This is a genomic window from Nocardia wallacei, from assembly GCF_029868745.1.
Taxonomy (GTDB): domain Bacteria; phylum Actinomycetota; class Actinomycetes; order Mycobacteriales; family Mycobacteriaceae; genus Nocardia; species Nocardia wallacei_B.
Genome location: NZ_JARWOP010000300.1, coordinates 1 through 56,178, shown reverse-complemented (window position 1 = coordinate 56,178; position 56,178 = coordinate 1). Strand labels below are relative to the sequence as shown.

46 protein-coding genes and 3 pseudogenes are annotated in these 56,178 nt (G+C 65.4%); 18 read left to right on the top strand and 31 right to left on the bottom strand.

Annotated elements, in window-relative coordinates; translation table 11 throughout:
- The first annotated feature begins 222 nt into the window (after nucleotides 1–222).
- Nucleotides 223–816 (top strand): 16S rRNA (adenine(1408)-N(1))-methyltransferase WarA, encoded by a 594-nt coding sequence (gene warA / locus QH470_RS27870; protein WP_425302794.1) that lies wholly within the window; start codon nucleotides 223–225, stop codon nucleotides 814–816.
- A gap of 75 nt (nucleotides 817–891) precedes the next feature.
- Here warA and QH470_RS27865 read toward each other — a convergent pair whose 3' ends face one another.
- From QH470_RS27865 to ku, 3 genes are read right to left on the bottom strand one after another with little or no spacing between them, the layout of a single operon-like run.
- On the bottom strand, nucleotides 892–1,374 hold the full coding sequence (locus QH470_RS27865; RefSeq protein ID WP_280275323.1) for a hypothetical protein: 483 nt from the start codon (nucleotides 1,372–1,374) through the stop codon (nucleotides 892–894).
- Between the two features lie 33 nt (nucleotides 1,375–1,407).
- Nucleotides 1,408–1,941, bottom strand: a complete 534-nt coding sequence (locus QH470_RS27860; RefSeq protein WP_280275322.1) for a GNAT family N-acetyltransferase — start codon at nucleotides 1,939–1,941, stop codon at nucleotides 1,408–1,410.
- Nucleotides 1,942–1,946: 5 nt separating this feature from the next.
- The gene (gene ku, locus QH470_RS27855) at nucleotides 1,947–2,870 is read right to left on the bottom strand and encodes a non-homologous end joining protein Ku (protein ID WP_280275321.1); all 924 of its coding nucleotides are present in this window, start codon (nucleotides 2,868–2,870) and stop codon (nucleotides 1,947–1,949) included.
- A gap of 641 nt (nucleotides 2,871–3,511) precedes the next feature.
- Here ku and QH470_RS27850 point away from each other — a divergent pair.
- Nucleotides 3,512–3,850 carry a histone-like nucleoid-structuring protein Lsr2 gene (locus QH470_RS27850; protein WP_280275320.1) on the top strand — a complete coding sequence of 113 codons (339 nt, stop codon included), beginning with the start codon at nucleotides 3,512–3,514 and terminating at the stop codon, nucleotides 3,848–3,850.
- A 485-nt stretch (nucleotides 3,851–4,335) separates the two neighbouring features.
- Nucleotides 4,336–4,509 carry a hypothetical protein gene (locus QH470_RS27845; protein ID WP_280275319.1) on the top strand — a complete coding sequence of 58 codons (174 nt, stop codon included), beginning with the start codon at nucleotides 4,336–4,338 and terminating at the stop codon, nucleotides 4,507–4,509.
- Nucleotides 4,510–4,528: 19 nt separating this feature from the next.
- Here the strand turns inward: QH470_RS27845 and QH470_RS27840 are convergent, their stop codons facing one another.
- The 4 genes from QH470_RS27840 to QH470_RS27825 all read right to left on the bottom strand — a co-directional run bounded on the left by QH470_RS27840 (nucleotide 4,529) and on the right by QH470_RS27825 (nucleotide 7,655).
- Nucleotides 4,529–4,885: a hypothetical protein gene (locus QH470_RS27840; RefSeq protein ID WP_280275318.1), complete on the bottom strand. Its 357-nt coding sequence runs from the start codon at nucleotides 4,883–4,885 to the stop codon at nucleotides 4,529–4,531.
- 62 nt (nucleotides 4,886–4,947) lie between these two features.
- Nucleotides 4,948–5,325, bottom strand: coding sequence for a hypothetical protein (locus QH470_RS27835; RefSeq protein WP_280275317.1), 378 nt, complete (start codon nucleotides 5,323–5,325; stop codon nucleotides 4,948–4,950).
- Nucleotides 5,326–5,843: 518 nt separating this feature from the next.
- Nucleotides 5,844–6,476: an NAD(P)-dependent oxidoreductase gene (locus QH470_RS27830; RefSeq protein ID WP_280275316.1), complete on the bottom strand. Its 633-nt coding sequence runs from the start codon at nucleotides 6,474–6,476 to the stop codon at nucleotides 5,844–5,846.
- Between the two features lie 705 nt (nucleotides 6,477–7,181).
- On the bottom strand, nucleotides 7,182–7,655 hold the full coding sequence (locus QH470_RS27825) for a MarR family winged helix-turn-helix transcriptional regulator (protein ID WP_280275315.1): 474 nt from the start codon (nucleotides 7,653–7,655) through the stop codon (nucleotides 7,182–7,184).
- A 115-nt stretch (nucleotides 7,656–7,770) separates the two neighbouring features.
- Here QH470_RS27825 and QH470_RS27820 point away from each other — a divergent pair, with 115 nt between their 5' ends.
- Complete coding sequence (locus tag QH470_RS27820) at nucleotides 7,771–8,304, top strand: nuclear transport factor 2 family protein (RefSeq protein WP_280275314.1); 534 nt, start codon at nucleotides 7,771–7,773, stop codon at nucleotides 8,302–8,304.
- Between the two features lie 10 nt (nucleotides 8,305–8,314).
- Here QH470_RS27820 and QH470_RS27815 read toward each other — a convergent pair whose 3' ends face one another.
- The 5 genes and pseudogenes from QH470_RS27815 to QH470_RS27795 all read right to left on the bottom strand — a co-directional run bounded on the left by QH470_RS27815 (nucleotide 8,315) and on the right by QH470_RS27795 (nucleotide 11,539).
- Entirely contained in the window at nucleotides 8,315–8,713 is a 399-nt protein-coding gene (locus tag QH470_RS27815) for a hypothetical protein (protein ID WP_280275313.1), read from the bottom strand.
- 351 nt (nucleotides 8,714–9,064) lie between these two features.
- Nucleotides 9,065–9,835, bottom strand: a complete 771-nt coding sequence (locus tag QH470_RS27810) for an oxidoreductase (RefSeq protein ID WP_280275312.1) — start codon at nucleotides 9,833–9,835, stop codon at nucleotides 9,065–9,067.
- Between the two features lie 25 nt (nucleotides 9,836–9,860).
- Nucleotides 9,861–10,241 (bottom strand): annotated as a pseudogene (locus QH470_RS38330) (DDE-type integrase/transposase/recombinase); the annotation flags it as partial.
- Nucleotides 10,242–10,366: 125 nt separating this feature from the next.
- Nucleotides 10,367–10,546, bottom strand: a complete 180-nt coding sequence (locus QH470_RS27800) for a ribbon-helix-helix protein, CopG family (RefSeq protein WP_280275310.1) — start codon at nucleotides 10,544–10,546, stop codon at nucleotides 10,367–10,369.
- A 309-nt stretch (nucleotides 10,547–10,855) separates the two neighbouring features.
- On the bottom strand, nucleotides 10,856–11,539 hold the full coding sequence (locus QH470_RS27795) for a PIG-L deacetylase family protein (RefSeq protein ID WP_425302793.1): 684 nt from the start codon (nucleotides 11,537–11,539) through the stop codon (nucleotides 10,856–10,858).
- Nucleotides 11,540–11,788: 249 nt separating this feature from the next.
- Here QH470_RS27795 and QH470_RS27790 point away from each other — a divergent pair, with 249 nt between their 5' ends.
- The 4 genes from QH470_RS27790 (at nucleotide 11,789) to QH470_RS27775 (ending at nucleotide 14,796) form a co-directional block, all read left to right on the top strand.
- Nucleotides 11,789–11,956: a hypothetical protein gene (locus QH470_RS27790; protein WP_280275309.1), complete on the top strand. Its 168-nt coding sequence runs from the start codon at nucleotides 11,789–11,791 to the stop codon at nucleotides 11,954–11,956.
- Between the two features lie 211 nt (nucleotides 11,957–12,167).
- The gene (locus QH470_RS27785; protein ID WP_280275308.1) at nucleotides 12,168–13,064 is read left to right on the top strand and encodes a hypothetical protein; all 897 of its coding nucleotides are present in this window, start codon (nucleotides 12,168–12,170) and stop codon (nucleotides 13,062–13,064) included.
- A gap of 7 nt (nucleotides 13,065–13,071) precedes the next feature.
- Nucleotides 13,072–13,851, top strand: a complete 780-nt coding sequence (locus QH470_RS27780) for a class I SAM-dependent methyltransferase (RefSeq protein ID WP_280275307.1) — start codon at nucleotides 13,072–13,074, stop codon at nucleotides 13,849–13,851.
- 528 nt (nucleotides 13,852–14,379) lie between these two features.
- The gene (locus QH470_RS27775; protein WP_280275306.1) at nucleotides 14,380–14,796 is read left to right on the top strand and encodes a VOC family protein; all 417 of its coding nucleotides are present in this window, start codon (nucleotides 14,380–14,382) and stop codon (nucleotides 14,794–14,796) included.
- An 831-nt stretch (nucleotides 14,797–15,627) separates the two neighbouring features.
- On the opposite strand, the gene QH470_RS27770 is transcribed toward QH470_RS27775, so the two are convergent.
- Nucleotides 15,628–15,954: an acyl carrier protein gene (locus QH470_RS27770; protein WP_280275305.1), complete on the bottom strand. Its 327-nt coding sequence runs from the start codon at nucleotides 15,952–15,954 to the stop codon at nucleotides 15,628–15,630.
- A gap of 321 nt (nucleotides 15,955–16,275) precedes the next feature.
- Entirely contained in the window at nucleotides 16,276–16,941 is a 666-nt protein-coding gene (locus QH470_RS27765) for a winged helix-turn-helix transcriptional regulator (protein ID WP_280275304.1), read from the bottom strand.
- Nucleotides 16,942–17,039: 98 nt separating this feature from the next.
- Between QH470_RS27765 and QH470_RS27760 the strand changes: the two genes are divergently transcribed.
- Complete coding sequence (locus tag QH470_RS27760) at nucleotides 17,040–17,603, top strand: dihydrofolate reductase family protein (protein ID WP_280275303.1); 564 nt, start codon at nucleotides 17,040–17,042, stop codon at nucleotides 17,601–17,603.
- A 620-nt stretch (nucleotides 17,604–18,223) separates the two neighbouring features.
- Here the strand turns inward: QH470_RS27760 and QH470_RS27755 are convergent.
- Nucleotides 18,224–20,037, bottom strand: a pseudogene (locus QH470_RS27755) (IS481 family transposase).
- Between the two features lie 427 nt (nucleotides 20,038–20,464).
- On the opposite strand from QH470_RS27755, the gene QH470_RS27750 reads away from it, so the two are divergent.
- Nucleotides 20,465–20,878: a VOC family protein gene (locus tag QH470_RS27750; protein ID WP_342228469.1), complete on the top strand. Its 414-nt coding sequence runs from the start codon at nucleotides 20,465–20,467 to the stop codon at nucleotides 20,876–20,878.
- Nucleotides 20,879–21,761: 883 nt separating this feature from the next.
- Nucleotides 21,762–22,022 carry a hypothetical protein gene (locus QH470_RS27745; RefSeq protein WP_280275302.1) on the top strand — a complete coding sequence of 87 codons (261 nt, stop codon included), beginning with the start codon at nucleotides 21,762–21,764 and terminating at the stop codon, nucleotides 22,020–22,022.
- A gap of 168 nt (nucleotides 22,023–22,190) precedes the next feature.
- Here QH470_RS27745 and QH470_RS27740 read toward each other — a convergent pair whose 3' ends face one another.
- The gene (locus QH470_RS27740; RefSeq protein ID WP_280275301.1) at nucleotides 22,191–23,456 is read right to left on the bottom strand and encodes an MFS transporter; all 1,266 of its coding nucleotides are present in this window, start codon (nucleotides 23,454–23,456) and stop codon (nucleotides 22,191–22,193) included.
- A gap of 89 nt (nucleotides 23,457–23,545) precedes the next feature.
- On the opposite strand from QH470_RS27740, the gene QH470_RS27735 reads away from it, so the two are divergent.
- On the top strand, nucleotides 23,546–24,130 hold the full coding sequence (locus tag QH470_RS27735) for a TetR/AcrR family transcriptional regulator (protein ID WP_280275300.1): 585 nt from the start codon (nucleotides 23,546–23,548) through the stop codon (nucleotides 24,128–24,130).
- 571 nt (nucleotides 24,131–24,701) lie between these two features.
- On the opposite strand, the gene QH470_RS27730 is transcribed toward QH470_RS27735, so the two are convergent.
- From QH470_RS27730 to QH470_RS27715, 5 genes and pseudogenes are all read right to left on the bottom strand, one after another.
- Nucleotides 24,702–25,160: a transposase gene (locus tag QH470_RS27730; protein WP_280275299.1), complete on the bottom strand. Its 459-nt coding sequence runs from the start codon at nucleotides 25,158–25,160 to the stop codon at nucleotides 24,702–24,704.
- Between the two features lie 67 nt (nucleotides 25,161–25,227).
- Nucleotides 25,228–25,566: a hypothetical protein gene (locus tag QH470_RS27725; protein WP_280275298.1), complete on the bottom strand. Its 339-nt coding sequence runs from the start codon at nucleotides 25,564–25,566 to the stop codon at nucleotides 25,228–25,230.
- A gap of 205 nt (nucleotides 25,567–25,771) precedes the next feature.
- Nucleotides 25,772–26,988 (bottom strand): annotated as a pseudogene (locus QH470_RS27720) (IS256 family transposase).
- A gap of 297 nt (nucleotides 26,989–27,285) precedes the next feature.
- Nucleotides 27,286–27,657: a restriction endonuclease gene (locus QH470_RS38325; protein WP_425302792.1), complete on the bottom strand. Its 372-nt coding sequence runs from the start codon at nucleotides 27,655–27,657 to the stop codon at nucleotides 27,286–27,288.
- Between the two features lie 318 nt (nucleotides 27,658–27,975).
- Nucleotides 27,976–29,007 carry a helix-turn-helix domain-containing protein gene (locus QH470_RS27715; RefSeq protein WP_280275297.1) on the bottom strand — a complete coding sequence of 344 codons (1,032 nt, stop codon included), beginning with the start codon at nucleotides 29,005–29,007 and terminating at the stop codon, nucleotides 27,976–27,978.
- Nucleotides 29,008–29,335: 328 nt separating this feature from the next.
- On the opposite strand from QH470_RS27715, the gene QH470_RS27710 reads away from it, so the two are divergent.
- Genes QH470_RS27710 through QH470_RS27700 form a run of 3 tightly spaced genes read left to right on the top strand, consistent with a single transcriptional unit; the run spans nucleotide 29,336 to nucleotide 34,181 of the window.
- Nucleotides 29,336–32,023, top strand: coding sequence for an ABC transporter permease subunit (locus QH470_RS27710; protein ID WP_280275296.1), 2,688 nt, complete (start codon nucleotides 29,336–29,338; stop codon nucleotides 32,021–32,023).
- Nucleotides 32,020–32,862, top strand: coding sequence for an ABC transporter ATP-binding protein (locus tag QH470_RS27705; RefSeq protein WP_280275295.1), 843 nt, complete (start codon nucleotides 32,020–32,022; stop codon nucleotides 32,860–32,862). Before QH470_RS27710 ends, QH470_RS27705 begins: the two co-directional genes overlap by 4 nt.
- A 38-nt stretch (nucleotides 32,863–32,900) precedes the next feature.
- On the top strand, nucleotides 32,901–34,181 hold the full coding sequence (locus QH470_RS27700) for an ABC transporter substrate-binding protein (RefSeq protein WP_280275294.1): 1,281 nt from the start codon (nucleotides 32,901–32,903) through the stop codon (nucleotides 34,179–34,181).
- A gap of 118 nt (nucleotides 34,182–34,299) precedes the next feature.
- Here QH470_RS27700 and QH470_RS27695 read toward each other — a convergent pair whose 3' ends face one another.
- The 9 genes from QH470_RS27695 to QH470_RS27655 all read right to left on the bottom strand — a co-directional run bounded on the left by QH470_RS27695 (nucleotide 34,300) and on the right by QH470_RS27655 (nucleotide 45,605).
- Nucleotides 34,300–35,067: a tryptophan 2,3-dioxygenase gene (locus QH470_RS27695; protein WP_280275293.1), complete on the bottom strand. Its 768-nt coding sequence runs from the start codon at nucleotides 35,065–35,067 to the stop codon at nucleotides 34,300–34,302.
- Nucleotides 35,057–36,274, bottom strand: a complete 1,218-nt coding sequence (locus QH470_RS27690) for an aminotransferase class I/II-fold pyridoxal phosphate-dependent enzyme (protein ID WP_280275292.1) — start codon at nucleotides 36,272–36,274, stop codon at nucleotides 35,057–35,059. Before QH470_RS27690 ends, QH470_RS27695 begins: the two co-directional genes overlap by 11 nt.
- Nucleotides 36,271–37,683 carry an indoleacetamide hydrolase gene (gene iaaH / locus QH470_RS27685; RefSeq protein WP_280275291.1) on the bottom strand — a complete coding sequence of 471 codons (1,413 nt, stop codon included), beginning with the start codon at nucleotides 37,681–37,683 and terminating at the stop codon, nucleotides 36,271–36,273. The genes QH470_RS27690 and iaaH overlap by 4 nt, the downstream gene beginning before the upstream one ends.
- Before the next feature lies 1 nt (nucleotide 37,684).
- Entirely contained in the window at nucleotides 37,685–39,097 is a 1,413-nt protein-coding gene (locus QH470_RS27680; protein WP_280275290.1) for an aspartate aminotransferase family protein, read from the bottom strand.
- 13 nt (nucleotides 39,098–39,110) lie between these two features.
- Nucleotides 39,111–40,439 carry a GNAT family N-acetyltransferase gene (locus QH470_RS27675; RefSeq protein WP_280275289.1) on the bottom strand — a complete coding sequence of 443 codons (1,329 nt, stop codon included), beginning with the start codon at nucleotides 40,437–40,439 and terminating at the stop codon, nucleotides 39,111–39,113.
- Between the two features lie 257 nt (nucleotides 40,440–40,696).
- A complete protein-coding gene (locus tag QH470_RS27670) occupies nucleotides 40,697–41,044 on the bottom strand; it encodes a hypothetical protein (protein WP_280275288.1) in 348 nt (115 codons plus the stop codon).
- The gene (locus tag QH470_RS27665) at nucleotides 40,995–42,164 is read right to left on the bottom strand and encodes a GNAT family N-acetyltransferase (protein WP_280275287.1); all 1,170 of its coding nucleotides are present in this window, start codon (nucleotides 42,162–42,164) and stop codon (nucleotides 40,995–40,997) included. The genes QH470_RS27670 and QH470_RS27665 overlap by 50 nt, the downstream gene beginning before the upstream one ends.
- Nucleotides 42,165–42,672: 508 nt before the next feature.
- On the bottom strand, nucleotides 42,673–43,965 hold the full coding sequence (locus QH470_RS27660) for a cytochrome P450 (RefSeq protein WP_280275286.1): 1,293 nt from the start codon (nucleotides 43,963–43,965) through the stop codon (nucleotides 42,673–42,675).
- A complete protein-coding gene (locus QH470_RS27655) occupies nucleotides 43,962–45,605 on the bottom strand; it encodes a class I adenylate-forming enzyme family protein (RefSeq protein ID WP_280275285.1) in 1,644 nt (547 codons plus the stop codon). Before QH470_RS27655 ends, QH470_RS27660 begins: the two co-directional genes overlap by 4 nt.
- 343 nt (nucleotides 45,606–45,948) lie before the next feature.
- Between QH470_RS27655 and QH470_RS27650 the strand changes: the two genes are divergently transcribed.
- The 3 genes from QH470_RS27650 to QH470_RS27640 are packed head-to-tail and all read left to right on the top strand — an operon-like array spanning nucleotide 45,949 to nucleotide 55,153.
- Nucleotides 45,949–46,932 (top strand): prenyltransferase/squalene oxidase repeat-containing protein, encoded by a 984-nt coding sequence (locus tag QH470_RS27650; protein WP_280275284.1) that lies wholly within the window; start codon nucleotides 45,949–45,951, stop codon nucleotides 46,930–46,932.
- The gene (locus QH470_RS27645; RefSeq protein WP_280275283.1) at nucleotides 46,929–54,314 is read left to right on the top strand and encodes a type I polyketide synthase; all 7,386 of its coding nucleotides are present in this window, start codon (nucleotides 46,929–46,931) and stop codon (nucleotides 54,312–54,314) included. Before QH470_RS27650 ends, QH470_RS27645 begins: the two co-directional genes overlap by 4 nt.
- Nucleotides 54,311–55,153, top strand: coding sequence for an alpha/beta fold hydrolase (locus QH470_RS27640; RefSeq protein ID WP_280275282.1), 843 nt, complete (start codon nucleotides 54,311–54,313; stop codon nucleotides 55,151–55,153). Before QH470_RS27645 ends, QH470_RS27640 begins: the two co-directional genes overlap by 4 nt.
- 18 nt (nucleotides 55,154–55,171) lie before the next feature.
- On the opposite strand, the gene QH470_RS27635 is transcribed toward QH470_RS27640, so the two are convergent.
- Nucleotides 55,172–55,888, bottom strand: coding sequence for a MaoC/PaaZ C-terminal domain-containing protein (locus QH470_RS27635; protein ID WP_280275281.1), 717 nt, complete (start codon nucleotides 55,886–55,888; stop codon nucleotides 55,172–55,174).
- Nucleotides 55,889–56,178 lie beyond the last annotated feature (290 nt).

Sequence of the window (56,178 nt, the reverse complement as noted above, 5' to 3'; positions counted from 1 at the left end):
CGCCCCCGCGGCCGGGCCTCTTTTCGTGGGCCAGCCTCCCCTGGTACCCGGCGCTGGCGGGCGCGGCCTACGGGCGTGTCCCTCTCTCGCCCGGCCGGGCCGGTCGTCGTCCGCGGGCCGGAAAATCGGATGCGCGGCCGGGTCCGGTGTGGCTAGCGTGTCGGCATGCGAATCGTATGTGGCAAGCGAATCCAGGACGTGGACATCGGTTAAGCCGAACAGCTGATCGCCCGCCACCGGGCGGTGCGGATCGACATGGGCACCGGCGACGGCCGGGCGGTACTGGCCGCCGCGGCGGCCGACCCCGACCTGCTGGTGATCGGTATCGATGCCCACGCGGCCGGAATGGCCGAATCGTCCCGCAGGGCGGCACGCTCCCGGCAGGGTTTGCCGAACGCGGTATTCGTCGCCGCGGCCGTGGAGAACCCGCCGCCCGAACTGGACGGCGTGGCCGACGAGGTGACCGTGCTCTTTCCGTGGGGTTCACTCCTGCGCGGTCTGCTGACGGCCGACCCGGCCGTCCTCGACGGAGTGGCCCGCTTGATGAAACCCGATGCGGCACTGGACATCCTGCTGTCGGTCGTGGAGCGCGACGGCCTGGCGGGCCTACCCGCGATCTCCGGCCCGGATGCTCTGTCTGCATTGGCGGACTCCTATGCGAGGCACGATCTTTCGGTCACGGACATCCACCCGGCCACGCCGGACGAGGTCACGGCCTTCGGCTCCAGTTGGGGTAAACGGCTCGGTGCGGGCGCCCGCCGTCCCGCGTGGCGTATCACGGCCCGCCGCACCGGAGCCCGGGAGCGGGCCGGATGACGGGTCGGGTTGCTGTGGAGGTAATGCGGCACGGGCTGGAGACGCTGTGGACCGAAGCGCCGCGTGGAGCGAAAATCAGTGTGTCGGAAGGCGTTCGGTGGAGCCCTCGGCGAGCGCCCGGCGCACGTTGTCGATTCCCCCGCGCACTCCGGCGCCGTAGCCGTCGTCGGCCAGCACCTCGGTGCGGGCCTCGGCGGCCGCGAGATGTCGGTGGGCGGCCTCGAAGGCGCCCAGCCGACGATAGTTGTCGGCCAGGTTGAGGTGCAGCGACGGATAGAACCCGCGCACGCTCAACGACGCGTGGTGCTGCTGGGTGCGCTCGTCGGTGAGCGAGTCGGCGGCGTCGAGGGCGCGGACATCCCAGGTCAGGGATTCGGCGGCGTGCTCGCAGAGGTCGGCCAGATAATGCGCGAGGGTGCAGCGGTGCAACGGGTCGCTATCGGCGCCGATCGACTCCCACAGGGCCGTCAACCGCTCCCGAGCCGTAGCCGAATCACCTTGCCGCCCAAGGGTAACCGCCTCGGAGATGGCGGCCATCGTCGCATCGGTCTGTGTCATGCCGATCACCGTACGGGCAGCCACCGACAGAAATCAGCGGCGCAGCCGCCCCGTGCGGGCGAATGTGCGTTTGGTGGCGGGGGACAGGCCCGGGGTGGCGTCGGCGAGGGCGGGGTCCGGCTCGTCCGGGTTCGGGCGCACGAACAGGGTGACCGTGGTGGTGTCGGCGAAGCCGTGCCGCGTCATCATGGTCGCCGACGCCGCGTTGCCGGATTCGACATCGGTGACGATGCGCCGCGCGCCGCGCTCGAACAGCGTCGCGCAGCAGACCTCCACCAGCCGCCCGGCGATACCGCGGCCCTGCATGTCGGGCGCGACGGCGATCCACTCCAGATACGCCCAATCGTCGCGCAACTCGAACTCCATGGAGCCGAGCACGAAACCGACCACCCGATCGGAATCCAGCGCCACCCAGCACGAGCCGTCCGGACTGTCGAGGTGCTCGGCCACCGACGTCAGCGACCACGAGGTGTACGGCTTGGCCTCGGTGTCGAACACCTCGGCCCCCAGGTCCAGCACCTCACGCAGGTGCCCGAGCCCCATCGGAACGATGGCCGTGTCCGGCACGCCGCTCAGGCGCCTTTTCGGGTCGACTGCTTGGTGGATTTCCGCGCCGTCTTGGCGGCCGCCTTGGGCGCGGCTTTCTTGGCGGCCTTCTTCGCCGGCTTCTTCTCGGCGGCCTTATTGCCCGATTCCGACTTCGTGCCGGACCGGCGACCGGTCGCCTCGAGGCTGCGCTGCAACGCCGCCACCAGATCCACGACCTCGGCATCCATTTCCTGCGGCGCGGGCTCCTCGGGCCGGATCACCTTGTTCGACCCCGACGCGATGGCCTCGTCGAGCATCCGCTTCAGCTCGATCTGATATTCGTCGGTGTACAGATCCGGTTCGAAATCATCGGACATGCTCTCGACCAGCGTTTCGGCCATCGAGATCTCCTGCTTGCGCGGCTCGCCAGCCCCGTCGAGCGATTCGAAATCGACCGAGCGCACCTCGTCCGGCCACAGCAGCGTCTGCAGCACCAGCACACCGTCGCGCACACGCAGCGCGGCCAGCCGGGTCTTCTGGCGCAGCGTGAAATGCACCAGCGCTACCCGATCGACCTGGTCCAGCGTCTTGGCCAGCAGCACATAGGCTTTCGGCGTGTTCGAGTCCGGCTCCAGGTAATAGCTCTTGTCGAACAGAATCGGATCGATCTGCTCCGACGGCACGAACTGCAACACCGGAATCTCGTGCTTCTCCGCCACCGGGAGTTTCGCGAAATCCTCATCGGTGAGCACGACCTTGTCCCCCTCCGGGGACTCGTACGCCTTATCGATATCGGCGTACTGCACCGACTCCCCACACACCGTGCACACCCGGTCGTATTTGATCCGCCCCCCATCCTTGGCATGCACCTGATGAAACCTGATGTCATGGTCCTCGGTGGCGGTATACACCTTCACCGGGACATTCACCAGGCCGAATGCAATCGACCCCTTCCAGATGGAGCGCATATGGATACTGTACTTTTGACCCCGCCTCCTCCGCACGTGTTTCGTCGTGACCTGCGGTTTCAGGGTGTTGGTGGGTGTTGGTAGGTGTCGCTGGCGGACCTGTGACGGCCTGTAGACGGCCTGGGAATCGGGGGTCGGGCCTGGGATTATGCGCCTGGGACGGTTGCCGCTGGGGTATCGCTGCGACCAATCTTCGGCGTGTCGCCGGGCGTGTCGCACGTTGAGGTGGGTGCGATGATCGTGCGGGTATTTGGCTTGCGGTTGGTGGCGTGGCTGTGTGTCGATCGGTCTCTGTCTTCGTGCACTGGCGCGTGGGCAGGCATGAGTGGCCGCTAGCATCTTTGCCGGGTGATTGTGTCGGTGCTGTCGGAATATCGTCTTGCGGATCATCGCGTCTGTTGTTCGACCATGTTGCGGTGAGGCTCGACAGTGGTGACGACGGCGGCCGGTGACCGGATTGGTCGGCGTCGGAGCTGTCCGGCATGTGTCGAGAAGCGCGCGGGCGGCGAGTGGGACAGCCTAGATCCAGGAGGAGTTAGGTGAGCGTGTCTGTGTCGTAGCTGCTTGTCGAATTGATTGTTGTTTCCTGAGCGGTTTAAGGTTGTTTGTTCTAGTATTTCTCACGGAAGAAGGCGGGTTGAATGGCGAAGAAGGTCATCGTCGAGTTGGTGGACGACTACGACGGTAAGTCGAAGGCGGAGGAGACGGTTCGGTTCGCGCTTGACGGTGTGGAGTACGAGATCGATCTGTCGGTGAAGAATGCCGGAAAGATGCGTGAGGTCTTCGCTCAGTGGACCGGGCCGGCGCGGAAGGTCGGTCGTATCCCGAGGGGTAAGAGCAGCCAGGTGGTGGCTCGTTCCTCGACGGATCGTGAGCAGACCGCGGCGATCCGGGATTGGGCTCGTAGGAATGGTTACAACGTGTCGAGCCGGGGTCGTATTCAGGCGGATGTGGTGGCGGCGTACAACAAGGCGAGTTGAGCTTGGCGTGGCTGGTGTCCGGTTAGGGAAGGGGCCGGCCGCAACTAGGCGAGCCGTCGAGCACAAAGTGCCTGTGACGGTGGTTCTGTGCGGTGTCGGGGTGATTTCCGTACATTCGTCACCCTGGAGTGAGCTGGATTGGTTTGTGTTCCAGTGTCTTCGGATTGACCCGCTCGAACGGTGGAGGCTCGTGCGAGACCATGGCAAGTATCGTGTGCGATTTCCTCATCTACGAGCTGATGAAGAAGGACTAGGTCTTTCCGCTGGTCAGGGGCTTCTGGTCGGTTGACCAGGGCGTCCAGGTGTCACTTTGGTGTCACTTTCGCTGGATAAACGCTGATCAGGCGTGGTGTCAGCCCGCCGTTGATCGGTGCCCGCCGCCGTCCGGGTCGAGCAGCTGCGGCTCGGTGCCCTCGGCGCGCGGCACACTCTCGCATTCGTACGCATGTTCGAGGATATGGTGCTCGCGCCGCTATTGTTGACACATGCTGGAAATTGGGCAGCGGGTGCGAATCGGCGAGCGGGGCGTGTCGGTGTTCGAGGTCGTCGAGATCGAGGACGACGCCCACGTGCTCATCCAGTCTGCCGAGGCGGACGTGCCAGGCCGGTGCCCGTTCTCGATGCGCGTCCAGGATCTCGTTCCGGTCGACAGCGAATAGCCCGCCCCGGTCTAGGTGATCAGCACGGCTGGAACGGGTAGCACGGTGCCGGCGCGACCGGCGGGGCTTGCCGGACGGGCGCGGGCGCGACGGTCGAGGACTCGGCCGGCCGGGTGTCGGCCGCCGGCGGGCCGGAAGTGAGTGCGAGGACGACAGTCAGCACGGCCAGCAGGAGAGCGGCGCCGCCGAGGACCGCCGCACCGACCCACAGGATCGGCATGGGCGAGGCGTTGCGGATGCCGTGGACGTGCATGGACCGGTAGCGCCCCGGACGCCCCGCGCGGCGGCGATCGGTGAACCGGGTCGTCGGTCCTACCGACCGGCCGCCGATCTTGTGCGAGCGGCCCCCGTACGTGCGTGGTGTCTCGTACCCCATGCCCGAGCATTATCCCCGCGGGCAACGACACGGATGGCCGATCGCGCATGGGATTTCGGCGGTCAGTGGTCGCGCTCGCTGCCCTCGCGGTGGTTGCGTTCGGCCCGGGCGATCGGGTCGAGGGTCCAGTCTGCGAGCGCACTGCGTGGGCTCAGGATGTTCGGGTGCGCCGCGTCGTGGGCTTCGCGTTCGCGCTGGGCGCGGGCGACGTTGCGGGCGATCTGAACGCGGGATTCGGCGGCGGTGAGGAAGGTATCGGCTTCCTGGCTCAGCAGAGCCAGTTCGTAGCGTCGCTCGCCGACGGGTACTTCGTGACGGATCTGGTGATCGATGTGGTCGAGTTCTTCACGTAGCACGCGCAGGCGGGCGGGGGCGGGCTCGTGGCCGAGTCGCTTGGCCTTTGCGATGAGCTCGTTGTACAGCTCTTCCCAACTGGGCATGGCAGACCCCCTGGAGGCGTTGTTGTCGCGGCGTTTCCAACGGTACGTCGGGTTTTCAATCGTCGCGGGTTCGCAGCTCGATCCCTGTCGGTTCCTGCGCGGGCAACGACACTAATGGCCCGGATGCGCAGCATGCACATAGCGCTCTGATGATTGCCGGCGGCGCGCTTTTGCCCGCGCCGCCAGAGCCCGTGGACGGTGGTCCCCCCGAAGGTTTTGGCGACGTCGGCGGTACGGAACGGGAATCAGTTCCGCTGGTACAGGCGAACGTGAGCGGCGGGTGGCCACGCTCGTCTGCGACGAGCCGGACGGCCGCGTCGAAGGCGGTGTGCGCTGTCATAGAGCCGGGTAGGTGAGGCATTTGGCCGCGCTGGACATCCTTGGGTTCGATTCCACGTCGCCGGGCCTAACGCTAATCAATCCGAACCGTCGCCGAACGTTTGCGCCATATCGGCGGGCGGCGAAAAGCGAATGTCAGTGACGCTTTCCTGGACAGTGCGCGGGGCGTATTCCTGATATCAGCTGGCGACGTATAGCGCTTTGCGATAAAGGTCAGCGCGATTCAGGGTGTCGAGCAGTGCTGTTGCCAAATCGGGTAAGGTGAGACTACGAGCTCCGATGATAGGATGAGAGCTGATGCGGTAGCTTCCCGAAGCTGGCCTATCCAGCAAACGCGGAGGGCGAAGTGTCACCCAGTCGACCTCACTCTTAGCCAGCGCGCTTTCCATGCGGCGCATGTCGTCGTATGTGGCGCCGAAGAAGCGGTCCAGAATCGGCATGACGATGTGGCGTTGCAGGGAAGGCTGGTCACCTCGGGGTGCAGCCGGAATAGCGGAAATAGCGGATAATACGCAGATTCCGTTGTCATGCATGACATCTAGGATGTTGGCAATTCCTTGCGAGTAGACGACGGTTGGTTGGCGAGAGGTGGCAATTCCCAACGCTGACACCACAGCGTCTACACCGGTCAATGGTCCGGCCAGGGACTCGCGTTCTAGAACATCGGCGGCGGTCACACGCAGCTGCGGATCGTAGTGGGTGACGGTGTCGGGTCGTCGTGCCAGTGCGGTCACTTCATGGCCTCGTGCCAAGGCTTGGATAACGACATGCGTGCCCGTGCGACCATTTGCTCCAGCTACTGCGATTCTCATGGATCTCACTTACTCGCTGTCCTGCCATTGGGTGGTGGTCATGATTTCGTCAGCAATCCGATATTCAGCGTGAATTCTATTCCGCGTAGGTATACGCCGGACAGAATCGATAGCTGATGTGCGTCATCGCTGGTTATCGATCAGAAATCCAACGTCTGGTCTCGGCATTTTTGAATAGGCGGCGCAAGTTCTGCGGTGTTGCCATCTGTTTGCAATGTCCAAGTGCAGCCGCCGTCGGTTTGGGCAGTCATCGTGGCACCGGATCCTCCTATGAGACTCGCCGATCCGGTTTGCCATCGGAATGGGGCGATAATGTTGACGGCGTTAAGGTTTGATGGGTCGTATGTCCATTTTCCAATGAACCGGTGAAGTGAATCGGACTGGCTGTCCGATCCTGCCCGGGTGTGGCGATCTGTGGAATTCTGACCGGAAGCCCGAACAGGTCCACGGCCGCGATATCGGTCAAGCTCGTGGGCTCGGGTCCACGTGCTGAGATATGTGGCGGCTACACCGGGATTTCCCACTGCGGTGCCGTACACAGCACCCAGCTCGCTGTGGCAATGAGCGTGATCGCCAGCGTTGTCGATAGCCGGGTAGATCTGCGCCGGTGTGCCAGACGTTTACCATTTCCGTCTCCTCGGAGGGGATGGATCATCGTGTCTATGTGCCGACCGTCAAACCGCGCATCAACACACGGCGTCTACTTCACTTGCTGACGGTCTCGGCGGAACTGTGGCTACCCTCAACTACCCGGGTGAGTAGTCGCACAAGCACTTTTCGTTCACCGGCAGACAGTGAGGTCAAGAATTGTGCCTGGGCCTGCTCCAGTAGGATATCGAGTTTCTGGAGATGGCGGACTCCGGCTGCGGTGATGGAGACGATATTGCGTCGGCGGTCCGCGGGATCAGGTTTGCGTTTCACGAACGCATGCCCGACCAGGTCGTTGACGGTCTCCACGATCTCGCTACGATCGATGCGCGTGCAACGCCCCAAGTCGGCCTGACTCGAAGGCCCGAACTCGTCCAACGCTGCAAGTAGTGCGTAGTGATAGCGGCGAGAGCCGGTGCCGTGCAGGGCTTGATCGGTCAGTCGGTTCGCGGAGATGGCTGCCAGGTTCACCAGCCGGCTCGGCATCGCACGCAGACGGGACGGTACGGCTTCGTATTCCCCGATGTCCATGACGCCAACCTAGCATATTGTTGGACCTTCCAACAATATGATGGTAGCGTGGCGACTCCAACGTTGGACCATCCAACGAATGGGCTCAGGCCCGGTGTCGCTCAGAAGGAAGCTGATGAACGTTCTCCGTACCATCGCCATGATCGCCTTACCGCTGGCACTGACCGTGGCGTGCTCCGCCACCGACCCGGCAGATGACTCGACACGCCGACAGGTCCAGGAGGCGGCCGATCGAGAGCAGATAACGACGCTTGTCTACCGACTCGGGGCCGCCTTCGATGAAAAACGCTTCGATGAGCTGCACTCTATCCTCGCCGCGGACGCAACGACCACGACGCCTGGTGGGCAACAGGCAGGCCGCGACGCAATGATCGCGCAGGCCATCAAAATTCACTCGGACATGTACCGGATCCAGCACATTATGTCGAACATAGATATCGAATTGAACGGTGACCAGGCAGGCGTCCGGCTGAATGCAATCGCGTACTTCGCCCCTGCTGGCATCTCTCCCAGCCCTGTTGCTCCGGCTCCGCAGCTCACGATCGGAGAGGTCTACCGCCTCGAAGCGAAACGTACCCCAGATGGATGGCGTCTGTCGCGGGTGCAGTCGACTCCGATCTGGGAGACCGGTACTCGGCCAGCGATGTGAACCTTTCAGCTCACTGCGCCGGTGGCTTACATTCACCAGGGTTCCGTTGGAGTCGAGTTGCTGGAACATAAGACGCAAACCACCAGTCGTTGTCTGTCGGGCCGCACATATCGGGTTGAACCTGCAGCGAATTCGGGATCTCGCCGGTGAACACGGTGTAAGCAGCGTTCTTGTTGTCGTTGTCCAGCTGTGGCAGAGTGAACTCGTTGGCACGGATATGCGCGGCGAAGTCCAACTCCGGCGGCACGCCGTACTTGGCCAGGTAGTGCGGCACCGACGCGTGCCAGATCCACGAGCCATCGGTATGTAACGCCGCAGGCACGTCCGGTGCGCTATCCGCGTCGAACAGATCGACGTCGAAGCCGCGGCCGCCGGTGATGACAAGTGCGGCGTTCAGGTACCGGAGCATCGGTGCCACCTCGTGCTCAGACACCGGTTGACGACCGGGCGGCTGTACTGGTCGTGGTAGTCGAAGACGCGGGCGCCCCGGAACCGGCCAGCCACTTCGGCGACGCGTTCCGCGTTCGGCAGCACGATCTTCGTCCGCAGTCAACGCACCGAAAAACGGTTCAAGCAGCCGGACATCATCAACGAGACCTGGACGCTCGGACGAAGCGGAGCAAAATCTGAATGGCGAACCGCTACATCAAAAGCCGGGCCATTCGACCGATCCCGGTACCGCACTGGAATCTGATGAAGCCGGTGCAATAAGCGATCACAGAGTCTCGATGGATGTGTCCATCCCGAGGTGGTGGTCAGATCAAAGTGCCTCCAGCCTGCCACCGTCAACGACGAAAGCCGCACCGGTGATCCAGGTAGCACGGTCGGATGCGAGGAAAGCGACCATCTCGGCCACATCTTGAGGCCGACCAGGCGCTCCCAACGGCGTGGAACCACCCATGCCGGCGAAGGTGGAGTCGACCTCCGCCCCGGTCCGCTCGGCGACGATTCCCGCATGAGCGCGCGCTGCGGGCGTGTCGATGAAACCGGGCAAGACGGTGTTGACGCGAACACCTTGCGGTCCCACAGCCTGCGCCAATCCTTTAGCATAGGCCGACAATGCTGCCTTCGCTGCCGCGTAGTCCAACATGACGGGTTGGGGCGCGCGGACCGCGAGCGCGGAGATCTCGATGATCACGCCGCGCGATTGCGTCAATGCCGGGAGCAAGGCACGGTCCATACGTACGGCCGACAGAAAGTTGGTGTCCAGAGACCGGACCCACTCCTCATCCGAGATCTCCAGCGGTCCTTCGAGGTGAAGAGTGGAACCGCCCACGTTGTTCACCAGAACGTCCAGCCCGCCCAGGATCTCGAGTGCTTTCGAAGACAGTTCTTGTACACCTTCGGGAGTGCTGACATCGGCGACGACAAGTTCGACGCCATCCGGTATGTCGGAGGTCACACGACGACCTGAGGTAACCACGCGGGCACCGGCGGTAGACAGGCGAGCGACCATCGCCGCGCCGATGCCACGGGTGCCTCCGGTGACGACCACGCGCCTGCCGGCGAACTCCGGGAAATCGCCGATCACCACCCGGGCCCTCGAGCAGGCTCGTCCAGTGGTTGCGGTTCAGGCACTCTGCGCGTAGCCGCCGGTTGAACGATTCGACGTACCCGTTGTTCCACGGCGTTCCCGGCGGGATGTAGACGATCCCCACCCGATCACCGCAGAACTGTTGCAGCGCTTGGGAAATCATCTCCGGTCCGTTGTCCATGCGCAGCACTCGCGGTGGCCCGCCGCGTGCGGTGAACACCTTCGCCAGCTCGGCGACGAGCCGCTCGGCGGTGATGGAGCGTTCCACCAGGTGCAACAACGACTCGCGGGTGTGTTCGTCGATCATCGACGCGATCTTCACCGCCTTGCCGTCGACAGTGGAGTCGAACTGGAAGTCCAACGCCCACACCACCTTCGGTGCATCCGCGTCGACCGGCGGCATCGACGAGACACCGACCCGCTTGCGCGGGTGATGCTCGCGCACCTGCAAGCACTCCTCCCGCCAGAACTCGAACCGCAGCGGCGGCCGCGACCCGAACGCGAGCCGCAGCAGAGGTGTGAATTCCTTCACCTGCGGCGGGGCGGTCTGGGGCCTCTCGCCAGGAACTCGGTCAATGCCCGCGCGACCAGGGCGGAGACCGTGCCACCCGACTCCCGTGCTCGCTCACGCACCCGATCCGCGAGCGCCACAGGTAATTTGACGGTGAACACCACCGCCCGCTCCGGAACGACCGGCCGTCCCGACACCACGGCGAGCCTGCCGCGGTGAGCACCCGAAATCCGCCGCCAGCGCCCTGGGCCGCGTCGGCCACCGCGACACCCGCTTCCAGTAGATCCGCCGCCGCATCCACCCGTCGAGCGAATTGCGCAGCGCCAGAACGATTCCGAGCAGAGTCCATGACATAAATATAATACGATTCATGTCATTTCGCTTCCGGAACACGGCGCGGCCGTTCCAGCCGAACGGTAGCTCAGCGTGACATCGAAGCAGAAGTTGCCAACCTCGTTGGGGGCGTACAGACACCAATACTGTCCAACTAATTCAGAAGCGACCCACTAGGAAGTGGCGGGGGGTTCCCGATTTCCGTCTGTTCGTCCACGGAAGTCGATCTTTGCCTTGTCGATAAGGAATCCCTCGGCGAATTCTGTCCCGCATTGGACGCCGCGGATACGCGCCAAGCCGAGGAAGGTGCGCTCATCGAACCAGTGCCGATGCCGTTGCGAAGGGTAGTGCTCGACGAGCATCCGAGCCTTGGCGGCCGCTATAGCCGGTGTCAGCGGGTGAAAAACTGTGGGGCGCGGAGTATCAGTTTCCCATTTGACTATCTCGTACCGGAGTACCAAATGGTCGCGGAACTCCGTGGTTATCAGGTCGGCCAGCAGTCGGTGGTCATGGTGGGCATCTTCTCGGTTCGGTGCCAGAATGAGCTGGGGTTCGCTACGGCGGCGAAGATCCCGCAGCGTCTGTTTGATTCGCGCCCACTCGGCCGGTGCGCTGCCGTCAGTGATGTCGCATACGGTGATGTCGATCCGCGCCCCGGGGCAGAATGCGCTCAACGCACGCCGTTCCTCAAGCTCGCGCTCCGATCCCCGGCCTGACAAGATCAAGCACCTGACCAGCAGTCCGGGATTCGCACCAGCCAACATCAGCAAGGTGCCGCCGGCACCGATGGCGATGTCGTCGCAATGTGCGCCGAAAACGACGATCTCGGTAAGGCTCTCGCACGTCAACGACATCAAATTCGCACACCCGCTTCGCAACGACAACCCATACCACCACGTTCGCGAGCCACCTTCAGTGCGATTGAGCACGCAATCTTCGATAGGCTCCGCCCGCCAACCCAGGCATGGAAGATTTTCCACGTGACGCGAGTAGTTACCTTCCCACCCATGAGGATGCGTACTTGGGATCAGCCAATATCCTGCTCTGCAACGGGCTGTCCGATCGAACCGGGCCACTCGTCAAGTCCACCCTCCAGGAGGTCCCTCGTGATCATCGCCACTTTGTTCGAGTTCGCCGGGCATGCCTGGGAGGCCATCGCGGCCACCCCCCACCAGGTAATCGCCAGCGTAGCCGACCAGGACACCAGTTCGACCACGCTGCTTGAGGCCTCGCAGTCGCGAGCCTTTGGGGTCCCGCCGGTGGACATCGTATAGCGGACTTCACGGCATGGTAGAAATCCACCCGTCAGCGTTGCGTTGCAAACCCGGCGTAGACGCCCTCGTGGTCCCTTCAGCACGCCCTGCCGATTGCACGCCACACCATGTCAGATTAGCGGAATCTCTCGGGTGCACGCTCGTAGTCATTTGCAGCAAGCAAATCAGCTCACGCGACGTTGTCGATCAAGCTGCTCATTGCCGTGTCCCGGTGGTGGCGATCGACTTCGCCGCAGACGTCTGTCCACCGCACCCCGAGGTTTTTGACACTGCTGAACTGCTCTCCCGCACGCCACTCTGGCACTCCGTCGAAGTCAGCGCGAAACGTAATACGGGAATCGTGCTCGCTCACCTGGTTGGATGGGAAAGGGTTTTCTTCCTGGATGATGATGTGAGGATCGACGACCCCGGTCACATTCAGACCGCGTCCGACCTGCTCGACGGGTACGCAGTATCCGGATTGGCTGTTCATGGATTCCCTGATCTGTCGGTGGTCGGGCATGCATGCAAACGAGTCGGGCAAATACCGGACTCGTTCCTGGCCGGCGGTGTCCTGATGACCGCCCCCAAGCGGCGGCCTGCATTCTTTCCCGAAATCTACAATGACGACTGGTTGTATCTTCTCGACGATGACTCTTTTCCCAGGCTGGCGCTGACCGGAAGCGCCGTACACGCCGAATACCAGCCCTTCGATGATCCCAAAAAAGCCGCACACCAGGAATTCGGAGAGGTGATCGCCCAAGGACTGCACAGCGGTATCCGCCACGGGATCGCGCCAGGCCACGCGGATCGAACCTTCTGGCGGTCCTTTCTATCGGCCAAATACAACTTCTTGCACGAGCTGCTCGAAAAGCTCGAAGAGCGCAACCCGCACGGCCAGAACGATGTCGCGGCCCACGCCGCAGTGCAGGAAGCGATCACTGCGCACGACGAGATCAATCCCGCCCTCTGCATCGCCTACACCGACGCCTGGAAGCGCGATCGCCACTGGTGGACAACGTATCTGGCGCAGCTACCCAGCACAATGACCTTGCCGGATGCGATCACCCAGCTGGGTCTGCACACCCTAATGTTGCTGCCGGGCCCGACACCGGCGACAAACTGCTGAGGACGTCATGGACCTGAGTTTCCAAGAAAAGGACAACCGACTCGCCGCAAGAATCAGAGCGAACAAACTCTTCGGCACCTTCGATCTGACCGCCTGGATCGAGAAATTTGTCAGCAATCGATGCTGGGATTCCGTACTAGACCTCGGCTGCGGTGACGGCAACCATCTTGGAATCTACCTGCGGCACGTGCACTCCGAAGGTCGCGTAATCGGACTCGACCGAGACGAGACATTGCTCGAAACAGCGCGAGCGTCTTACGGCAATGACCGCCAACTCACCCTGGTCGAGCAGTCCATGGATGAGATACTGCCGTTCCCAAATGGTACATTCGATCTCGTCGCTTCGATTTTCGCGATCTACAACGCCAAGGATCCGAGTGTCGTGATCGACGAGATAGCTCGAATTCTTCGCCACGGTGGCCACTTGCTTCTCATCGGCCCCACTGTCGAAAATGCACCCGAACTATACGATTTCAACGAGCGCCTCACTGGCCGACGTATAGACGATCGCACACGCATCCGCGCGGCACGACTCTCCGACGAATTTCTGCCCATCGTACGAGAGCGTTTCGACAGTGTTAAAACCGAAAAAATCGACGCCAGCCTTGTCTTCCCCAACCGGAACGAATTCTTGCGCTACTACACATCGACATTGTTGTTCGAAGAAACAGCCGAAGGTACTGCACTGACCCGGAGAGACATGGAAGACGCGTGCGACACCGAACACGAATTGCGTTTGTCCAAGTCAATGTTTGTAATCAATGCACACTCACCGGCTCGGCCTTGATCCAACGGTGTGGTCGGTGGCTGGCTCGCGCGCCTCTGACCCGCGGCCAGCAGGTCTGGCGTGGGGGGACTGATGACCTGCCCAGCATTTCCACTCCACTTGCTCAGTTGTCACAACCAGCGAACAGGCCCCGGCTACCGGTTGCGATCGCGCATCCCGATCAGCCGTCCAGCCGCGAATGCGTCGGCCTGGCACGGCAGAAGTTCGTCGCCTGCGACGACTACCTCGGTCTATCCGCCGACGAAGCTGACGTCCAGGACGCCGTGCAACCAGGACGTATCACGATCCGGCGTGCAGGCGGCAACGTACACGATCGTCACCCGGAGCAATCGCCGCACCCCGATCGGGGTCCACTTGCCAGCCGGGTTGTACTTGCGGCGCGCAGTGTCAACGGCAGCTGAATCCTGGTTCTGGCCCACTTTTCGTGATTGGCCCGTCAGATCGTCACTCGATATCGGTACCGCGGCTACGAGGTCCTGCGGGCCGGCTCGACCAATCTGACGCCGGTGCCGACTCGGCTTGGTGGGCATGAAGCCTGCGACTGTCATTGTCTCGTTGCCCGTTGCGGATTCGGAACGGGCATTGCGGTTCTACCATGACGGGTTGGGGTTGGCCCCGGCTGAGGTCGATGAGAGCATCATCGCGTTCGAGTTGCCGAACCTGTCGCTGTTCCTTATCGAGTACGGCGAGTATGAGAAGTACACGAGCCGCGCCGGTATCACGCCTCGCCTACCTGCGCCCGGTGCCTGTTCCCTCTCGTGTGCCATCGGGAGCAAGGAGGAGTTGGACGACATCCTTGGTCGAGCGACAGCAGCGGGTGCGTCTGTGGCCCGGCCGGCCGGTGAGTATGACGGGTCGTACATGGGGTACTTCAGCGACCCGGACGGGCACCTGTGGGAACTCGTTGTCAATGCCCAGACTGAAGCGGCGGCCACCGCACAATAGCGCGGCTGCCGGGGAGCGGAGACCGGGCTCAGTGGTGTCGGTGAGCGGTACGTGTTGTCCTTGGTCGATCGATTGGTTGAGTCGGGCCCGCAGCGCGGTGCCGATGTTGCCACCGGTCCGTTTCTGCGAGCCGCTCGCCGAACCCGGCGTGCGTGTCTCCACGCACCGGGCTCTCCACGGTGTCTGCCGTCAGGCCTGGTCGGCCAGGGTCCAGGGTTGGGGATCGTGTCGCCGCGATACCGATATCGAGTGATCAGCACCTTGGCGAGGTTTGAACAGTTCGATCCCGTCCGCCGACGGTTATGCCACCGACCGGTGTGGTCGCGAGGTGTCGGTGGACGTCCTTCCATCTCCAGCGGTGCAGCCTTTCCACCAGCGGCAACTCGCCACCAAACGAAGTTTTCGAGGAGTGAAAAGCGTGGCTGACGCGGAGGTGGCGCGTACTACGGCCGCGTGATTTCAGTGCGAGGCGAGTTCCATGACAGGTTCCCGGTCGCCGGACACGACCGTCGAACGCGGCAATGGCCACTCGACCCTCCAGCCCACCAAGGTATGCCGCGATTTCGAGTTCGGCGGCTTCGATGGCGACCATGGCGCCACCCAAAGGCAGCGCCTGCATCAACCGCCCTCGCGTTGCCGCGACGACCGCCGCGTCGGCCAGTGTAGTCGAGAAGGCGTGCGGCACAGCCGCGCAGGGCATCGTCGGACTCCGCCGACATTCGGGACTGGAATGATGCTCGTGTGCAGAGGTGGGCGCGCAGACAAGGCACTTCCCAGTGCAGCGCTGGGCTGGTGTCTACGACTCATTGCAGGGTGCATTTCGTTTACTCCCTATGGCGGTGTATCGCGGTCGGCAGCTGCCTCGAGGCGGGTACCCATGATTTCGGAGTGAAGATGGTGTGCCAGCTCCGTCGCGGTCCGATACTGGAAAATGGTGGCGAGTGGCAGGCGCAGACCGGTAACCGTCTCGAGGCGGTTGCAGAGTTCGACCGCGGTCAGCGAATCCGAACCGAGTTCGAAAAGCGGCCGACGGGGTTCGATGTCCTCACCCGAGTCATGAGCCAGCACAACAGTCGCATGGTCACAGACCAACTGCACCAGTATGCGGACCTGGTCGTCTGGCGCACGTCCGGTGAGGCGGGTTCTGATATCCGGCATCGGTTGCGCCCCGGCTCCCTTCGCCGACCGATCACTCTCGCCGAACGGCCGATTCCTGTTGATCGCGCACGAGAGTCTTCGCGAGCTCAGCGCCGATCATGGATTTGTCACAGTGCTCGATACTCGCAGCGGAACTGTCGTCGGCCAGATCCGATTCGACTTCCCTCTCGGTCATCTGGCCGTATCGCCGGACGGGAAGCGGCTCTATGTCGCGTCGGGTTCGGGTGGCCGCCGTGAGGAGCCCGGCTGGTTCACCTCTGCTGACATCAGTGCGTACCGGTAAAAGTCGGGGCGATGGGAATTCGATCCGAAACTCACAGGTCAGGTCCCTGTGGCCGTGGTGTAGGGAACGGTGAAGATCGAGGTGAAGTCTGCGAGGAGTGTGGGATCTCCTTCGAGTTCGACCGCACCTTCGGTCACCGCAGCTTGCGGGTCCAGTGTGCCGGCCAGCAGATCGCGGAACCCCGGCCCTCCGGTGATGGTCAGGTCGGAATTCGGGTACTCGCCCGGGGCCACCTCGACGATCCCATCCGCAACCAGTGCATGTGCGACGGCGCCCGAGATCTTGACCGTGAATGTCAGCCGTCGCGCCGGCACTGTGCCGCTTTCGGCTGCGACCCGGAGGCCGGAGACCAGAACGGCCTCGGTGACGACCTCACCCTCACGGGGGGCACGCATCTCGCCCGCACCCCAGCGGGAAAGGGCGTCGAGTGCGGGCTGGAGCTCCGCACCCCGTGGTGTGACGACGTAGACGATCGAACGATCCGAGCCGCTTCGCGCCTCTCGGACAACGAGGCCGTCTTGTTCCAGCTCTTTCAGGCGAGTGGCGAGCAGCTTGGACGGGATGCCGGGCAGCCCTCGGGCCAGGTCGGAATAGCGCCGTGGGCCGACCAGCAGGTCACGCAGGATCAACAGTGTCCAGCGCTGCCCGAGGACCTCGGCGGCTCGCGCCAGCCCACAGAACTGTCCGTACTCGCGGTTTCGCATGGCGCAAGCGTACCACTTGACTTCATATAGTACAGTCTACTTCATCTATTGAAGTAGGTTCATGTGGCGCCACTGGTGTCTTCGAGAAGGGAACTGAGATGGCAAGCACGGTGACGATCGACATCTTCGAGTCGGTCGATGGATGGGCGGGTGGCGAGGGGCTGCCGGGATACTTCGGATACTTCGGCCCCGAGCTCGCGGAGTGGGTCGCCACCGAATCGGCGGCCCCGCAGCGCGTCATCATGGGTCGGCGCACCTACGAGGCGTTCATGGCCCTGCCCGACGAGGCGTGGGGAGAGACCTATGACGAGGTCATGAAACTGGAGAAGGTGGTGTTCTCATCCACTCTGAAACAGGTCGACTGGCCGAACACCCGCATCAGTTGTGATCTGATCGAAGAGGTCGCGGACTTGAAGGCGAACGGCGACGTTCCACTGCGCACCTGGGGCAGTCTCTCGATCGCGCGGCAGCTTCTGGATGCCGGCTTGGTCGACCGGCTCCGGCTCGTCATGTTTCCGCTGTTCGCTGGGGATGCCGGACGTGAGTCCGCCTTCGCTGGTGTTACTGCCGGCGAACTCGATCTGGTCGAGCAGCGGGTTCTCGACGGCAAGCTGCTACTGATCGAGTACCGGCCGACCGGCAAGGACATCCCCCGCGCCTGAGCGCGGCGTCCCTCTCGGGCAGGAACTGCGCCATGATCGCCGCCGCCTGGCCTCACCAGCGGGAGACCTATTCGGTGGTGGAGAGGTCAACATCGAACGTGTGGTGCAAGCGGGCACGCGCTGCGGGTGGTGTCTTCCGGTGGAGTCACTCCGACGGGCCTGGCTGTCGGAGTCGCCACGGGGCCGATGGCAGTGGAACCCCGGACTGGTATTCGGCGCACTCGAGTTCCTGACGGAGATTAACTTGGGCGGGGCTGCTGGAACTCGCTGCGACGGGCCGACGGCGGAGCGCCGGGGGCGACTCCTGCGTCGTCGGCCCGTCCCGGTGTCGCACGTGGTGGGCCGGGCGGCAAATCTCGGCGCGAACGGTGTGTCTGTCTCGCCGCGGCGAGTAGCCGTTGCTGAGCGGCCGGACACTCGCTGCCCCGGCCACACTCGCAGCGCAGGCGCTCCCAGCAGTTGCTGCTGTTGATACGATCCGCGGTCTGTCACGTTGCGAGCAGTTCCGGCCGTCGAGACGTGCACCGGGCGCTTGTGACAGTGTGAGGGTTCAGGAGGTCCTTGGCGTGGATTGCGCACCAGGTTCTTGACGGGTTCAGGACGTGGTGGACGAATTTCGTTCAGGCTGTTCGGGTTCGGGCGCTGGCCTTGTATTGCCGGATGGGTCCGGGGTTCTTGCGGGTGTGCACGGACAGCTCGATGTCGTTGTGCAGCACCCGGAACAGGGTGTCTTCGATGACGACGATGACCGTCTTCCCGGCGTGGCTGGCGCCGACGCGGAGGCGTTGCTTGGCGACCATGATGATCCCGTCCTTCGGCACCCGCCGTTGCGCGCGCGGCGTCTGCGACGGGGCGGGCGGGAGCGGCTGGTCGGGGACGCGAGCTCCGCGGAGCTTGGTGACCTGGTCGACGGTGACGGGCGCGGGGAGAGTCTTGGCGAGCAGGCCGTCGGCAATGACGTGCATGAGGTGACCGTCGATGCGCAGCGCGACTCGTTTGCCAGCGTGCTGGGCGCCGAGCGCGATGCGGTGGCCGGCGAGCTGGATATCGCCGTCACGGCCGACGGTGCGCCCGATCTCGACGACCGTGGCCGCAGGCAGTGGCCCGCGCGGGATTGCGGAGGGCCCGGGTTCGGGTCCGGCGGGGCGAGCGCCGCGCAGGACGAGGGTGGCCAGGTCTGTCGCCGACAACCGGGACGGCCGGGGTGCGTAGCAGCTCGCCACCGATCAGCACGTGGATGGTGCGGTCGTTGGCCCAGACCGTGACGGTGCGCCCGGCCATCGTCGGGCTGAATTTCAGATCTTGGCCGCCGGGCAGCACGATCCGCCCGGCCGGGGAGATCATCATTTCCAGTTCGACTGCGTCGATCTCGCGTTCGTCGACGGTGATCGGGAACTTCTCCGGCGGCGGCCCCGTCTGGGCGCATCGACCGCGCCGCGAGCCGGTCAGGGACACGGACCGGCATGACCGGGGCGACCGGCAGCGGCTGTGGCAGCGCTGAGGCACCGGGGTGCGGGCGGAACAGCGAGTAGGGCGTGGCCATCTGCAGCGATTGGTGCGGGCGGCGGTAGTTGTATCCGTGCACCCAGGCGTCGATCGCTGCTTGCGCGGTCGCGAGATCGGCGAAAGGGCCTGCCTCGTCGAGGAAGTCGCGGCGCAGACTCTGATGCCAGCGCTCGATCTTGCCGGTCGTGGTCGGTGTGCGTGGTTTGGTCAGCCGCGCGGTGATCCCGTTCTCCCGGCAGATCCGCTCGAACAACACCTCCGCCGGATACGGCTTGCTGAATCGGCCGGTGAACTGTTTCCCGTTGTCGGTCAACACTTCCGAGGGCACGCCATAGCGGGACATGGCATCGGTGAATGCCTGGCAGACCGCGCGTCCGCTCGGCTCGGCGACGACCTGAGCGATCACCACGAACCGGGAGTGATCGTCAATTCCTGTGACCAGCTTGCATTCTCGGCCATCGGCCAGGAACACCCCGCCCATGATGTCGAGCTGCCACAACCGCATCGGCGCATCGCGCTGCCACCGCCGGTACTTGCGCCGATGCTGTTGCTGCTGCTCGTTGACCAGCCCGTGACGCACCAACACCCGATACGCGGTCGATCGGCTCGGCGCCGGCCGGACACCACGCTCGGCCAGCTCGAACGCGATCCGCTGCGCACCCCACCGCGGATGCTGCCGCCGCATCTCACAGATCGCGGCCTCCACCTCCACAGGCACACGGCTCGGCGAGTTCCGCGGCCGCGATGAGCGATCCGCCAGGCCCTCCAACCCGGCCTCGAGATACCGGGCCTTCCACGTGTAGATCGACTGCCGCGTCGTCCCGAACTGCCGAGCGACATCGGCAATCGCGCCGCCGTCGAGTACCTCCAGCACCGCCCGATACCGATGCTCCACTACCCAGGAACGGTGCGTGCCGTCCTCGCCGATTCTGTTGTGCGCCACGGGCACAATATCAAACCAGACCCGTCAAGCAGCTGCTGAACCCGTCCAGGACCTCCTGCACGGTCCGCGTCAAGCGCCTCCTGAACCCTCACACCAGCGGGGACAAACGTTGGCCGCCTGCGGGGACGGACTACTGGCCGTTGACACGCTTGCCGCTGCGATGAGCGACGCGGGACTACGGTCGCCGGGCGTGGCATCTGGGACAAGCTGCCGAAAATGCGGACGAAACGGTTGCCGAACAACTCGAGCGATCAGCTCATCGGGTAACCAACGTCGGGTTGGCTACTTCTGCAGTTCTGCTAGTGCTGCATCCGAAAGCTTGACGGTGCAATTCTGCTTGGAGGTTGTTGTCTTCTGGTGGCCGCTCGACCTATGTTGAGCGTGTTCGGTTGGCGGAGTGAACTGGGGGCGTATGACTCGACAGCAGATGTGGGTATCGAGCGTGACGATCGGAGCTCCGAACCCACGGGATTTAGCTGTGTTCTACCAACGGCTACTGGGGTGGACCATCAGCGCGATGGAGGATCCTCGGCCCGGCGAGCCACCGGAGGCGGGGTGGGCGCAGCTGTGTGCACCGGCCGACCTGCCCGGCCTGAGAACGATCAATATCGAGTACGAGCGGTACTACACCAGGCCAGTCTGGCCGAGTGAGCCGGGCCGCCAGCACATCACGGTTCATCTCGACCTGCCGGTCGAGGATCTCGACGCAGCACAGGCAAGGGCACTCGAAGCAGGTGCGACCCTTGCTGACACCCAACCGCAGGACGCCGTCCGCGTCATACTCGATCCCGCCGGGCACCCGGTCTGCCTGTTCTCTTCGGCATAGTCAGGCGACGCAGGGCAGGAAATCGGGTAGTTCAACCACGACGAATAGTCGGCAGGAACACCAGTTTCGCGTCGTTGGCCGCGCACCAGTCGTGGACTTCGGCACGTTTGTGCGGAGAGAAGTTCGACGATCACATACGGTTTCTCGCCCGGCCACCGTGATTGCAGGCTCCGCAGGAACGCACGAAACTCGGTCCAGCGCTTGCGATCCGGGATGCGGCAGTATATCTGGCCGGTGGACAGATCGAGAGCGCTGAACACGTGGCGCACGCCCTGGGTGCGGTGGTAGGTCGCCCGCAGTCGCTGCGGCCTGCGCCGAGGCTGCCAGCCTCGACCGGCGCGGGGATGCAGATTGAGCGGCCCGAATTCATCGACGCAGACCACGTGCCCGTCGTTGGGTGGGTTGTCGTAGGATCTTCCGCAAAGTCTCGCGGCTGAGATCGGCAATACCGTTGATACACAACACGTCCCGCAGCTTCGACAGGCTCCACGTCGAGGACGGCCATCCCAAGTGACGGGGTAGCACACGGCCGATCTGACAGATCCGTTCACGCGTCGCGCGATCGGTCTTCGCGGGCCTGCCCCTCTCCATTTTGGGTCCAATGTACCGAACCCATTCTCGTTGAAATCGTGGATCACCTGACGCACTAAATCACCCTAGAGCAACTGAGTCCGAGCATGTTCCATCGGCTGATCGCCCCGCGCATGTAACGCACGCGATCCCGTGGCGGATACCGCCGTGCAGTTGCCGTCACCGCAGCCGAGGTCGAGTACGGAATCCCAGCGTCAGATATTTCATAAGACGGGAGTCAGTTCTCGTGCGGAGCTTATTCGGTTCGCGAAGGTGGTGGTATCGGGTCGTCGTTGCGAAGCGGGTGTGCGAATTGAAGTCGTTGACGTGCGAGAGCCTTACTGAGATCGCCGTCTTCGGCGTACATTGCGACGACATCGCCATCGGTGCCGGCGGCACCTTGCTAATGTTGGCTGGCGCGAATCCCGGCTGCGATCCCGCAGCGCCTGAGTTCCGCAACCATTTGGTGCTACGGTACGAGCCTTCGCAACGGCATCGGCACTGGTTCGATGAGCGAACCTTCCTCGGCTTGGCGCGTATCCGCGGCGTCCAATGCGGGACAGAATTCGCCTAGGGATTCCTTATCGACAAGGCAAAGATCGACTTCCGTGGACGAACAGACGGAAATCGGGAACGCCCAGCCCCTTCCTAGGATTCGGCTCCCGCCGCTGTCGTCAGCGTAGTTCGATGATGCGACCCTCGGCGGTTGCGGGGCTGGGTGCGCTGCGGGCGTTCGCGTGTGTCATCGAGCATCGACGGCCTCGTCTACTCCGGTGGCAGGCGGCGCGCTCGCCCTCGGCGAGCGGGTCGCCGCCACCAATAGCGCGCCGGTCAGCGTCAGGGCTGCGGCGATCCAGATGGTGGATGCCAGCGAGAGTTTGTGGATGGCGACGCCACCTGCGAGCGCGCCGATTCCGATGGCGAGGTTCCATACTCCGACCCACAGCGAGGTTGCGGCTTCGACGGCTGTGGGCGCGGCTTTGATCATCCAGGTCTGCATGCTGACCGACAGTCCGCCGAAGAACAGACCCCACAGGAGGACCAGAAGCACGCCTGCGGCCGGCTGGAGGCCGACCGCCGGTAGTAGACCCAGAGCGACGGTGATCACCGCGAGGATGGAGAACACCACTGTGGGAACGCCTCGCCCCAGCAGTGCCCCGGCCGCGAAGTTCCCTCCCAGGCCGAGGAGGCCGTAGACCAAGAGAATCGGACCGACCGCGGAAGCGGACAGGCCCGCGATGTCGCGAAGGATCGGACCGACGAAGGTGAACGCGGCAAAGTGTCCCGTGACGGAAAGCAAGGTCGCGATGAGTCCGAATACCACGCCCTGGTTCCTGAGCTGACTGGCCAGTACGTGCGCGCGGACCGGAACTTGTGCTGACAACGGAGGCAATAGCACGATCAGCCATACCAGAGCGATAAGTGCGGCCGCCCCGAGCGCGGCGAACGCCAACCGCCACCCGAGGTTCGTTCCCAGGATCGTCCCCAGCGGGACGCCGAGCACGTTGGCCGCGGCGACGCCGGCGAAGATGATCGAGGTCGCCTTCGGTACATTCGCCGTCGACACCAGGCGAACGGCGATGCCGCCCCCGATCGCCCAGAACCCGCCGATCGCGACACCGACGAACACGCGCGACAGTAGGAGAACCTCGAACGTCGGAGCCAGCCACGTCGCCGCGTTCGCGGCGGTCATGAGGGTCATCAACGCGCCGAGAAGGACCCGGCGGTCCAACTTCCCGACCACCAGCGGTACCAGCAGTGCTGCGACACCGGCGACGATGCTGGGGACGGTGACGCTGAGCCCGGCAGTTCCTTCCGTGACGCCCAGGTCGGGGCTGATCTGGATCAACAGCCCGATCGGCAGTTGCTCTGCGACGACCAGCACAAACACGCCGAACATCGTTGCCCAGGCCGCGCCCCAGCGTTCGCCGTCGGTACCTCGCGCGTTCAGGGTCGGTCTGTCAGCCGCGCCGCCGCCGAAGCCTTCGTCGCTGTGTGTTCCAGCCACTGTGCGCTCCTCTCCCTAGTTTGGTATCGATCGCTCCCAAACTCGACGCTAGCATTGGGATCATCCGCTCCACAATGCAGGGAGGTTCAATGGCCAGGCCCCGCGGGTTCGATGAGGAGGCAGCCGTCCACCGGGCAACCGATGTCTTTTGGCGCAAGGGATTCCACGCCACCAGCACGCGCGACCTGAATGCGGCGCTCGAACTCAACCCGAGCAGCCTCTACCGCACTTTCGGTGACAAGCGCCGACTCTTTTTGCGCGCCCTCGATCACTATCGGGCAACGGAGAGTGCCGACGGATGTCAGCGGTTCCGAGACGCCGACCCGACCAGGGACGCGTTGACCGATGCTGTGGCGACGGTAGCGCTGGGGAGCGACGCCCACGCGACTGATCCAGCAGGGTGTTTTGTGATCAACACCGCTGCGGAAATGGGCGGCACAGACCCGGAAATCGCTCGACGGACCGAAACTGCGTTCAATCTCACCCGAACCGGGCTGGGAGACCTGCTCACCCGAATGCGCGAAAGCGGAGAGATCTCGGTCGAGTCAGATCTCGACGAGCTCACCGATCTCCTCTTCACCCTCGTACTCGGGTGGAGGCTTCGCGCGCGTGCGGGACATGACCCAAGCGACATCCGGAGTTCCATCGAGCACACGATCGCGCTCCTCGGCTGAAGGACTGCCGAGCGGGAAGGCATTCGCCTCAACGGCTACCGGCGACCTGCCGCGGTGGGTTGGCATCTCATGTCCTCTGCACATTGATGTCCGACCCGACGATGCGCAGTGCTGGCGAGGTGTATCGGCATCGCACGCCAGCAGCGCTACGACGCCACTGGATCGAAATGATTCATCGGATCAGTGAAATCGCCTGTGAGGCTTGATCCGACTATTGACGGCCTATTTCACGTGCCTGCTTCGCCAAGCACACAACCGCTTGCGTAAGGGAGGGTCCGTTGCCTCGTCCGGTGCCGGATCATCATGGTGGAGGACGCCGAGCGTCGGTGCGATGCGGGAGACCTCGATGAGTCGGGCTTGATCCGCCCGTGGCACACGAGTACGGCAAACACGGTCGCTTTACAGATGCACGTGTCGGTGCTGCAACTCGGGTGAAGTTGCATTTCGCGGTGTGCCTCTGCGACGGTTAACGGCTGCCGCGGAGGGTTGTGCAGGACGGTTGAGAGCTCCACAGTAGCTCGCACAGTACGATCGCCGTGTTTGGTCTTCCGTGAATTCGGGTCTGTGTTGCTCACTCGCTCAACAGGATTCGCTTTCGGAGCAGGTCGGTCTTCGCACGTCCGAACATCTGGCGTTTCAGCATTTTGATGCGGTTGACGTGGCCTTCGACGGCGCCGCTGCTCCAGGCCATGGTCAGGCCCGCAGTGACCGCGTCTTGGTCGCGGCGCAGCCCACGGACGAACGAGTGCAAAGCCGGCTGGTCATCGGCGTCGACGGCCGCCATCCATCGTTCGAGATCGCGGCCGCGCCGTTCGGTCATGATCGTGGCGAACGCCCGGACGTGGCCGATGAGGGCCGCCAGTTCCGGGCTGGCGGCCAGAATGGCACCCAGACTTGTTTGGTCGGCGGGAGCGATGGTGTCGGGGTTGGTCATGATCCAGCTGACAACCCTCCGGACCGACGGTGGCTTGCTCGGCGGTGCCGAGATGTGTGCGAAGGCGCGGAAGGGAGCCGAGTAGGTGCGCACCATCTTCTCGCTGCCCCGGTATCCGCAGGCTTTGATCTCCTCGAACAGCTGAGTTGCGTTGGTGCAGCCCTCATTCCACCGTCGATGCAGCTCGGATTTGTATGCCTCGAGCGCGCTGACGCGGTATCCCGTGCGGTTGTTGACCAGTAGTTCGTCGGCCGATGCGGCGCGAGCGAAGCGACGTGTGGTGCCGCGAGCCAGCCCCAGCTCGAGGCAGATGGCGCGAATGCTGGCACCCTGGTCCAGCAGAGACCAATTGCACGACGACGGTGGCCAGCATGGTGAACCCGTTCCATCCCGCCAGCAGCACCGCTCCGACGTCGTCGGACGGGGCTTGGAGGACCTCGACGATGGTGTCGTCGATCAACGCCGACGCGGTCGGCTTGTCCGCGGCATTGTGTTCGGTCATGGCTCGTTCCTTCGGTGTGGGTGGAAGTCCACGCCCGAAGCGCCGAAAAGAAGTACGGAGAACGGATTTCGGTGCCCAGGCATGGCGGACTGCGACGGCCATTCAACACCTGGGTCGACCAATGACAGGCAACAGCGGGAGTGCTGTGGTCAAGTCCCGGGGCGTGGTGTAGCTGAGGTGGTCACCGCATGATCCAGAGTTCGGGTCAGGCAGTGAGTTCTGCGGGTGTCGCTGCCTCCTGTTCGTCGGTGGCGGTGAGCCCACGCGAGCGGGCCAGGACATCGAGGTCGAGATAGCGGCGGCCCTCGATCCATTCGTCGTGCTGTTCGGCGAGCACGGCGCCGACCAGGCGGATGATCGGGCCGCGATCGGGGAAGATGCCGACGACATCGGTGCGGCGGCGGATTTCCTTGTTCAACCGCTCTTGTGGATTGTTGCTCCAGATCTGACGCCAGATCTGTGTGGGGAACGCGGTGAATGCCAGCAGATCGGCGCGAGCCGTGTCGAGGTGGTCAGCGACCTTCGGGAGCTTCTCGGCCAAGGCGTCGAGCATCCGTTCATATCGAGCGGCAACCGATTCGGTGTCTGCTTGATCGAACACCGAATGCAACAGGGTGCGGACCCACGGCCACGACGATTTCGGACAGACCGACATCAGGTTGACCGTGTAGTGCGTGCGGCAGCGCTGCCAGGCCGCGCCGGGCAGGGTCGCGCCGATCGCGGCCACGAGGCCGGCGTGGGCGTCGGAGGTGACCAGAGCGACGCCACTCAGCCCACGGGCGACCAGATCGCGGAGGAAGGCCAGCCATCCGGCACCGTCCTCGCCGGAAGTGACTTGGAGACCGAGGATTTCGCGGTATCCGTCGTTGTTGACGCCGGTGGCGATCAGGGCGTGAACGTTGATCACACGGCCGTCCTCCCGGACGTTGAGTACGAGGGCGTCGGCGGCGACGAAGGTGTATGGACCTTGATCGAGTGGGCGGTGCGGAACGCTTCGGCCTGGGCATCGAGATCGCGTGCCATCATCGACACCTGTGACTTGGAAACAGTTGTGATACCCAGGGTTTCGACGAGCTTCTCCATCCGGCGGGTGGAGACACCGAGCAGATAGCAGGTCGCCACCACCGAGGTCAGGGCCCGTTCGGCGCGTTTGCGTCGTTCGAGCAGCCAGTCCGGGAAATAACTGCCGTGGCGCAGTTTCGGGATCGCGACATCGAGGGTGCCGACGCGGGTGTCGAAGTCGCGGTGGCGGTAGCCGTTGCGGTGGTTGACACGCTCGTCGCTGCGTTCGCCGTAGCCGGCACCACAGACGGCGTCGGCCTCGGCGCCCATCAGGGTCTGCACGAACGTGGACAGCAGAGTACGCAGCAGATCGGGACCGGCGGCGGCCAATTGGTCGGACAGCAGCCGGCTGGGGTCGATACGCTGATCGACGAGCTGCTACACCACTCTGCCGGACGCAATCCTTGCGGGAGCATTGCGAAGACCGCCAGTAGTGGTGCCACTGTGATCGCGGCCTAACGGTGCGGTTTTCGCAAACCGGAGGCCGTGATATCCAGGTCTGCAGCGGGAAAGGAGAACATTGTCGTGGCGCGGGGTGGCGTCCTGGACAGGCCGCAGGCCAGCGGAGCGCCGAATGCAGCAGCCTCGTCCGCTCCGATTGCCGGGAACTCAAATTAGCCCGAAAAAGTTCGGCCAACCAGTGATTTAGGAGCGAGATTACAAGGCCAAACCGATCCCAAGGTGCTTCGCCAATGCCTCCACCAACCCATCACCGTCTATAAGTCGAATTTGATCGTGGTGGACAGAGGATTCGCGGGCGGAGGCAGTGAACCGTCCTGTGGTCACGAGGATACCTTCAGATGCTCCACTGCGCGCCACGCGATTTGCGAGTGAGCGGACCGCATCCGTCCCTAGCGGGTTGCTTACATGCTTGACCCAAACGAGGTAGACTTTGCGCTCTGCTGAGTCATCAGTCATAACGAAGTCTTCGCCTGCGTCACGTGAGCCTACGGAGGCCGAGCCCAATCTTATCTTCGTGAACAAGGCCAGAGTCATTGTCTCGAGGTCGGCGGGAGTAATTTTCCGCATGTTCGGAGGATTGCAATGCAGGAGAGGATACCGGCCCAGGGCTTCGTCGACCGGTGTGACATTTCTGGATGTAACGGGCGGATAGGGGTGACCGCGCACAAATCGGGTGTTCACAGCGTCGAAGAAATTCCTGCGGGGCTTCCTCGCAGTGCCAGGGGTTTCCGCACCGTCCGCGCCAGCGGGTGGCGCTCGCCGGTGGTACCGAAGACAGCTTCCTCCGCGGCGCACCCAGTAACTCGACACTCGCGACCGCCGAGCCCACGGCAGGCGCCGTCGCACCCGCTAGGTCAGGTAGTCGTAGCGGAGATCGGGGAGATTTCACTGACCTGAATCGACAGATCGACCGTGGCATCGCAGTTCGGAAGACGTAGTTGGATCGGCGTCGAGGCGATTTCGGTGCCGCTGTTCGGCTCCGCTCGGCCGACCGGACTGCTCGGTCAGTCTGCGTTTGCGGAACTCTCGGGGAGACTCGCCGTACCGAGCTTTGAAAGCTGTTGCGAGCCAAGTACACGTGAGTCCGCTGCGCTCCGCGATCTCGCCGATCGTCATCGTCTGACAGGGGTCTTCGAGGATGCTGCGGGCGGCGCGCAGGGCTTCGTCGCGGCGCACGTCGCGATACGTTGTCCCCGCCTCGTGCAACGCGACGCGCAACTGCCGGGGTGACCAGCCGAGCGCCTGCGCCACTGCGGGCAACCGCAGGTCCGTCGTGCCGATGTTGCGGCGCACATACCGTCGGACGGTCTCGGCAATCTCCGACAGGTGAGCTCGCTGCGGGCTGGAATCACCGGCGCTGATCAGGCACAGCAACTCGGTGATCCGATCGCACACCATGTTGAAATCGCGACCGGCCAGGCCGGATCGCTCGGAATGCAGGTTATTGATCATGCCCATGGCGATCCGGCCGAGGCCGGAATCGAGACCGAGCACCGGTCGCTGGGTGCCGGGCACCGGTGACCGGTGATCGAATTCAGAACGCGGAATCTGGAACCCGTACGCCACCGAGCCGGGAATGTTCAACTTGCACTCCCGATCCAGCGCCAGCACCACCGCCTGACCCGGCGTGATACATCTGTCCTCGTCTTCGTCCGACGCCGCGAATGCTCCGCGCTGCGGAATCACCACCCAGTAGAACCCTTCGGCCGAGGCGCGGCGAATGTGCGACCGGGTTCGGAATGCCAGCCGGTCACCGGGCTGGTCCCAGCGCAGCAAGCTGTAGGTTGTGGTCTCCTGGACGGTCAGGCCCACCTGCCAGCCCGCGGGCTCGCGGTAGCGATGCGCCATCGGGACGATGCTGTTGGCGAACTCGGTCCAGTCGTCGACACCGGCCACGGCCAGGTTGTAGTACTTCATTTCGGGGCACCTCGAACAGCTCGATGATGGCGATGATGTCCCAGCGCCATCTCTCCGGTCTGCCCATCGCTAGTAGGATTTCATATCCCACGGTGAGCTCTCCGGCGCAATCTTCACTCCTATCCAATGGTGGGAAATCACTGACGGACTGGTCGTGTACCGAGTCTCGGCCGACCGAGGACAGCGAAAGGCACCATTCTTCGTTTTCATCTCGTCAATTTCTGTTGCGAGGCAGATGTTCCGGATTGGCGTGGTGTGCCACAGGGCAACCGCCGACACTGACGTTGCATGCCGCGCCCGTGTGCGGCACCGAAACCGGGAGTCCCTCGTGACGGATCTGCTGCCGTTCCTGATCGCGGGAATCGTCACGGGCTCGGTGTACGGACTGGCCGCCGTAGGTCTCGTACTCACCTATCGGACGTCGGGAGTGTTCAACTTCGCCCACGGTGCTATGGCCACGGTGTCGGCGTACACGTTCTACACGCTGCACGTGGTCCACGGCACAATGTGGCAGCTCGCAGCGGCGGTCTGTGTGCTCGGCGTCGGCCCGACCATGGGTATGGCGCTGGAGTTGCTCGCCCGGGCGGTCGACCGGGCCACCGTCGAACTGCGCATCGCCGTGACTGTCGGCGTACTACTGATAGTCCAGGCGGGGGCGACTCTCGGCTACGGGCAGGCGACGACCCGCATCGTGCCGAACTTCCTGCCACCGGGCGGATTCGACGCCTTCGGTGTGCGGGTGCAGTGGTCGGACTTGGCCACGTTCGGCATCGCGGTCGTCGCGACCGCCGCATTGTCGGCCGTGCTGCGGTTCACCCGCCACGGCATCGCGATGCGCGCGGTAGTCGGAAATGCCACGCTGCTGGATCTGGCCGGGACCAGCTCGGCCCGAACGCGGCGATGGGCGTGGTGCGTCGGCACCGGTTTCGCGTCGCTGTCCGGGGTGCTGTTCGCGCCGTTACTCCCGCTCGACCCCACCCAGCTGACGCTGCTGGTCGTCCAGGCGTTCGGCGCGGCGGCGATCGGCCGATTCACCAGTCTCCCAGGGAGTTTCGGGGGTGGATTGCTCATCGGGGTGCTCGCCTCGCTGGCTACCCGCTACCTCACGACCAGTGCCGCCGCGGGGATTCCCGCCGCGCTGCCCTTCGTGACGCTGTTTCTCGTACTGCTCGTCATGCCACGGCGCTACCTCGCGAATCGGGACCGGACGATTCAGCGAATCCGATCCGGTTGGGTCACCCCGCCGGCGGTACAGGCGTCCGCCGGAGCTGCGCTGCTGGCGGCGCTGGCTCTGGTTCCGGCGTTCGCGGGCATCCATTTGACGGATTGGACCGTGGCGGTGGCGACGACGCTCGTATTCCTGTCGCTCGGCCTGCTGATCCGTACATCCGGTCAGGTTTCGCTGTGCCACATGGCTTTTACCGCGATCGGCGCCTGCGCGTTCTCGCACTTCGCGGTCGATCAGGGGCTGCCGTGGCCGCTCGCGTTCCTCGGCTGCGGACTGGTGGTCGTGCCCATCGGCGCGGTGCTGTCGATTCCGGCGATCAGGCTCGGCGGCGTGTATCTCGCATTGGCCACCTTCGGATTCGGCGTCGTCGTACAGATGATGGTCTACAACCAGCCGTTCATGTTCGGCACCAGTGGTCTCGGCGTCGCGATGCCACGCCCCGGCGTACTCGGACTCGATTCCGACCCGGCGTTCTATTATCTCGTGTTGATACTGGCCGCGGTCGGCACCGTGACAGTGGTGGCATTGGACCGCGGCAGACTCGGGCGGCTGCTCCGGGGGCTCGCCGAATCACCGGCTGCGCTGCGGACCCACGGAGTCTCCGTCGAAGTCACGCGGGTGCTCGTCTTCTGTCTGTCGGCATTTTTCGCAGCGTTGGGTGGCGCCCTCGCCGGGATGACGCAGACCACCGCCTCCGCGGCCAATTACCAGCCGCTGGTATCGGTCACCTTCTTCGCGGTGACGATCCTGGTGGTGGGCCGCGAGCCGTGGTATCCGTTGCTCGCCGCGGCGGCGCTCATCCTGGTGCCGTCCTACCTTGCCGTCGCTGACGCGTCGCTGTGGCTTCAGGTTCTGTTCGGGGCACTGGTGATACTCCGGGCCGCCACCGCGGAGCGCCTGGAGGTTCCCGGTGCCATTCGGTCTCGGGTGGACCGTGCGTTTCGGCGCACCCCGGCGCCGGTGGTCGTCGTACCGGAGACATCGACTCACCGGAGCCCGGCGGTCCTGGGTGTTCACGAACTTTCGGTGCGCTTCGGTGGCGTCGTGGCTGTCGAGAAGCTGTCGTTCGAAGCACCCACCGGGCGGATCACCGGGCTCATCGGACCCAACGGTGCGGGCAAGACCACCACGTTCGACGCCTGCACCGGCCTGGTCCCGATCCATGCCGGTGAGGTACGACTGCGGGACCGGTCGATAAACCGTGCATCGACGGCACGCCGGGCCCGGCTCGGCGTCGGGCGAACCTTTCAGCAGACCGAACTCTTCGATTCCCTGACCGTCGCCGACAACGTCGCAATCGGAGCCGAAGGCCCGCTCGCCGGGGCGAACCCACTGGCCCACCTGGTCGCGGCCCGTGGACAGGCCGGCAGGGTGCGCGCTGCCACGGCCTCCGCGATGGCGTTGTGCGGCATCGAATCTCTCGCCCACACTCGCGTCGCGACCCTGTCCATCGGACAGCGGCGACTGGTCGAGCTCGCCCGCTGTCTGGCGGGGCCGTACCGGATCCTGTTGCTCGACGAGCCGAGCGCCGGTCTCGATCGCGCCGAGACGGTGCGCTTCGGGCAGATCCTGCGACACGTAGTCACCGCGCGCGATGTTGGAATCGTGCTGGTGGAGCACGACATGTCGCTGGTGCTCGAGATCTGCGACGAGATCGTCGTACTCGACTTCGGCAGGCCGATATTCCGTGGTCCGCCCGCCCAGGTCCGGGCGTCGGAGCTGGTGCAGCACGCCTACTTGGGCGAACCGGTAACCGCCGACTACCGGCAACAAGAACCGGTCGCATGACCGGCCAACAACCGGCGGCGGCGGGCGTTCCGCAGGACGGCTCGACGGGTGCGACAGGCCACCGCACTGGTACCGGCCTCGCGCTCGACGTGCGCTCGATCACCGCCGGATACGGCTCCGCGATCGTGCTGCACGGCGTCGATCTGGCGGTTCCACACAAATCCGTCGTGGCGTTGCTGGGACCGAACGGGGCCGGGAAATCCACGCTGCTGCGCGTGGTCTCGGGCATCCTGCCCGCACGCTCGGGAACCGTGTCGGTCGCCGGAACCGATCTGACCCGCGACAGGCCGGCACGGCGTGCTCGTGCGGGCCTGTGCCTGATCCCCGAGGGACGGGGTATTTTCGCGGACTTGACAGTCCAGGAAAACCTGCGCCTGCTGACGCCACCGTGGCGGCGCGGCGGCACCGACGCGGTTCTCGACATCTTCCCCACTCTGCGCACGAAGCTCGCGCAGCGAGCCGGCTCGTTGTCAGGCGGCCAGCAGCAGATGCTGGCACTGGGGCGCGCCTGGCTGGCCGATCCCGCGGTCGTCCTGCTGGACGAGGTATCCATCGGCCTCGCGCCCCTGGTCGTGGACGAAATCTTCACCGCGCTGGGCGAATTGCGCACCACCGGCTCGGCGATCGTGCTGGTCGAGCAGTACGTCGACCGTGCCCTGACGATGGCCGATCACGTGGTCTTACTCAGTCGCGGCACGGTCGCCTTCGCAGGACCTGCCGCACATATCAACCGGGACGCCGTGCTGCGGAACTATCTCGGCAGCACGGGCGACCGCACAGACTCACCGGCGTCGCCGGCGGGACACCCACCCGGTACTCCTACCGGGCCATGGGGGTAGCGAATCGACATTCTCGATATCCGTACAGGAGTGGAGCAATGAAGAACACAAGGTTTCGATGGTGGGTCGCGCCCGTGCTGGCCGCAGCGCTTGCGCTCACCTCGTGTTCGGCCGACTCGACGGACGAACGTCCCGCATCGGTCGGCCCGGCGAAGGTGTCCGACGGCGGCCTCCCGGGCGATCCCATCCTCATCGGATCGATCTGCAGTTGCACCGGCCCGGCCGCCGGATCGGTCGGGCGTGCCACCGATGTGCTGCAGGCATGGGCATCATGGGTCAACGATCGCGGCGGAATCAACGGCCACCCGGTCAAAGTCGTCGCCTACGACGACCAACAGAATCCGACGACGGCACTGGCCGTCGCCAAGAAGCTCGTCGAACAGGACAAGGTGGTCGCGATCGTCGGCCAGACCAGTCTGGTCAGCTCGAGCTGGCAGAACTACGTCGACAGCAAGGGCATTCCGGTCATCGGCGGACAACCGGTCGATGCACCGTTCATGACCGATCCGAACTTCTTCGCCTCCGGGACAACGCTCGCGGTATTGATGCTCGGTGAGGTGGCCCAGGCCAAACAGGCGGGCGCGAAGACTCTCGGCGTCTACTACTGCGCCGAGATACCGGTCTGTGAGCAGCTTCCGCAGATGCTGGAGCCGATGGCTACCCAGGCCGGTCTGGGATTCGCCGCGGAGAAGGTCGCCATCGCGGCACCGAACTACATCGCACCCTGCCTGGCCTTCAAGACCGAGGGCGTCGACGCCGTATTCCCCGCCGTCTCGGTCGAGGCAATTTCGCGAATCGCGAATTCCTGTGCGCAGCAAGGCTATACACCCACCCAGGCCCCGACCGGAGTCAGCCTGCAGAAGGCATGGGCCACGGACCCGAACTTCGAGGGCAGCATCTTCGCAGGCTCCAACGCGCTCTACACCGATGACTCGAATCCGGCCATCAAGGACTTCGGGCAGGCCCTCGACACCTATGTCCCCGGCATGCGCGACAGCGCGGACTTCAGCTCGCCACTGCTGTGGCCGTGGGCAGGTGGCCGGTTGTTCCAGGCAGCGGCCGAAGCGGTCGGTCTGTCCCCGTCGTCTACGAGCGCAGATGTCGTCAAGGGTCTGCGCGCCCTGCGCGACGAAACCCTCGGCGGTCTCGCGCCGCCGTTGACCTTCCCGGAAGGTCAGCCGAGCTTCCCGCTGTGTTACTTCACCGGGCACACCTCGGGCGGCGCCTTCCACTCCGACAACGGTGGTAAGCCCACGTGCCTCGACGAGGCGACCGCTGCCGCCCTGAAGAAGTCGCTCGCACCATCCGCACCATCCTGATCCTGCGGCCACGCCGCGACTGCCCACGATTCGGCACGGTTCGGCACCATCACCCGTGGTGGTGCCGAACCGCGACCTGAGAGGGTGTCCCCGCCCAGCCGGACCGCCTCGGTGCGGGTCAGGCGTTAGGGTCGCACGTGAACCTTGCCAGCTCGGGAAAGTGCAGGTCGTCCACGGTCATTTTCAGATACCCCACACCGGCGGTACCGCCGGTGCCGGGGCTACCGCCCAGCAGTCGCTCGACCAGCTGCAGATGCCGCAGTCGCCACTCCCTCAGGAGTCCATCGATGGCGGCCAGCTCTTCACACAGCAGCCGTTCGTCACCGCCACGGGCACAGATCCGCTCCAGTACCCGGTCGAGTTGCGGGCCGGTGTCACGGCGGTCGCGCCAGTCGCGGTGCAGGTACCGGTCCGGTACCGGATGTCCGCGCCGATGGAGGAACCGCAGGAATTCGTCGAACACGCTCGGCTGGTCGGCGTCCGTTGCCGCCACCGCGTTCCAGCCCGGGTGACGCTTGCCGAGCAGGTATTCCAGCGCTCGGTACTGTACGGAGAACAGCCCGGACGCCGATCCCAGCGCGTGGCGGAACCGGTGGAAGGCCTCCGGAGTCAGCGTGTCCAGCACCCGCCATTGATCGTTCATGTGTGTCAGGACCCGCGCGGCCCTCGACAGTGCCGCCCAGTCGGCGGCATCGGCACGGAACGCCGTACGCGTTGCGGCCACCTCGTGCAGCAGCAGTTTGAACCACAGTTCGGTGACTTGGTGATGGATGATGAACATCAGCTCGTCGTGTTCCTCGGGTTCGGCGCGCGGATATTGCGCATCGAGCACGCGGTCCAGGTGGAGGTACTCGGCATAGGTCATGCCGTCGTGATCAGTACCCATATCCGGCCTTCCGGATCCGGCCCAGGGCTTCGCGGAGCACAGTCAGGTGCGGTCCGAGATACAGCCTGTAGCAAGGCCACTCGTCATCGTCGTGCGCGTCCCAGCGGTCCACGCCCACCAATACGCCGGTATGCCACAGGAATTCGCGCCGGAACTCGGTCATCGACGCATGCCGCCGCGCGCGTGGCACCGGTACCCGGGCGAACGGCGCGAACTGGCCCACCTGCACCGACCCTCTTGGATAGCCGAGCTGTCGATGCAGAAAATGTTGCAGGACAACACGTTTCATCCCATAATCGCGCCCTTGTGCGGCGAGGTAACGCTCGGCCGCCGGGTCTTCGAGCCAGCGGGCCATCGCCTCCTGCAATGGAATAGCACTGGCGAACCCGTGATGGAACTGCCAATCGTTGACCAGTGCGTCCAGAGTGTCCGGAGACGCGGTCGCCGCACCGATTCCCCAGCCACTGCAATGGAACTGCTTTCCCAGCGACCGCACCGCCAGCCATCGTGCCGGGGCGGCCGTTTCCAGCAGCAGGCGCAGCGCGGAGGTCGGCGACTGCCGCGGATCGTGCACGCCGAAGTACGCATCGTCCAGCAGGATTGCCGCACCGGCTGCACGGGCCGCCAGGAGTAGTCGCCGTACGCTATCCGGCGGCCAGTTGGACCCGGTGGGATTGTGCTGGGCGTTGATCACCACCAGTGTGTCGCTGTCCAGTTCGAGAGTCTCTGTCACCGGGTGACCGTCGGACGCGGGGTAGTAGTCCATCCGGTAGCCGAGGGGTGCGAACACACCGGCGTAGTCCCAGCCCGGCATCGGTGCGCATGCTCGCGCGACGCCCTCCGCGTGCAGCATGCGACCGAAGTCGAACATCGCCGTCCGGGTTCCCCCGGCTGTCGCCGCGACTTCGTAGTCGTGACCCGCGCGGAATTCGGGTGCCAGCCCGTGGTCGCGGGTGACGTAGTCCCGCAGCACGCGCTGCAGTCGAGGCAGACCGTACTGTGACACGATGTAGCCGTGGGCATGTGCGGGCACGGCCGCCAGCGCCGCGGTCAACCCGGGGGCGATCCGCGTCCAGGTTTCGCCGAATCCCACATAGAGCAGTTCGCCCGCCGGGCTGCCCGCCCCACGGTATTCCGATACCAAGCGGGCATCGGTGAACCGGGTGGGCAATTCCGGATCGCCGAAGACCTCGTCGTACGGAATCACCGCCGTTCCCGTGGGGCGGGCAACGGGCCGAACAGGTCCTCGCAGACCCGGGCGATCCGCAGTAGCTGATGGTCGGTGCCGGGTAGTCCGTCGAGGGCGATACCGATGGGCAGTCCGGCATCGTCTTGTCCGCCCGGCACGCTCACTCCCGGCCAGCCGAGAATACTGCCGAGATTCGTGGTGCGGCTGTAGGCGAGGAAGGCCGAGGTAGACCGCCCGCCGAGTTCGACCTGCTCGGCACCGATCGGTGCGGCGGTCAGTGGTGTGGTCGGCCAGATCAGTGCGTCCAGCCGATGGTCGCGAAAACTCTTGCGCACCAAGGCGTCCAGCTCCGGGCGAAACCGTGACATGGCCAACCGGTAGTCGTCGGCGGAGATAGCCCGGGCGCCCAGTAAGCCGGTCAGAATCTCCCTGACATCGGTACCGGCACACTGGTCGACCAGTTCACGCACCGAGATACCGGTGCCCGAGTCGCGCAGATACCGCCCTAGTTCTCTCGGCGTCTCGTAGAAGGCGATGGGAAACCCCGCCTCGACGATGAGATCTTCGAGGGACGGCGGGAAGTCGAACTCAACCAGCTCGAATCCCGCCGCGTCCAACTGGGCCAGCCGACGCTGGAAGCAGGCTTCCAGGTCCGGCGCGAGCCCTGTGGCGAAGGGTTTCCGCACGACGCCCAACCTGCCGAACGCGACTGCCGGAGTGGACGGTTCGGGCAGGCCAGCGAGTACCGCATCGATGAGCCGGACGTCATCGACACTGCGGGCCAACGGACCGGCGGTATCGCGCGTGCTCGACAAGACGATGAGCCCATCGCGGGAGTAACGCCCCACGGTGGGCCGCAACCCCACCACACCGCACAGACTCGCCGGTATCCGCACCGAGCCACCGGTGTCGGTGCCGAGTCCGGCGGGTGTCAGCCGGGCGGCCACGGCCGCGGCGGTGCCCCCGCTGCTGCCTCCGGCGATACGGTCGCGACCGTAGGGATTGACGATCGGACCGAAGCAGGCGTTGGCGCCGGTCATCCCATAGGCGAGTTCGTGCAGGTTGGCCTTGCCCAGGATCAGGGCGCCGGCGGCTCGCAGCCGGTGCACCACCCTCGCGTCGGCGGCGGGCCGATGATCACGCAGGGCCGGGGTACCGCCGGTGGTCGGCAGATCGGCGGTGTCGATGTTGTCCTTGATCGCCAGCGGCACGCCGTGTAGCGGTCCGAGGGCGTCCCCGCGCCTCCGCGCTGTATCGGCCTGTCTGGCCGCGTCGAGCAGCGCGGACGGCCGCACCGTGATGAAGGCGTGCCCCCGGCGGTGCTTCTCGACACGATCCAGGAGAAGTTGCGCATATTCCAGCGCGCTCAGGTCGCCGTCGACCAGATGTGCCGCAGCCTCGGCGACGCCCCAGTCCGCCGGATCCACGTCAGACTCCATGACTCGCGGTGAGTAGCCCGGGCGCCCGTTCCGCGATGTAGGGCCGCAATTCCACCAGCACGTCATGGATGGCTGACACCAGTGCATCGATATGGCGACCGGTCATCGGCATCGACAGCGCGAGCAGCCCGCGCCGGGTGATGTACATGCCCCGGTTCAACAGTGCGAGATGAAACAGCGCAGGCAGGTCGGCCAGCCCGCCGCGTCGCGCCAGCGCCTCGTGCGGCGTGGTGACCGGCTCGGACCCCCAATGCAGATGCGACAGCGATCCGATACCGGTGGCCTGCAGTTGGACCCCCGCCCGGCGAGCCGCCTCCGGGATCTCACGAATCAGCCGCTCACCGAGGGCGTTGAGCCGCTCCACCTCGGCCGAACCGTAGGTGCCGAGCGCGACGAGCCCCACCGCGAGACTCATATTGTTCCCACCGAACGCTCCGGCGTGGTACAGGGGGTCCGGCCGGGTCGGATCGAATTGCGCCATGATGTCGTCGCGGCCGCCGAAGGCGCCGAGCGGAAACCCGCCACCGATGATCTTGCTCAGGGAGGTCAGGTCGGGCGTGATGCCGTAGCTCATCTGCAGCGGCCCGACCCGGAAGGTCGCACATTCGTCGAAGATCAACAGGCAGTCATGGGCTTCGGTCGCGGTCCGCAAGCCATGGAGGTACTCGACATCCGCCGGGATCCCACCCGCGGCCCCCATCATCGGTTCGACGATGACTCCGGCGATCCGTGCACCATGCAGCGCCAGCAGTTCCCGCGCTGCCGCGAGATCGTTGTACGGCAGCAGCATGACCTCGCGCATCCTGGCCTTGGGCACCCCGCGCGGCGGTTGCGCCCGAGGGAACGACGGTGGCAGGCCTTCCTGCGGATAGGTCGGCTCCGACATCCCGGTGAACATGTTCATCTGTGCGTCGTCGTGCAGACCGTGGTAGCCCCCATCGATCTTGACGATCACATCGCGGCCGGTGAAGGCGCGGGCCGCCCGGATGGCGAGCATGGTGGCCTCGGTGCCGGAATTGCAGTACCGCAGCTTTTCCATCGACGGCACTCGCGTACACACCGCTTCGGCGTGGCGGGCCTGCAATAGGGACGGTGCGCCGAGCGCGGTGCCCCGCAGCGTCTGGTCGGCCACCGCCGCGGTGAGCGCCGGATGGCTGTGGCCGTGCACCGTGGCACTCATGTTGTTGCAGAAGTCCACGTAATCATTGCCGTCGACATCGGTCAGCGCACAGCCCGAACCATGGTCCATGAATACCGGGTACGGGGTGAAATGGTTGATCGTGCGTGTGTCGCCGCCGGGCAGCCACCGCTTGGCCGCCGCATGCAGGCGCGACGATTCCGGCGTGCGGGCACGATAGCTGTCTTCGATCACTGCCGCCACAGCGGTGTCGGTACCGGACATGAGTCCCTCGTTCCTAAATCACCGGCCAAATCCGGGAAGACTGTTTGGGGAAGAGCGTGGCAAGCAGCACCGCGCCGAGCTGCGTCTGCACACGATGATCGGGGTACGCCGGAGCGAGTTCGGCCATTTCGGCATGCCCGAGCAATAGCGACGAGAACATGGCCCCGTGCATCGATGCGTCCGATTCCCTCCTGCTGTGCTCGTGCCACTCACAGACATCGACCAGTTCTCCCTTCCGGAAATCCAGCCGCACACCGAAGGTGTAGAAATGTAGACGCAGTACCCCGGTGAGTCCATGGATATCGGACTGCTCGAGGCGCCGCTCCAGTACTGGAGCGATATGTCGCAGAAAAACTACCAGGTCGGGAATTCGGATGAACCATCCGATATTCGGCGGACGGCGGATCAGTACGGACCCGAGCGCATCGTAAGCGGGATGCCCGGTACCGAGCCACAGCATATAGCCGTCCGTCCCTGCCAACTGCCGGACCACACTGGGGACAATATCGAGCCAGGACGCCTCCGGCAGCAATTCCAATCCGGAAATGGATACCACCGATTCCGGGACGGGGCGGCCGGGAAGCCAGCTGGGGACCGGAAAACTCGGTATGCCCCCGTATCCGACCACCACGTAACCCAGCCGCCGGTCACCTCGGACGATGACCAAGATCTCGTCCCGCATCATGTTTTCCGGCTCGCGTCCGGCCAACTCGTACCGCCACAGCGCCGGATCACGCTCGCACACCAGCAGCGAGCGACCACGCGAAAGCTCATCCACGTGCGTGAGCAGCGGGATATCCGCGGTCGTAGCCCTCCGTAACTCGACAGGCTCGCAATCGTCGGCTGCGGTCGGTAGCTCCCGCGTCCAGCCGCCCCGCCCGGCACGCTGGACGAGTGCTGCGTGATAACCGAACTCCTGATGAAAGAACATCAGATCTGTAATGACCTGCATCAGGTGCCCGCACGCGGCACTGCGGTCGTGTAGAACTTCGATCTGGCGGCTTATGAGTCCTCGCCTGCGATAATCCGGGTGTGTCGCGACCAGTTCCAGTCGCCCGACACCGAATTCGATGCCGCCATATGACCACTTCTGCGGAACCAGGACAAGCCCGGAAACAATGCTTCCGGTGTGGCAATCCTCGACGACGGTAATATCGGCGTAATCGATTGCGGGATGCGAACCATCCAAGAATTCCCGCCCCCAAGCCGCCACCGCAGCACTAGGATTCCCTTCGCTATCGGCATGCGCGATACCCTGCAACGCCGCGAAATCATCGCGGTCACCGGCCGTCGCCGACCGCAACACCAGACCGTCCTGTAGACGAATGGGAAGCCCTGTCACAAACTCGCTCCCATCCGGATTCTCTCACCGCTCCGCCACGGAATACCGTCGACCGGCCGCGCAACCGGAACATACCGCGGAGTTTAACCAGTCACCGACCACCGCGACAGTCACATCGGCACCTCATGCCCACAACCGAAAGTCCCACGCACCGAAACGCAAGTTGCCAGACAAGACATCGCGATCCGGAGCCCGGGATCGATGACCCGGATCGCGAGCCGCGCGCAGTCGGTAGACGCCTTTGGGTGGCGACGAAATCATTGGTGGCCGCGGGGGAGTGGGATCGGCGGGTCGGTGAGGATACGGGCGTCGAGGATGTCGTACCACTCGTCCTGGCTGGTGCGCTGACTCTCCCACTGTGGGTTCTCGGATCGATTCGCCAGTTCGCGGCGGTAGCTGCCCCATGCGGCTTCGTCGGCGAAGGTGACGTGGTGCTCGAGACAGTGCACGTCGTCGCCGATGGTGACCGTGTACCACTTGGTCTCGAGCACCATGTCCAAACCGGCGTAGAACCAGAGCTGCCGGTCGGCGATCCATTGCCAGAACGTGCGTAAGTCACTGCGCGCCTTGGCGGTAGGTCGGAAGCGGTAGACCAGATGCAGCATGAGGATCCTCCTGGTAAGGCATGTCGAGCCACTCCGGCCCGAGCGATGACGAAAAGCGGGCGAAGCGGGCGCGGTAATCGCGCACTGTCCGACGGTTGTGCGCGTCGGCGCCGGCGACCGTACCGCGGCTGAGCAGCACGACGGCCGCGAGCGGATGCAACGTCGCACCCCGCAGGACCTTGGCTTGTAGTGACGATGTCGACAGCAGCACACGCCGCAGGCCGTTGCGCGCGGCGTAGTCGACCGGGGCCACGCAGGTGGTGACGAAGTAGGGACTGCTGTGCGGGTCCGGCGCCTCCGTCGCGCCGTAGTACCGCCCGTGCAGGCTGTCGCCGTGTCGGTAGCAGACGGCGGCGGCCGCCAACTCGCCGTGGCGGCGGCACATCGCGACCGCCGCGTCATCGAGCAGCCCCGCCTCGCGCTGGGCGGCGAAGATCGCGGTCATCCATGAAACACCTTCAGCGCTACCGTGTTTGCGGCGGGACTTCGCGATCAGCGGGGCGATTTCCGCCGCGATCTCCGAGGTGACGGCGGACCATTCGACTGTGTGCCCCACCGCGGTGAAACCGCGCAGTTCGCGCCGCCTCCGTTTGCGGCCGTGTCCGTTGGCCCGCGCGATCAGCCCGGCGGAACCATCGGGCGGCACGTCGATCGCCGCATCGGCGGAGTGCAACAGCAGCCGGGCGTCAGGGTGCGCCGCGACGAGTTCGCGGGCGGCCGGGAGGGGGAGATAGGGCGCCACGACGCCCGCGTGCCCGTGCGTGCGGGCATGGTCGCGACAGGCGGCCAGCAGGCGGTGCAGCGCGGGTGATCGCAATGGTCCCGAAGCGCACACCAGTCCGTTACGGACCGACCGTCGCGCGCCGAGCCAGAGGAACGGTTCATCCCACGGTCCAGTGAGATCGGTGAAGAACCCCCGCAGGTGGAACAAGCCGGGCGTGCGCTCGCCGTTCCAGACGGCCGTGGCGCCGACGAGCCGGTCCGACGCTCGAACGGCGACGACAGCGTGGGCTCCGCTGACGTCGTCCAGGTGCCGCAACCAGGCGTAACTGGAGAACAGATCGCCGGGGTGGACCAGGCCGTCCCACTCTCCAGGGGCAATCGTCGCGAGCGTCTCCACGCTCGTGCACAAGTTCGGTGTTCTCGATCGCTCGGGTTCGCAGACCGCGGATAGCGTGTCGTGCTCGACTACCACCATTGTTCTCTGTCCTGCATTACTCGGAAATCCGGATCGGTAGAAACGTAAGAGGGGTGACCATGGAAAACATCCGCCGATCGGACCGGAGATGTCGGCATTACGCGTTGTTTCTCGGTTCCCTTACCGGATTCGGTGACCGCAAGGCTTCATCGTTGCACCCGAGCGCACCGATAATTTTTCGGACGTGGTCTCGATCATGCCGCGGAGACCCGTTCCGGCAACAATTGTCCCCATCCGCCACGTAGTGAATTCGATCCCCGCTCCAATTAATCTGCGATCGGGATCGTCCGCCTAACCTCGGCTACGTCAGCAAATCAATAGCTACCCACCTTGTGTCAGGGCGGATCGTCTCGCCCGCACGGCGGTAACCCTATGTCTGCTGGACCGCGTGAACATCCGCCATGACGGAGTGAAAGGTCCGTATCGGGAGTCATGAGCCGGCGCGCGCCGCGTCGGAGCAGCGTACCGGCAGGTGGCGCGGGCCGCGGATGACCCGGGACGGGCAGTAGCGCACCGGGCCGGCGATATGCAGCCGGGGGTAGCGTTCGTACAGCTTGCGCAGCGCGATCTCGCCTTCCAGCCGAGCCAGGCCCGCGCCGAGGCAGTAGTGGACACCGGTGGCGAAGGACAGGTGGTCGCGAGCATTGGGTCGTTGGATGTGGAACCGGCCCGGGTCGGCGAACACTGCCGGGTCTCGGTTGGCCGCGGCCAGTAGAGCCACGATCGGAGTGCCGCGGCGCAGCCGACCGCCGACGAGTTCGGTGTCCTCGGCGGCCACTCGCACGCTGTACTGCGCCGGAGCCTGCAATCGGAGCACCTCCTCGACCACCTGCGGGGCCAGATCGAGGTTCGCGGCGAAGATGTCGCGCTGTTCGGGATTCGCAGACAGCGCGACCACCGCATTGCCGATGATATTGGCCGTGGTGACGAATCCGCCGATGAGCAGCGCCTGGCAGGTGGCCAACAGTCCCGCCTCGGTCAGCCCGCCTTCGTCGGTCGCCGCGATAAGCCGGCTGATCATGTCGTCGCCCGGTCGCCGCCGTCGTTCGCCGACCGCCGCGGCGAAGTAGTCGGTGAGTTCGGCGAGCAGGACGTGGGTGCGTCGTCGTTCTCGCGCGGTGCGCGCGCCGTCCACGGTCGCGCCGAACTCGATACCCCACCGGGCGAATACGGCGTGGTCACTCACTGGCAGGCCGAGCATATCCGCGATCACGGCACTGGGAATGCGGAGCGCGAACTCATCGATGAGGTCGACCGGTTCGACACTGTGCAGCCGGTCCAGTTGCTTGTCGACCAGGTCTTCGACGAAGCTGCGTCGGGCGCGCATGGCCTGCGAACCGAACAGCGGTGCGACGATCCGGCGTAGCGCAGTATGTTCGGGCGGGTTTGCCGAGGCCAGCGAATCGTCCAGCGGATGCACCAGCATGCTGCTGTGCTGCCAGGACGCCGGCCCCAGTCGCAATCGGACGGCCGAGGTAGGCGCGGCGTGAAACCGGTCGCTGCGCAAGAGCTGATTGCAGACCGAGTACGAGGCGGTCATGCACAGCCCGCTCCGTCCACGGACCAGGTCGCCGCGTGCCCGCACTCGTTCGTACGCCGCATTGCTGTCGGCGCCGCGGGGCATGCTGAGGACCTTGGCGACCGGATCGCCCCGGAATGCCGAAGTCCGCAGCCGGACGGCGCTGCGGTACAAGTGCAGGACCGTCGCGAGATCGCTGTTCATGCCCGCGCCCCCGGTACCGGTCGAAGTTTGGGGGCCACCGTAATGCCACGATCGTCCAGCTCCGTGCGGATACGTTCGCGCAGGACGTACTTCTTGATCTTGGTGCCGGACATCGGCCATTCGTCGACGAAACGCACGTATCGAGGTACGCGGTAGGTGGCGATCGTGCCGAGGCAGAACTCGACGATCTCCTGCTCGGAGGCGGTCGCCCCCGGCTTCAGTTCGATGTACGCGGCCGGCACCTCCACGTAGTAGTCGTCGGGCGCGGCGACCACTTGCGCGATATGCACTGCCGGATGGCGCAGCAGGTAGTCCTCCACCTCCACCGCGGAGACGTTTTCGCCACCGACCTTGAGCATGTCCTTGACCCGGCTGATGAAGGTGACCCTGCCGTCGGTGTCGAGCACAGCGATATCGCCGCTGTGAAACCAGCCCTCGTCGTCGAAACTGCGGGCGGTCAGCTCCGGGTCGTGCAGGTAGCCGTCGAAACAGTTCGAGCCGCGGAACAACAGCTCACCCTCGCCGCCGGGCGGAACGTCGGTACCGGTGACCGGATCGATCACGCGGCACTCCATACCGGGCAGTGGGTGCCCTCCGGTGGTCACGCGCTGTTCGAGGGTGTCGGTGCGGCGGTTCAGCGACAGGAACGAGCTGGCTTCGGTCATTCCGAAACAGGACACCTGCAGCGCGTGCGGTACGCGGATGGCCATGTCACGCAGCCGCTCCGGTACGCCGACGGCCATCACGAGGCGAAGGGCGGACAGGTCGCGGCGGGCGAAATCCGGCTGATTCAGCACCGGGAGCCAGATCGTCTCGAATCCGGGCAGCGCGATTGTGCAGCGCTGGCGCTCCAGCTGGTCCAGGGCCTTGCCCGGTTGGTAGAGGCCGACATGGCAATAGCGGCAGCCGGCGTACAGCGCGGCGATGGCGAACGCCACCCCGCCGATGTGGAACAACGGCAGCGGCGTCCACACCCGATCGTGTTCGGTCAGGAACAATCGCGTCCGGGTCACCGCCGACGCGAACCGGACCAGCGCCTCATGACTGATCATCGCCCCCTTCGGGCTCGCCGAGGTACCGGAGGTGTACATCACCATCGCCGTGTCGCGTATCCGGACCAGCTGCTGACGCGCGCGCACCCGGGATCGGTCGACCCCGGCGGCCTCGGCCAGGAAGTCCTGCTCCGATATCGCGCCGCCCGGCGCCGGTCCGGCGCCGAGCATGATGATTCGCCGCAGATCCGGCGCCGCTGCCGCGATCCGCGACAGATCCGGCGCGGTCGTGTCATGGAACAGCAGCCGCATGCGCGAATGTGTGACCACCTGGGTCAGCTCATGATCCTTGAAGCGCGTGTTGACCGGCACCGGTATAGCGCCGACCTTCGCCGCGCCGAAGAGCATCGCGATCGAATCCACCGAGTTCGGCAGCAGGATTCCGATCGTGTCCCCCGCGGCGACTCCGGCAGCGAGCAGTCCCCTGGCGATCCACTCCGCGCGCGCGGCGAGCTCGGCGTAGCTGACCGCGAGGTCGGGGAAGGCCAATGCGATGCGGTCCGGATGCTCGTGTGCGCGCCGGTCCAGCAGATCACCGAGGGTGGTGGCGTCTATCCAGTGGGGTTCGGCGTGTGATTCTTGGTCCATTGATGACTCCTGAACGAACCGGCAAACCCCCCGCAGCACGGGTGAGCATACATCGAATGTGCTCAATCCGGCTATCGGCCGCAGGTAAACGCAAACCGGCTCGTCAACTGTTACGGCGGCTTTACGGAGTATCCCGCAGCGGTACCTGGATTCGTCACCGATGGGCCCGCGATGGTACGAAAACTGCTAATCCACCAATTGTGGGAAGTTGGCGAGATGATGTCCGCGGCCCGTGGTAGCGTGCGCCACGCAGGGGGATTTATGTAACGGTCGGCCCTGGAGTCCATGTGGAGCAAAGTAAATCCGTCCCCGGGCCCGGTTGTCGGGTCGTCGGTTCGACACCATGCTGACGTCGATCCTCGAATCTCGCGACCTCACCATCGAGCAAGTCGTCATCGAGGCGATCCGCTATTTCGCACGCTGCCGCCAGCCCGATGGATCCATCGCCGAGGATCCATCGATCACCGTGTTCCGGGAGTGGGACTCGGTCAACGCGGTCAAGGCGATCGGTTTGTGGCAGAACAAAATTCGACTCGATGGCCGCGCTGTCGCCGAGCCGGTGCTGGAGTTCCTCGCCGGCCGGGAGAAGGCCACCGGCATGCTCAGCTGGGGTGCGATCGAGATCGATCCGTCCGAATACTGCACCGAGACGAGCAGCGAATACATCTGTGCCCTGGGCTTGTTCGGGCGAGATGCGTCGGCCCGGTCGAAGGCCGACTTCCTGCGCGGGCAGCAGCTGCCGGACGGTCCGTGGGCGGAGGTGCACGGCCACATCCCGAGGGCTTTCCAGCTGGAGCCCTCGGTGACCGGGTTCGCGCTGGCCGCTCTGGAGTCCGTGGAATCCGAGCCGCGCTACCTCGACGAGGCCCTGGACTTCCTGGTCAGGAGGCAACAGGATGCCGGTCATTTCGGCATCAACTGGTACTACTACTGCACCCACTACTACCTGATGCGTCCCGCCGTCGCCGCCCTCGCCTGTTTCGGGAACTACGCGGCGGTCGGCCGGGCGCGCGATTTCGTCCTGGCGCAGCAGCGGCCGGATGGGAGCTGGTTCAGCGAGATCGAGGAGTTCGGCGAGACCGCCGCCGCCGAACTGCAGACCGCACTCGCGCTGGCCACCCTGGCGCATACCGGAGCATCGGCCGACGAACCGCCGCTGCGCCGGGCGATCGAGTGGCTGCTGGCCCGCCGGCGACCGGACGGGTCCTGGTTCGGCGGCCGCTATCCCTACCCGCGGACCGACAGCTACCGCCCGTTTCGGGCGACCCAGGACGTATTCACCACGGCACAGGTCCTCACTGCCTTCGAACTGCTGGAGACATCATGATGTACACCGAGGACGAGCCGATCGCCCTGATCGGCATCGGATGCCGGTTGCCCGGCGGCGCGACGGATCCGAACCTGTTGTGGCAGTTGCTCGAACAGGGTGTGGACGCCGTCGGCCCGGTTCCCGCCGACCGATGGGACAGGGACCGGTTCTTCTCGCCGAAACCACAGCAGCCGGGACGTCTCAATGCTCGCGAGGGCGGATTCCTCGACGCGGTCGACACCTTCGACGCTGCCTTCTTCGGCATCTCCGGTCGGATCGCCGAGCAGATGGATCCGCAGCAGCGCCTGCTGCTCGAGGTGACTTGGGAGGCGCTGGAGAACGCGGGAGTGGTGCCCGACGACTTGGCAGGCAGCCGGACCGGGGTCTTCGTCGGCGCGTGCAGTCAGGACTACGGCACGATGCAGTCCACGCCGAGTGAATTGACCGGTCTCGGGCCACATTCGGCCACCGGCACGTTCATGAGCATCGTGTCCAACCGGCTGTCCTACACGTTCGATCTGCGCGGGCCGAGCATGACGGTCGACACCGCATGTTCGTCGTCGCTCGTCGCGGTGCATCTGGCGGTGGAGAGCCTGCGCCGTGGCGAGAGCGACCAGGCGTTGGCCGGTGGGGTCAATCTGATGCTGACCCCGCAGTTCGGGATCGCGCTGAGCCAGGCGGCGATGCTGTCGCCCGACGGGCGTTCGCGCGCTTTCGACGCGTCGGCCAATGGCTATGTCCGCGGTGAGGGCGCCGGGGTGGTGGTGCTCAAACCGCTGAGCCAGGCCCGGCTCGATGGCGATCGGGTGTACGCGGTGATCCGGGGCGCCGCCGTGAATCAGGACGGCCGGACCCAGGGCATCACGGTGCCCAACGGGGAGTCGCAGGAGGCCAACTTCCACGCCGCCTTGGCCGCCGCCGGGGTGCGCCCGGCGGATGTCGGCTATGTCGAAGCGCACGGCACCGGTACCCCGGTCGGCGACCCGATCGAGGCCAACGCGCTGGGCCGGGTGCTGGCGGTCGATCGCGATCCGGACCGGACGGCGCTGATCGGCTCGATCAAGACCAATATCGGACATCTCGAGGCGGCCGCCGGTATCGCCGGACTTATCAAGGCGGCGTTGTGCGTCCAGCGTCGGAGTATCCCCGCCAGCCTGCACTTCCGGCAGGCGAACCCGGACATCGACCTCGCCGGATTGCCTATTGCCGTCGCAACGGCCGCCCAGCCCTGGCCCACCGGGTATCCGGTCGCTGTCGCCAGTGTCAACTCCTTCGGATTCGGCGGCACCAACGCCAATGTCGTTCTCGCCGAACCCGAACCGGCAGTGCCCGACACAGCCACGGCGGACCGGACATTGCCGACACCCACCGTGCTGACCCTCAGCGCCCGCAGTACCGCCGCCCTCGACACGCTCGCCGCGAGCTACGCGCACCTGCTCGAGACTCGATCCCCCGACCTGGAAGGATTGGGTGCCGCCGTCGCCACACGGCGCACTCACCACGAATTCCGTCGTGCTGTGGTGGCCGCCGACGCGGCGGAGGCGGCCGCGAAACTCCTCGCGGGCGCAACGATTTCCGGGCAGGTCCAGCGTGGCCGGACCGGTAGGGTCGTCTTCCTGTGCAACGGCCAGGGGCCGCAGTGGTATGCGATGGGCCGGACGCTGCTGGAGACGTCGCCGATCTATCGCGCGAAAATTCTCGAGTGCGACGCCGCGGCCGGCGCCTTCCTCGACTGGTCGATCCATGGGGCGCTGACCGCGGACGAAGCGTCGTCACGGGTCGGCGAGACGCATGTCCTGCAGCCTACGATGTTCGCCGTCCAGGTGGCGCTGGCCGACCTGTGGCGATCATGGGGCATCGTGCCGGACGCGGTGCTCGGGCACAGCATGGGTGAGATCGCCGCGGCGCACATCAGCGGAGCGCTGAGCCTGTCGGAGGCGCTGCGGATCATCTGCCACCGCGCGCGCATCCAGGAAAAGGCCGATCCGACGGGGGCGATGATGTTCGTCGCGCTATCTGCGGCCGAGGCCGAGGAGCTGTGCGCGCGACAGCCGGACGCACTCTGGGTATCGGCGATCAACAGCCCGCGGGCCAGCACACTGTCGGGTCGCCGGCACGTGCTGGAAGCACTGGCAGCCGACTTGGCCGGACGCGGCGTCTTCGCCCGCATCTTGCGGGTCAACTGCGCCTGCCACAGCCAGGACATGGAGCCGCTGCGGGATGAGCTGCTCACCGCGCTGGCCGGACTCCGGCATGGGCCGGCCGCGGTCCCGATGTACTCGACGCTGACCGGCGCGCGGATCGAGGGGACCGAACTGGGCACCGACTATTGGTGGCGCAATTTCCGGATGCCGGTGCAGTTCGAGCCGGCGGTCCGGGCCATGCTCGCCGACGGTTACGACACCTTCATCGAGCTGAGCCCGCATCCGGTGCTGGCCAATTCGGTCACCGAGATCACCGGCGACGCACTGGTCCTGCCGTCGCTGGTACGGCAGCGGGACGACTGGACCGTCTTCCTGGACTCGTTCGCGCGGATGTACACCGCGGGCGTGTCTGTGGACTGGCGGCGGCGCTACCCCGATGGCGGCAGCCCGATGCTCGATCTGCCCGCCAATCCGTGGGTGCGCCAGCGTTTCTGGAACGAGAGCGTCCTGTCGACGCGCCAGCGCACCGCACCCTCGGCACACCCCATGCTGCGGCCGGTCGACGGAGCCCGGCCGACCTGGGAGATCGACTGGAACGACAGCCGCTTGGCGTGGATTCGCGAACACGACGTCTTCGGCTCGGTGATCGTGCCCGGCGCGGCCTTTGTCGAGGCCGCGCTCGCGGCCGCCCGGGAACACACCGGTGGCCCGTGCGCGCTGGAGTTCGTGAAATTCGAGCGTGCGTGCGTGTTGTCCGACGAACCACAGGTGAGCCGGGTGGAGATCGATCCCGAGGACGGCACGTTCGAGTTCCACCAGCGGGCGGTCCGCGGCGACACCTGGCTGCGCAACGCCCGCGGCCGATTTCATCGGACCTCGTTCGGTGACACGGCCGGACGTACCTTCGATCCGGCCGAGATCCGCGACCGCTGCCGGGCGAGCTACCGAGCCGTGGACGTATACGGCCGCTTCGCCGCGCGCGGCTACGCCTACGGCCCCGCCTTCTGCGGTATCACCGATGTGCACATCGGCGTTGGTGAGACGCTGGCGCGGATCGGATCACCCCGAGTGCTCCGCAAGCGGCTCGGTGGATATCTGATCCATCCCGCGATTCTGGACGCCTGTTTCCAGAGCGCGATACTGCACCCCACCGAGGAGCGCCCGCAGGAGCTGTTGCCCATCAGCTACCTGCCGACCGGTATCGGGCAGGTCCGGCTGTACCGCGAGATCTCCGTTCCCGTGTGGTGCTATTCGCGGCTCCGCAAGAACGATGACAGTCTGATCGTCGACATCCATCTGCTCGGCGAATCGGGTGAGCTGGTTGCCGAATTCACCGAGCTCACCGCCAAAGCCGTTCGCTGGCACCGCGATACGGACCGCGTCGAGAATCACATCTACGCGCTGACCTGGCAGCGCTCGCGGTCGCTACCACCGGAGCGCAGCGCGCTGACGATGCGACCGGCCGAGCTCGCCGCAGAGATCGGCCCGCGTTCCGGCGCGCTGGCAGAACGGGTGGACCGGCGTGCGTACACCGGGGTGTATCAACGGGACGTGGCCCGGCTGTGCGCCGCCTACGTGACTCGATGCCTCGAGCTTCTCGGTCTCGACGGCGAGTTCGTTCTGGACGACGTCCCCGGCCTGCTGCCGAAATACCGGCGGGCGTTCCAAGGAATGCTGCGGTTGCCCATGGCCGAGGGCGGTGTTGTGGAGTCCGGCGACCGTTTCCGGATCGTGCAGCGCACCGGCGGTGATCCCGAATCACTATGGGCCGAACTGTTTTCCAGGCATCCGGCGTGTGCGTGGGAGCTGCTGTTGCTACGGCAGACCGGCAGGCGCCTGCACGACGTTCTGGTGGGCTCGGTCGACCCGCTCGAGTTGTTGTTCGCCGACGACGCATTGGCGGATGCCGAAGCGATCTACCAGAATTCGCCGATCGCGCGGTACTACAACCTGCTGGCCGGGCTGCTCGTGGAGCGGCTGTCCGAGTCGGCGGACCCGCGGCGGACCCTGCGCGTTCTGGAGGTCGGGGGCGGAACCGGAGGCATGACCGCGAGTCTGCTGCCGGTACTGCCGGCGCAGCGATGTGAGTATGTCTTCAGCGATGTTTCCGCCGCGTTCCTCGGCGCCGCCCGGGAGCGGTTCCGCGACTTTCATTTCGTCGACTACCGCGTCCTCGACCTCGAACACGACCCGGCCACACAGGATTTCGAGGACGGAACCTTCGATCTCGTGGTCGCCTCCGATGTGGTGCACGCTACTGCCGACGTCAAGAAGACCCTCCTCTTTCTGCAGGACATGCTGGTCCCCGGCGGTGCGCTGTTACTGCTGGAGGCGACGCCGGACAACCCGTGGCTCGATCTGACCTTCGGCCTCACCGACGGCTGGTGGTCCTTCCGCGACCAGCGGTTGCGGCCCGAGGGTCCGCTGCTCACCGGCCAGGCATGGCAGGATCTGCTGTACTCGGTGGATTTCGACGATGTCGCCGTCTTCGGTGCTCCCGGCCCCGGTTCACAGACCGTGCTGCTGGCCCGTACGCCCGAAGCGCCGCCCCGACCGGTTTCAGTGCCCGACCAGGTCGAGAAGTCTGCCACCTGGCTCATTCTCGCCGACTCCGACTCCGACGCCGATCCGCTCGGCGCGGTACTGGCCGCACGGATCGACGCATCCGGGGACCGTGCGGTACTGGCATACGACCTCGCCGACTGCGATCCGGACGAACTCGCGCCCGCGGCGGTCGTCGACGTCCGGGGCGGCGGAGGGCTGGCGCTCGATACGGCATTGACGGAGTCGTCGGTGCGGTTGGTCGATCTGGTCCGGGCCATGCAGCGAGAGGGTAACCGCGCCCAGCCACGCCTGTATGTCGTCACCCGCGGCGCGCATGCCTTCCGTAACGAACAGGTCGATCTGTCGGGCGCGGCGGCATGGGGTCTCGGCGCCGTAGTCGGACTCGAATCACCGCAGCTGCGCTACACCGTGATCGACGTGGACCCCGAACCGTCACGGCTCGACGTGGACGCGGTCTGGGCGGAGCTGCACACCACCGATCACGAGCGGGAGATCCTGTGGCGGGCAGGAGAACGATTCGTCCGCCGGCTGGTACCGCGGTCACCGGAACCACAGCCGATGCCCGCCCGGCGCCTGCCCGGCCACACCGGGTTCGCGCTGACCACCGCGAGCCCGGGAGCCTTGGACGGGCTGCACTATCGCGCCGGAGACCGGATCGCCCCAGCCGCCGGGCAGGTGGAGATCGAGGTGGTCGCGGCCGGACTGAACTTCCTGGATGTGATGATCGCCCTGGGCCAGGTGCCGCCGCTCGAGGCGACCGCCGGTTACCGGTTCGGCGCCGAATGCGCCGGCGTCGTCACGCGGGTCGGCCCCGGTGTCGAAGATATAGCCGTCGGCGATCCGGTCGTCGCGGTCCATCCGGGCCAGGGCACGTTGGCAACCCACCTCACCCTGCCCGCCACCCACGTCGCTTCGAAGCCCGCGACGCTGAGCTTCGAGGCCGCCGGCTCGGTGCCCATCGCCTTTCTCACCGCGTGGTACGCGCTGCATCGGCTGGCCCGTCTCGGCGCCGGTGAGCGGGTGCTCATCCATGCCGGTTCCGGCGGCACCGGCATGGCGGCGGTGCAGCTCGCGCAGCTCGCCGGGGCCGAAGTCTTCGCGACCGCAGGCAGCCGGGCGAAGCGGGAACTGCTGCGTGCCCTCGGCGTCCGGCATGTGTTCGACTCCCGATCGCTGGAGTTCGCGGACGAGGTGCTGGCCGCCACCGACGGCACAGGCGTCGACGTGGTGGTGAATTCGCTTGCCGGTGAGGCGGTTTCCCGCAGCATCGCCTGCCTGGCGTCGTACGGCCGCTTCGTCGAACTGGGCAAGCGCGACCTCCTCCAGGACCGCGCACTCGGCCTGCGACCGTTTCTGCGCAATCTGGCGTACTTCAGCTTCGATCTGCGTCAACTGCTGGTGGACCGGCCGGAGGAGGTGCACGCGGCCCTCGAGGCACTGATGCGGCGGTTCGCCGCGGGGGAGCTGCGACCCGTGCCGTATCGGATCTTCCACCCGTCCCAGACCGAGGCGGCGTTCCGGCATCTTGCGGCGGCACGGCATATCGGAAAGGTGGTGCTGGCGATGGACGAGCGCCAGGTCGATGTCGTTCGCCCGCCGGACATGCCGGCCGTCGACGGTACTTGGCTGATCACCGGCGGACTCGGCGGCGTCGGGCTGGCGATGGCCGACCGGCTGGCCGATCTCGGTGTGCGCAGCCTCGCTCTGGTCGGCCGCTCCGGGGTGTCCGGCGATCAGGCGGCGGCCCGGGTCGCCGAACTCCGGCAGCGCGGTGTCCGGGTCCTCGCCGAGGCCGTCGACGTCGGTTCGCGCACCGAGGTCGTGGCCTTGCTCGCCGGGATCGAGCGCGAACTGCCACCGTTACGCGGGATCCTGCACTGCGCCATGGTGCTCGATGATGCCCGGCTCGCCGATATGGACCGCGATCGGATCGCACGGGTGCTGGCTCCCAAGGCATTCGGTGCCTGGCATCTGGACGAGTTGACCGCGCACCTGCCGCTGGCCGCGTTCGTCCTGTTCTCCTCCGCGACGTCGATGGTGGGCAACCGAGGCCAGGCGAACTATGCCGTGGCCAACACCTTCCTGGACCACTTGGCTCAGGCCCGGCACGCCGGGGGGCGACGGGTACTCGCGGTGAACTGGGGAGCGATCACCGACGTCGGGTACGTGGCGCGTCACGACGATGTCGGGCGCGTCGTCGCCACCACCGGGATGCGCGGTTTCGGGTCCGCGCAGGCATTCGACGCCCTGACGGCCCTGTGGCACGGGCAGCTGCCGCAAGCGGGTGTGCTGCCGATGGATTGGCCACAGTTCTTTCGTCATCACGGCCTGACCCCGGACACACAACCTCGCTACGAGCATGTGCCCGCGGTGTCGCACGCGTCCGCGCAGACCGCCGTTTCGAGCGGTCCGCTGCGCCGGCAACTGCGCACCTCCTCGGCTTCCGACCGCCGCGGCCTGGTCGTCGAGGCCCTGACGGGCCGGCTGGCGGCGGTGCTCGGCATCCCCCTGGATACGCTCGACCAGGAGATGCCGCTGATGGACTATCTCGATTCGTTGCTCGCGGTGGAGATCAGTTCGTGGCTGGAGCGGGAGCTGGAAACCAAGATCACCATCATGGAGCTGATGAAGGGTCCCAGCGTGCTGCGACTGGCGGATCGGGTGCTCGTCCAACTCGACGAGCAGCGATGACCATGGACGACGTGACGTTCTTCCTGCCGCGCGCCGGAATCACTCTGCGCGGCAAGCGAACCCGATCATCCACTGGTCTGCCCACCCTGTGTCTGCACGGCATCCTGGATAACTGCGCGAGCTTCGGTCCGCTGGCGGAGCGGCTCACAGGTCCGGATCTGATCGCGGTCGACCTGCCCGGCCACGGTCTGTCGGACCCGATTCCCTCGGCGACGTGCCATTACCTCGACTATGCGGCGTGCGTGCTGGAACTCGCTCGAACCCAGGGCTGGGAGCGGTTCCACCTGATCGGCCACTCGCTGGGCGGTGCCGTGTCCACACTGGTCGCGGGCATCCACCCGGACAAGATCGAACGGCTCGTCCTGCTCGACGCCATCGGTCCGTTGTCCGCCGAACCGGGGCAGGCGGTATCCGGCATCGCCCGGTATCTCGATACCTATCTGCGTGGCGACAAGCATCCGACCTACCGGAGTCGTACCCACGCGGTGAAAACCCGGGTGCAGCTGGGTGACATTCTGCTGGAGACGGCGGAGGCGCTCGTCGAGCGTGACTTGCGGGAGACCGAGGGCAGGTTCTCCTGGCGGCACGACGCCCGGCTCAATCGTGGTCTGCCCGCGACCTTCGGCGAGGAGCAGGTGCTCGCATTCCTGCGCAATATCTCCGCGCCGACGCTGCTGATCACGGCCGAGCGGACCGCCCTCGTGGAGCCCTATTATCCACAGCGCATCGACAGCGTGCCCAAGTTGCGGCGGGTCACCTTGCCGGGTGGTCACCATCTCCACATGGAGAACGTGGACGCGGTCGCCGAGGAGATCCGGGGTTTCCTCGTCAACGGCTGACCCGCCCGGGGAATCTGCTCAATCGGTGGTGACCGTGCCCGAGAGCACCGGTTTCGCCACCCGGCTCGGTACGTGTGTGACGAATACGAGTTGCTTGTTCTCGGCCCACACCCGGGTGCGCAGAACCTCACCGGCGAACACGACCCCGAGGAAGCGAGCCGAGTATCGGAGCACCCGCGTGGCGTCTTCGCCGAGGAACGTGTCCACGACCGCCGCGCACACCATGCCGTAAGTGCACGCTCCTTGCAGGATCGGGCCGGGCAGACCGGCGGCGGTGGCGAAATCTGTGTCCGTGTGCACATTTCCGGTGAGCGAGTGCCCATCGCAGCATCGTTGGTACAACACGGCTTGATCGGGTGAGGTCGGCGTGACCGTCACCGAATCGGGAGGCCGGTTCGGAACAGGCGCCATGCCCGAGGGGCCGGGCCCGCGACCGCCGTTGCCTTCGCCGCGCGCGTGGATGCGGGAAATCCCGCTGACAACCGCGTTGCCGACGACATCGACCAGGACGGTCCGCTGCACCAGCACGGCCGCGTCGCCCCGGTCTTCGATACCGACGACCGATCCTTGTAACCACGCGCTCCCTGACGCCGGAAGCCCTCGGTGGACGATAAGCTCCTGTTCCTGCTGCAACAGGTTTGCCAGGTCGAGCCGGATCCCCGGAAAGCGGATCTCGGGTGGTTCTCGGTGATGGAACTCGGGCGAGGCGACGCCGAACATTCCGGGCGCCGTCATCGCGAATGTCGGAAGCGGGCCGCGGGGGGGGGGGGGGGGGGGGGGGGGGGGGGGGGGGGGGGGCGGGGGGGGGGTGGGGAGGGGGGCAGCGGCAAGGGAGAGGAGAGGGGGGGAGAGGGGGCGGCGGGCGGGCGGGGGGGGCGGGGGGGGCCGCGGCGCGGGTGGGGGGCTCCCACCTTGTCACCCCCCCCCGGGGGGGGGCCCCCCCCCCCCCGCGCCAGTGACGCGGCTACCGCGTCCAGGTCACCGGAGGAACGGAAAGTGCCTCCGCCGGAGGCCCGTACGACATC

Bases quoted from the DNA above. Each gene is read 5' to 3' on its own strand.
- QH470_RS27865 (WP_280275323.1), bottom strand. From the start codon at position 1,374: ATGACACAGACCGATGCGACGATGGCCGCCATCTCCGAGGCGGTTACC.
- ku (WP_280275321.1), bottom strand. From the start codon at position 2,870: ATGCGCTCCATCTGGAAGGGGTCGATTGCATTCGGCCTGGTGAATGTC.
- QH470_RS27850 (WP_280275320.1), top strand. From the start codon at position 3,512: ATGGCGAAGAAGGTCATCGTCGAGTTGGTGGACGACTACGACGGTAAG.
- QH470_RS27845 (WP_280275319.1), top strand. From the start codon at position 4,336: ATGCTGGAAATTGGGCAGCGGGTGCGAATCGGCGAGCGGGGCGTGTCG.
- QH470_RS27840 (WP_280275318.1), bottom strand. From the start codon at position 4,885: ATGGGGTACGAGACACCACGCACGTACGGGGGCCGCTCGCACAAGATC.
- QH470_RS27835 (WP_280275317.1), bottom strand. From the start codon at position 5,325: ATGCCCAGTTGGGAAGAGCTGTACAACGAGCTCATCGCAAAGGCCAAG.
- QH470_RS27830 (WP_280275316.1), bottom strand. From the start codon at position 6,476: ATGAGAATCGCAGTAGCTGGAGCAAATGGTCGCACGGGCACGCATGTC.
- QH470_RS27825 (WP_280275315.1), bottom strand. From the start codon at position 7,655: ATGGACATCGGGGAATACGAAGCCGTACCGTCCCGTCTGCGTGCGATG.
- QH470_RS27820 (WP_280275314.1), top strand. From the start codon at position 7,771: ATGAACGTTCTCCGTACCATCGCCATGATCGCCTTACCGCTGGCACTG.
- QH470_RS27815 (WP_280275313.1), bottom strand. From the start codon at position 8,713: ATGCTCCGGTACCTGAACGCCGCACTTGTCATCACCGGCGGCCGCGGC.
- QH470_RS27780 (WP_280275307.1), top strand. From the start codon at position 13,072: ATGGACCTGAGTTTCCAAGAAAAGGACAACCGACTCGCCGCAAGAATC.
- QH470_RS27775 (WP_280275306.1), top strand. From the start codon at position 14,380: ATGAAGCCTGCGACTGTCATTGTCTCGTTGCCCGTTGCGGATTCGGAA.
- QH470_RS27770 (WP_280275305.1), bottom strand. From the start codon at position 15,954: ATGCCGGATATCAGAACCCGCCTCACCGGACGTGCGCCAGACGACCAG.
- QH470_RS27765 (WP_280275304.1), bottom strand. From the start codon at position 16,941: ATGCGAAACCGCGAGTACGGACAGTTCTGTGGGCTGGCGCGAGCCGCC.
- QH470_RS27760 (WP_280275303.1), top strand. From the start codon at position 17,040: ATGGCAAGCACGGTGACGATCGACATCTTCGAGTCGGTCGATGGATGG.
- QH470_RS27750 (WP_342228469.1), top strand. From the start codon at position 20,465: ATGACTCGACAGCAGATGTGGGTATCGAGCGTGACGATCGGAGCTCCG.
- QH470_RS27735 (WP_280275300.1), top strand. From the start codon at position 23,546: ATGGCCAGGCCCCGCGGGTTCGATGAGGAGGCAGCCGTCCACCGGGCA.
- QH470_RS27730 (WP_280275299.1), bottom strand. From the start codon at position 25,160: ATGGTGCGCACCTACTCGGCTCCCTTCCGCGCCTTCGCACACATCTCG.
- QH470_RS27725 (WP_280275298.1), bottom strand. From the start codon at position 25,566: ATGACCGAACACAATGCCGCGGACAAGCCGACCGCGTCGGCGTTGATC.
- QH470_RS38325 (WP_425302792.1), bottom strand. From the start codon at position 27,657: ATGCGGAAAATTACTCCCGCCGACCTCGAGACAATGACTCTGGCCTTG.
- QH470_RS27715 (WP_280275297.1), bottom strand. From the start codon at position 29,007: ATGAAGTACTACAACCTGGCCGTGGCCGGTGTCGACGACTGGACCGAG.
- QH470_RS27705 (WP_280275295.1), top strand. From the start codon at position 32,020: ATGACCGGCCAACAACCGGCGGCGGCGGGCGTTCCGCAGGACGGCTCG.
- QH470_RS27700 (WP_280275294.1), top strand. From the start codon at position 32,901: ATGAAGAACACAAGGTTTCGATGGTGGGTCGCGCCCGTGCTGGCCGCA.
- QH470_RS27695 (WP_280275293.1), bottom strand. From the start codon at position 35,067: ATGGGTACTGATCACGACGGCATGACCTATGCCGAGTACCTCCACCTG.
- QH470_RS27680 (WP_280275290.1), bottom strand. From the start codon at position 39,097: ATGTCCGGTACCGACACCGCTGTGGCGGCAGTGATCGAAGACAGCTAT.
- QH470_RS27670 (WP_280275288.1), bottom strand. From the start codon at position 41,044: ATGCTGCATCTGGTCTACCGCTTCCGACCTACCGCCAAGGCGCGCAGT.
- QH470_RS27660 (WP_280275286.1), bottom strand. From the start codon at position 43,965: ATGAACAGCGATCTCGCGACGGTCCTGCACTTGTACCGCAGCGCCGTC.
- QH470_RS27655 (WP_280275285.1), bottom strand. From the start codon at position 45,605: ATGGACCAAGAATCACACGCCGAACCCCACTGGATAGACGCCACCACC.
- QH470_RS27650 (WP_280275284.1), top strand. From the start codon at position 45,949: ATGCTGACGTCGATCCTCGAATCTCGCGACCTCACCATCGAGCAAGTC.
- QH470_RS27645 (WP_280275283.1), top strand. From the start codon at position 46,929: ATGATGTACACCGAGGACGAGCCGATCGCCCTGATCGGCATCGGATGC.
- QH470_RS27640 (WP_280275282.1), top strand. From the start codon at position 54,311: ATGACCATGGACGACGTGACGTTCTTCCTGCCGCGCGCCGGAATCACT.
- QH470_RS27635 (WP_280275281.1), bottom strand. From the start codon at position 55,888: ATGACGGCGCCCGGAATGTTCGGCGTCGCCTCGCCCGAGTTCCATCAC.